At 58.7% G+C, this 57,671-nt stretch carries 47 protein-coding genes, 1 tRNA gene and 1 pseudogene (2 of these 49 running past the window's edge); 36 read left to right on the top strand and 13 right to left on the bottom strand.

The genetic code is table 11. The annotated features are described in order from the left end of the window. Both ACM6IM_RS26235 and ACM6IM_RS26230 read left to right on the top strand, forming a co-directional pair. Positions 1-723 carry the 3' portion of an MFS transporter gene (locus ACM6IM_RS26235; RefSeq protein ID WP_192302651.1) on the top strand. Its footprint begins 609 nt before the window's first position, so the window shows 723 of its 1,332 coding nt (coding positions 610-1,332); its start codon lies off the left edge, out of view; it ends in the stop codon at positions 721-723. Between the two features lie 13 nt (positions 724-736). Further along, a complete protein-coding gene (locus ACM6IM_RS26230; protein WP_414866702.1) occupies positions 737-2,086 on the top strand; it encodes an amidase in 1,350 nt (449 codons plus the stop codon). A 177-nt stretch (positions 2,087-2,263) separates the two neighbouring features. Here the strand turns inward: ACM6IM_RS26230 and ACM6IM_RS26225 are convergent, their stop codons facing one another. Together ACM6IM_RS26225 and ACM6IM_RS26220 are read right to left on the bottom strand one after the other, a co-directional pair. Next, the gene (locus ACM6IM_RS26225) at positions 2,264-2,581 is read right to left on the bottom strand and encodes a DUF3077 domain-containing protein (RefSeq protein ID WP_192302649.1); all 318 of its coding nucleotides are present in this window, start codon (positions 2,579-2,581) and stop codon (positions 2,264-2,266) included. 510 nt (positions 2,582-3,091) lie between these two features. Then, positions 3,092-3,421 carry a hypothetical protein gene (locus ACM6IM_RS26220; RefSeq protein WP_414866701.1) on the bottom strand — a complete coding sequence of 110 codons (330 nt, stop codon included), beginning with the start codon at positions 3,419-3,421 and terminating at the stop codon, positions 3,092-3,094. Positions 3,422-3,765: 344 nt separating this feature from the next. Here ACM6IM_RS26220 and ACM6IM_RS26215 point away from each other — a divergent pair, with 344 nt between their 5' ends. Next, positions 3,766-4,185, top strand: coding sequence for a hypothetical protein (locus ACM6IM_RS26215; RefSeq protein WP_414866700.1), 420 nt, complete (start codon positions 3,766-3,768; stop codon positions 4,183-4,185). Positions 4,186-4,441: 256 nt separating this feature from the next. Here ACM6IM_RS26215 and ACM6IM_RS26210 read toward each other — a convergent pair whose 3' ends face one another. Further along, positions 4,442-4,876: a hypothetical protein gene (locus ACM6IM_RS26210; RefSeq protein WP_414866699.1), complete on the bottom strand. Its 435-nt coding sequence runs from the start codon at positions 4,874-4,876 to the stop codon at positions 4,442-4,444. 1,444 nt (positions 4,877-6,320) lie between these two features. Here ACM6IM_RS26210 and ACM6IM_RS26205 point away from each other — a divergent pair. After that, positions 6,321-9,185, top strand: coding sequence for a hypothetical protein (locus ACM6IM_RS26205; RefSeq protein WP_414866698.1), 2,865 nt, complete (start codon positions 6,321-6,323; stop codon positions 9,183-9,185). 144 nt (positions 9,186-9,329) lie between these two features. Next, positions 9,330-13,517 carry a hypothetical protein gene (locus tag ACM6IM_RS26200; RefSeq protein WP_414866697.1) on the top strand — a complete coding sequence of 1,396 codons (4,188 nt, stop codon included), beginning with the start codon at positions 9,330-9,332 and terminating at the stop codon, positions 13,515-13,517. 162 nt (positions 13,518-13,679) lie between these two features. On the opposite strand, the gene ACM6IM_RS26195 is transcribed toward ACM6IM_RS26200, so the two are convergent. The 3 genes and pseudogenes from ACM6IM_RS26195 to ACM6IM_RS26185 all read right to left on the bottom strand — a co-directional run bounded on the left by ACM6IM_RS26195 (position 13,680) and on the right by ACM6IM_RS26185 (position 16,752). Continuing rightward, a complete protein-coding gene (locus ACM6IM_RS26195) occupies positions 13,680-14,537 on the bottom strand; it encodes a hypothetical protein (RefSeq protein ID WP_414866696.1) in 858 nt (285 codons plus the stop codon). 89 nt (positions 14,538-14,626) lie between these two features. Further along, a pseudogene (locus ACM6IM_RS26190) lies at positions 14,627-16,547 on the bottom strand (DUF927 domain-containing protein); the annotation flags it as partial. Between the two features lie 120 nt (positions 16,548-16,667). Next, positions 16,668-16,752: transfer RNA gene (locus ACM6IM_RS26185), tRNA-Leu, on the bottom strand. Between the two features lie 107 nt (positions 16,753-16,859). Here ACM6IM_RS26185 and queA point away from each other — a divergent pair. From queA to ACM6IM_RS26155, 6 genes are all read left to right on the top strand, one after another. Next, the gene (gene queA, locus ACM6IM_RS26180; RefSeq protein WP_414866695.1) at positions 16,860-17,909 is read left to right on the top strand and encodes a tRNA preQ1(34) S-adenosylmethionine ribosyltransferase-isomerase QueA; all 1,050 of its coding nucleotides are present in this window, start codon (positions 16,860-16,862) and stop codon (positions 17,907-17,909) included. A gap of 14 nt (positions 17,910-17,923) precedes the next feature. After that, positions 17,924-19,039 carry a tRNA guanosine(34) transglycosylase Tgt gene (gene tgt, locus ACM6IM_RS26175; RefSeq protein ID WP_168185069.1) on the top strand — a complete coding sequence of 372 codons (1,116 nt, stop codon included), beginning with the start codon at positions 17,924-17,926 and terminating at the stop codon, positions 19,037-19,039. 43 nt (positions 19,040-19,082) lie between these two features. Further along, positions 19,083-19,421 (top strand): preprotein translocase subunit YajC, encoded by a 339-nt coding sequence (gene yajC / locus ACM6IM_RS26170; protein ID WP_007916913.1) that lies wholly within the window; start codon positions 19,083-19,085, stop codon positions 19,419-19,421. A 63-nt stretch (positions 19,422-19,484) separates the two neighbouring features. Continuing rightward, complete coding sequence (secD, locus tag ACM6IM_RS26165; protein ID WP_192302625.1) at positions 19,485-21,353, top strand: protein translocase subunit SecD; 1,869 nt, start codon at positions 19,485-19,487, stop codon at positions 21,351-21,353. A gap of 9 nt (positions 21,354-21,362) precedes the next feature. Continuing rightward, positions 21,363-22,277, top strand: a complete 915-nt coding sequence (gene secF, locus ACM6IM_RS26160) for a protein translocase subunit SecF (protein WP_192302624.1) — start codon at positions 21,363-21,365, stop codon at positions 22,275-22,277. Between the two features lie 134 nt (positions 22,278-22,411). Continuing rightward, positions 22,412-22,960, top strand: coding sequence for a glycine zipper 2TM domain-containing protein (locus ACM6IM_RS26155; RefSeq protein WP_085586634.1), 549 nt, complete (start codon positions 22,412-22,414; stop codon positions 22,958-22,960). A gap of 243 nt (positions 22,961-23,203) precedes the next feature. Here the strand turns inward: ACM6IM_RS26155 and suhB are convergent, their stop codons facing one another. Next, positions 23,204-24,022: an inositol-phosphate phosphatase gene (gene suhB, locus ACM6IM_RS26150; RefSeq protein WP_007982736.1), complete on the bottom strand. Its 819-nt coding sequence runs from the start codon at positions 24,020-24,022 to the stop codon at positions 23,204-23,206. 146 nt (positions 24,023-24,168) lie between these two features. Here suhB and trmJ point away from each other — a divergent pair, with 146 nt between their 5' ends. The 21 genes from trmJ (at position 24,169) to ACM6IM_RS26045 (ending at position 43,165) form a co-directional block, all read left to right on the top strand. Continuing rightward, complete coding sequence (gene trmJ, locus ACM6IM_RS26145) at positions 24,169-24,939, top strand: tRNA (cytosine(32)/uridine(32)-2'-O)-methyltransferase TrmJ (protein WP_371049207.1); 771 nt, start codon at positions 24,169-24,171, stop codon at positions 24,937-24,939. Between the two features lie 2 nt (positions 24,940-24,941). Beyond that, positions 24,942-25,718: a serine O-acetyltransferase gene (cysE, locus tag ACM6IM_RS26140; RefSeq protein WP_192302622.1), complete on the top strand. Its 777-nt coding sequence runs from the start codon at positions 24,942-24,944 to the stop codon at positions 25,716-25,718. Positions 25,719-25,957: 239 nt separating this feature from the next. After that, positions 25,958-26,449 carry a Fe-S cluster assembly transcriptional regulator IscR gene (gene iscR, locus ACM6IM_RS26135; protein ID WP_192302621.1) on the top strand — a complete coding sequence of 164 codons (492 nt, stop codon included), beginning with the start codon at positions 25,958-25,960 and terminating at the stop codon, positions 26,447-26,449. Between the two features lie 50 nt (positions 26,450-26,499). After that, positions 26,500-27,714 carry an IscS subfamily cysteine desulfurase gene (locus ACM6IM_RS26130; RefSeq protein ID WP_414866694.1) on the top strand — a complete coding sequence of 405 codons (1,215 nt, stop codon included), beginning with the start codon at positions 26,500-26,502 and terminating at the stop codon, positions 27,712-27,714. 84 nt (positions 27,715-27,798) lie between these two features. Next, positions 27,799-28,185, top strand: a complete 387-nt coding sequence (gene iscU, locus ACM6IM_RS26125; protein WP_003443374.1) for a Fe-S cluster assembly scaffold IscU — start codon at positions 27,799-27,801, stop codon at positions 28,183-28,185. Positions 28,186-28,219: 34 nt separating this feature from the next. After that, the gene (gene iscA / locus ACM6IM_RS26120) at positions 28,220-28,543 is read left to right on the top strand and encodes an iron-sulfur cluster assembly protein IscA (protein ID WP_003227904.1); all 324 of its coding nucleotides are present in this window, start codon (positions 28,220-28,222) and stop codon (positions 28,541-28,543) included. A gap of 8 nt (positions 28,544-28,551) precedes the next feature. After that, positions 28,552-29,073, top strand: coding sequence for a co-chaperone HscB (gene hscB / locus ACM6IM_RS26115; protein ID WP_192302619.1), 522 nt, complete (start codon positions 28,552-28,554; stop codon positions 29,071-29,073). A gap of 51 nt (positions 29,074-29,124) precedes the next feature. Then, positions 29,125-30,987, top strand: coding sequence for a Fe-S protein assembly chaperone HscA (gene hscA / locus ACM6IM_RS26110; protein ID WP_192302618.1), 1,863 nt, complete (start codon positions 29,125-29,127; stop codon positions 30,985-30,987). A gap of 2 nt (positions 30,988-30,989) precedes the next feature. Further along, entirely contained in the window at positions 30,990-31,331 is a 342-nt protein-coding gene (gene fdx / locus ACM6IM_RS26105; protein WP_192302617.1) for an ISC system 2Fe-2S type ferredoxin, read from the top strand. 14 nt (positions 31,332-31,345) lie between these two features. Next, complete coding sequence (iscX, locus tag ACM6IM_RS26100; RefSeq protein WP_168757286.1) at positions 31,346-31,546, top strand: Fe-S cluster assembly protein IscX; 201 nt, start codon at positions 31,346-31,348, stop codon at positions 31,544-31,546. Positions 31,547-31,634: 88 nt separating this feature from the next. After that, positions 31,635-32,060 carry a nucleoside-diphosphate kinase gene (ndk, locus tag ACM6IM_RS26095; RefSeq protein WP_192302616.1) on the top strand — a complete coding sequence of 142 codons (426 nt, stop codon included), beginning with the start codon at positions 31,635-31,637 and terminating at the stop codon, positions 32,058-32,060. Positions 32,061-32,089: 29 nt separating this feature from the next. Next, a complete protein-coding gene (gene rlmN / locus ACM6IM_RS26090; RefSeq protein ID WP_192302615.1) occupies positions 32,090-33,232 on the top strand; it encodes a 23S rRNA (adenine(2503)-C(2))-methyltransferase RlmN in 1,143 nt (380 codons plus the stop codon). Positions 33,233-33,247: 15 nt separating this feature from the next. After that, positions 33,248-34,006, top strand: a complete 759-nt coding sequence (gene pilW, locus ACM6IM_RS26085) for a type IV pilus biogenesis/stability protein PilW (RefSeq protein ID WP_192302614.1) — start codon at positions 33,248-33,250, stop codon at positions 34,004-34,006. After that, positions 34,006-35,055, top strand: a complete 1,050-nt coding sequence (locus ACM6IM_RS26080) for a RodZ domain-containing protein (protein WP_414866693.1) — start codon at positions 34,006-34,008, stop codon at positions 35,053-35,055. The genes pilW and ACM6IM_RS26080 overlap by 1 nt, the downstream gene beginning before the upstream one ends. 3 nt (positions 35,056-35,058) lie before the next feature. Beyond that, a complete protein-coding gene (gene ispG, locus ACM6IM_RS26075) occupies positions 35,059-36,168 on the top strand; it encodes a flavodoxin-dependent (E)-4-hydroxy-3-methylbut-2-enyl-diphosphate synthase (protein ID WP_414866692.1) in 1,110 nt (369 codons plus the stop codon). A gap of 24 nt (positions 36,169-36,192) precedes the next feature. Next, the gene (hisS, locus tag ACM6IM_RS26070; RefSeq protein ID WP_192302611.1) at positions 36,193-37,482 is read left to right on the top strand and encodes a histidine--tRNA ligase; all 1,290 of its coding nucleotides are present in this window, start codon (positions 36,193-36,195) and stop codon (positions 37,480-37,482) included. Positions 37,483-37,523: 41 nt separating this feature from the next. Then, positions 37,524-38,165 carry a YfgM family protein gene (locus tag ACM6IM_RS26065; protein WP_414866691.1) on the top strand — a complete coding sequence of 214 codons (642 nt, stop codon included), beginning with the start codon at positions 37,524-37,526 and terminating at the stop codon, positions 38,163-38,165. Beyond that, the gene (bamB, locus tag ACM6IM_RS26060) at positions 38,158-39,309 is read left to right on the top strand and encodes an outer membrane protein assembly factor BamB (protein ID WP_192302609.1); all 1,152 of its coding nucleotides are present in this window, start codon (positions 38,158-38,160) and stop codon (positions 39,307-39,309) included. The genes ACM6IM_RS26065 and bamB overlap by 8 nt, the downstream gene beginning before the upstream one ends. Before the next feature lie 234 nt (positions 39,310-39,543). Further along, a complete protein-coding gene (gene der / locus ACM6IM_RS26055) occupies positions 39,544-41,013 on the top strand; it encodes a ribosome biogenesis GTPase Der (RefSeq protein ID WP_192302608.1) in 1,470 nt (489 codons plus the stop codon). Between the two features lie 224 nt (positions 41,014-41,237). Further along, positions 41,238-42,386 carry a pyridoxal phosphate-dependent aminotransferase gene (locus tag ACM6IM_RS26050; protein ID WP_414866690.1) on the top strand — a complete coding sequence of 383 codons (1,149 nt, stop codon included), beginning with the start codon at positions 41,238-41,240 and terminating at the stop codon, positions 42,384-42,386. Continuing rightward, the gene (locus ACM6IM_RS26045) at positions 42,374-43,165 is read left to right on the top strand and encodes an amidohydrolase (protein ID WP_192302606.1); all 792 of its coding nucleotides are present in this window, start codon (positions 42,374-42,376) and stop codon (positions 43,163-43,165) included. Before ACM6IM_RS26050 ends, ACM6IM_RS26045 begins: the two co-directional genes overlap by 13 nt. 202 nt (positions 43,166-43,367) lie before the next feature. On the opposite strand, the gene leuA is transcribed toward ACM6IM_RS26045, so the two are convergent. The 3 genes from leuA to xseA form a co-directional block, all read right to left on the bottom strand. Continuing rightward, positions 43,368-45,047, bottom strand: coding sequence for a 2-isopropylmalate synthase (gene leuA / locus ACM6IM_RS26040; RefSeq protein ID WP_414866689.1), 1,680 nt, complete (start codon positions 45,045-45,047; stop codon positions 43,368-43,370). A 433-nt stretch (positions 45,048-45,480) separates the two neighbouring features. After that, complete coding sequence (locus ACM6IM_RS26035) at positions 45,481-46,302, bottom strand: peptidoglycan DD-metalloendopeptidase family protein (protein WP_414866688.1); 822 nt, start codon at positions 46,300-46,302, stop codon at positions 45,481-45,483. A 3-nt stretch (positions 46,303-46,305) separates the two neighbouring features. After that, positions 46,306-47,685 carry an exodeoxyribonuclease VII large subunit gene (xseA, locus tag ACM6IM_RS26030; protein WP_414866687.1) on the bottom strand — a complete coding sequence of 460 codons (1,380 nt, stop codon included), beginning with the start codon at positions 47,683-47,685 and terminating at the stop codon, positions 46,306-46,308. Positions 47,686-47,870: 185 nt separating this feature from the next. Here xseA and ACM6IM_RS26025 point away from each other — a divergent pair, with 185 nt between their 5' ends. From ACM6IM_RS26025 to guaA, 4 genes are all read left to right on the top strand, one after another. Then, positions 47,871-48,638 carry a sulfite exporter TauE/SafE family protein gene (locus tag ACM6IM_RS26025; protein ID WP_192302602.1) on the top strand — a complete coding sequence of 256 codons (768 nt, stop codon included), beginning with the start codon at positions 47,871-47,873 and terminating at the stop codon, positions 48,636-48,638. A 170-nt stretch (positions 48,639-48,808) separates the two neighbouring features. After that, positions 48,809-49,357: a sugar ABC transporter ATPase gene (locus ACM6IM_RS26020; protein WP_192302601.1), complete on the top strand. Its 549-nt coding sequence runs from the start codon at positions 48,809-48,811 to the stop codon at positions 49,355-49,357. A 106-nt stretch (positions 49,358-49,463) separates the two neighbouring features. Next, complete coding sequence (guaB, locus tag ACM6IM_RS26015; RefSeq protein WP_192302600.1) at positions 49,464-50,933, top strand: IMP dehydrogenase; 1,470 nt, start codon at positions 49,464-49,466, stop codon at positions 50,931-50,933. 98 nt (positions 50,934-51,031) lie between these two features. After that, positions 51,032-52,609, top strand: a complete 1,578-nt coding sequence (gene guaA, locus ACM6IM_RS26010; protein ID WP_192302599.1) for a glutamine-hydrolyzing GMP synthase — start codon at positions 51,032-51,034, stop codon at positions 52,607-52,609. Positions 52,610-52,740: 131 nt separating this feature from the next. On the opposite strand, the gene ACM6IM_RS26005 is transcribed toward guaA, so the two are convergent. The 3 genes from ACM6IM_RS26005 to ACM6IM_RS25995 all read right to left on the bottom strand — a co-directional run. Beyond that, a complete protein-coding gene (locus ACM6IM_RS26005) occupies positions 52,741-54,024 on the bottom strand; it encodes an MFS transporter (RefSeq protein ID WP_201195299.1) in 1,284 nt (427 codons plus the stop codon). A 40-nt stretch (positions 54,025-54,064) separates the two neighbouring features. After that, positions 54,065-55,204: a mandelate racemase/muconate lactonizing enzyme family protein gene (locus ACM6IM_RS26000; RefSeq protein WP_414866686.1), complete on the bottom strand. Its 1,140-nt coding sequence runs from the start codon at positions 55,202-55,204 to the stop codon at positions 54,065-54,067. A 176-nt stretch (positions 55,205-55,380) separates the two neighbouring features. Next, a protein-coding gene (locus ACM6IM_RS25995; protein ID WP_414866685.1) for a membrane-targeted effector domain-containing toxin crosses the window boundary here: on the bottom strand, positions 55,381-57,671 show its 3' portion. Its footprint extends 1,996 nt past the window's final position; 2,291 of the gene's 4,287 nt are visible here — the last part of the coding sequence; the start codon falls outside the window, past its right edge; the stop codon is at positions 55,381-55,383.

Below are 57,671 nucleotides of genomic sequence, written 5' to 3'. Positions count from 1 at the left end.
GAAAACCCGCGAGTGTCCCAGGCCGAACGTGACTATTTGCGTCAGGAGCGAGCTGCGGCGGGCAACGCCTCGGCCCCGGCCGACGACGTGACGCCGGTATGGCATTTCTTCAGGAACAAGGACCTGCTGCTCAACGCGGTCGGTTACTTCTCGTTTGTGTACGTGACCTTCCTGCTGCTGACCTGGACCCCCAAATACCTGCAGGACCAGTTCCACTACAACCTGTCGTCCCTCTGGTACATGGGCATGATCCCCTGGACCGGCGCCTGTTTCACCGTGCTGCTGGGCGGCAAGATTTCCGACCTGTTGTTGCGCCGCACCGGTAACCTCAAGGTGGCACGCAGCTGGCTGGCCGCGACCTGCCTGTTGTTGACCACCCTGTGCTTCATCCTCGTGTCCCAGGCCCAGACCGTGTGGGGCGTGATCGCCCTGATGACCGTGGCCAACGCCCTCAACGCGCTGCCCAACTCGGTTTACTGGGCCGTGGTGATCGACACCGCACCGTCCAACCGGGTCGGCGCCTACAGCGGCATGACGCACTTCATCGCCAACACGGCCTCGTTCATCGCGCCCATGCTCACCGGCTACCTGACCTTGCACTACGGCTACTCGTCGATGTTCGTCGCCGCAGCGGTCGCCACGGCACTGGGCATGAGCGCGATGCTGATGGTGCGCCCGGGCGCCCGGCGGGTGGCCGCTTCCCCTCAACCTGCCGCTGTTTGATGGAGACGTTTCTATGAGCCTGGCCCAGCCTGTTCATGTTGGACCCTTTCATGGCCAGTCAGTCGTCGCACTGGCCGAGGCGTTACGTGCGGGCACCCTGACGAGCGTGCGAATGACCCAAACCGCCCTGGACAGCATCGAACGCCTGAACCCGATCCTGAACGCCTTCGTTCACGTCGATGCCGCCGTGTCGCTGGCCCAGGCGCACAAGGCCGACGAGCTGTTGGCGCAGGGCATCGACCTGGGCCCGCTGCATGGCATCCCGGTGGCGATCAAGGACAACATCGACACGTTCGACCACATCACCACCTATGGCTCGGCGCATTTTGCCGGCTTCCGGCCAAGCCGCGATGCACTGTGCGTGCAACGCCTGCGCGAAGCGGGCGCCGTGGTGCTGGGAAAAACCCTGACCCACGAATTCGCCTACGGCCCGACCGGTGATCGCTCACTGCAAGGCGCGGCACGCAACCCGTGGGACGCCCGTTGCATCACCGGTGGCTCCAGCGCCGGCAGCGCGGCGGCGGTGGCCAGCGGCATGGTGCCATTGGCACTGGGCACCGACACGGGCGGGTCGATCCGCATTCCGGCGGCGTTGTGCGGCGCGGTCGGCTTCAAGCCGTCGTTTGCCAGCGTACCGCTTCAAGGGGTGTTCCCGCTGTCGGCGAGCCTCGATCATGTCGGGCCGATCGCCAACCACGTCGAGGATGCGCGCCTGCTGTTCGAAGTGCTGGCGGGCCGAGCGTGCAGGCAGTCGACCTCTGATCGACCGCTGCGGGTGGGCTGGATCACCACGGGCAGCTTCGGCCCGGTTGACCCGGCGCTGGATCGGCAGGTGAAGGAGGCGGCGCAGCGACTGTTTGGCGAGTCGCTGCAGCCAACCGCCGAGCTCGAACCCCTGGCCGCCGACATGAAGGAAGCCTTGCTCGCGCTGCAACGCGCCGAGGCCTACGACGTCCACGCCGAGCGCATGCAGCAGGCGCCGCACCTATTCGACCCGGAAGTGCGCGAGCGCCTCGAGTTGTCGGCGGAAGTCAGAGGCTGGCAATACCTGCGCGCCCAAGCCAGACAGGCCGCGCTCAAGGCGAGCATGGCCCGACTGTTCGAGCACTACGACTTCCTGGTCTCGCCCAGCGTGCCGATCACCGCGACACCCGTCGATGCACGCCAAGTCCGTGTCACAGACCAGGCCATCGACGTACGCGCCGCCGTCCTCAGCTACACCAGCGCCTGGAACCTCACCGGTCTACCGGCGATCAGCCTGCCCGCAGGGCTGGTCAACGGCATGCCGGTCGGGCTGCAAGTCATCGGTGCGGCGGGCGAGGATGATCGGTTGCTACAGCTGATAGCCCAGCGATCCCAATAACCCCGACCGCGAATCCCTCCCAAACAGGGATTCGCCCCCACCCCAGCACTATCTGTGTTCTTCTGTGGGAGCGAGCCTGCTCGCGATGGACGTGAACGATAACGCTAAAAACCAGACACCCCCACAGCGCCATCCCACACCGCAACCAAACCCGCCCCCACAGCCTGACGCCAGCCGTTACCCCTCAGCCTCCGTTTCAGCCGCGGCCCGCTTTGCCGCTGCCCCCCGATCCCACTCCAACACCTTCACCGCATCATCCACCAACGCCTTGCTCATCGACGTCAGGTAATGCGCCGCCCAGGCGTGATAATCCAGATCCCGCGCATAAGCCGCATCCTTGCTCAGCGCCTTGGCGAGAAACAGAAAATCAGAAGCCATGCTCAACGCATCCACCAGCGGAACACCGCGCGTGACATGGAACACCGGGTTATCGGAACCGGAGCAGTAGATGGCCGGGGTGAGGCCAATGGTGGTGAGTTCGGGTTGGTCGGTCATTGGACACCTCCGCAGATGCAGAAGTGGTGGGGGAGGGGATTGCGGGGTTGGGCGTGGCGTGGAAGGAACAGCCAAATTACAGACGGATTTGTTTTGGTCATGATCAACATCCTTGATTGGAGGAGCTGTCACGAGCCTTCTCACGGGCTTGGGTGACAGCCGTGCGCGGGGTGAGAAACCGGCAATCAAGGCAACCGGTAGACCCGAAGGTCTCCCACGCACAGCCGCCATAAAGCCTTATCGCAGACGAAAAAAAACGCCACGACAGGTTTTGGGGCGCTTCGCGCCTTGATTGTTGCGGGCTCTCACACCCGGCCGCTGAATTGGCAGCGACAGTGGGAGGTTATCCTGCACACCCCGTTCCTGCAACTGTCAAAACAAACTGGTGCCCCATCGGCCATCCATCGCAGAAAACACAAGGAAATCAAGGCACAACCGCGATCCCGCAGACGGGACTATGCCTCTCTGGAAACGCATTGCAACAAACGGTTATCCAGTAATGGGCCACCTTCACACGATATCTTTCAGATAAGCCTTCAGCGCAATCAGCGGCTCACCCAAGTGCTCCATCGTCTGCCCATCGGCAAACTCCGCCGCCAACTTCTGCAACTCCCGCCCCAACGGCTTATCCACACCGCCAACCGCCTCCAGCGCCAACCCCAGGCACTCACCCACCTTCACCTGAATCCCCTCGACATCCCCGCGCCGCACCAACAACTCGAACACATCCCGCTGGTAATCGCCCATCACCAGATCGTCACGCAGGATCGGGCTCTGGTCTTCCGACTCATACGCCAGTTTCAGGGAGAAGAGGGCGACGGTTTCCAGTTGCGATTCCATGAGGTGAATCCTTGTGAATGGGGCCAGCGGAACAAGCGAACCAGAAGGAAACGCGTGCGTGCCCTGTAAAACGTACCTGGCGCGGGATTCTACCGTTGGGATACAGCCAGGGCTACGTGGCTCGCTCCATCTCGGCACTCACGTGGCTGACCCGATAGAAAACCACAAGGCCCACTGGCTGGATAACCCCGAGTTTCGGCCCGCCCACGGCAACGGATTGCCCCTGCCGGCAAATCGCTTCCAGCCACGCCCCCACACGATCGGCCCATGCCCAACAGAACGGGGCGACAAAACGATTGGCCTGACTCTTGCTCTCACTCGCTGACCTACGAAGGAGTGTCAACATGATCGGAAGCAACCTGCCGCCACTGCACTACGTCAATGAACTGAAAAAGTCCCTCGCGAACGGCACGGCCACAGCCGCCAGGTTCGAAGTCCCCAACGCGACACCGGAAGTCCAGGCAAAACTCGATCAGATCTTTCGCGAGACCGAGCGCGATGTGGAAAAGCTGAAAGCCCGATACAGCGCCGATCCGGACTGGGCACCGCCCGAAGAGAAAAGCAACGCTGCCGAACTGCCAGAAGTGCAGACCCTCAGTCACAACGACGCTTCGGATGCACTGAGCAGCCTTCAGCAACGGATGGAAGTTGGGCAACTGCAAGGGGGAAACATCGACACCACCCATAGCGGCCTGCCGGCAGATGGTGATGCGGTTTATCAGGAATGGTTGCTGGCTCGCGTGGGACTTGATGTAGAGGTGTAAGCCCTGGAAGGCGGGGTGTTTTTGTGGGGAAGAGGGCGGTTTGTATCATGATCGCCAGGTACAAAAAAACCGGCTCGATTGGCCGGTTTTTTATTACGAAAGTCGGTAGTAACTCTCGTTGGTGTTATGTGGTGCCCGAGGGAGACTGTAGGCATCCATATAATCCGTGGCTTGCAGCTAAGTTATGCCCCTAGGGATACAAGCAGGGATACAAATTCAGTTTTTCTGCCCTGATGATGCCCGATCAGCTCGGTGCTTACCAGCTGAGTTCAGCGACCAGGCCGCAGATGAGGCGATGATCGGTGACGTTGAAATAAGTCGGATCTTGTTCCTCTTGCTCTCCGATGAAAAAAGCATAGGCGCGTTTTTTGGATTTGCTTTTTTTCTCCTTGATACCTTCCTCGCGCACGACCTCCATCTCATTCTGTACCTTCGTCCGTTTGTAACTGGACCATTGGGACCAACAGATGCGAAGCATGTATTTGCGCACTAGCTGTCGCTCGGAGTTCCATTCACCAGCAGAAAGCTGGATCACCAACGAATCATCTATTGCTTGAGCCTTTGCCCAGGCCAGCTCCGCATAGAAAACTTTTGAACGAGAAAATTGCTCGATGCCTGCGTTTGCAGCCCCCAATTTTTTAAAGGCAGTCAGATACGTCTTATCCTCGATCCCGGGAATGTCTAATGACATGTTTCTGTCGTAGGGGAAATTGATGAACGCACGACAAATCGGCCGGATCGTGTTGGACGGTCTTCGCCCGGCTGGCCTCGTCGTACCATCATCCGAATTGGTTCGGGTGGTGCTCTTGCTACCAGTCTGTGCAGGTGACTTCGGCAAGGTAGGGTCTACTGAAGTACGTTCGTCCTTAAGGATCAATCTCGAAGGGGACAAGCCTGGGCTCGTTTCCAATTCATTGCGAACGCTGCCTTTGCGGCCGCTTGCAACGGTTTTCCGTTCCCCATCTACGTCGCAACCCTCTACATGATCCGTTTTAGGGAATAGGCTGAAGTGCGGCCGCTTTAGATTAGTTTTGAGATACGACGCCGGGTAAACGGGCTTCTTGCACCCGCTACATTCATAGCCATCCCTGTCAACGTGTGGAAGCATCCATAAGTCTTCAGCCTCTACAATTTCCTTTGTGTACCTATCCCGAGCTGATTCCATTCTGCCTCTCCAAAAATCGTAGTCTTTCCGTAACTTAACACGCTTCAGTCCTACAAAAGCTGCCGGGGCCCCTGAGACTTTTGTCTCAACACGGGTCGGAAAGCCGCGAGATCTTGGTAGCGACAGTTTCATCAGCTTATTGAAATTTCAACGTTGAAATTGAAAGGATATTGAAGAGAAAAGGGAATCGTTACCGCAACGGTAAAGGTGGGCTAGCGTGTTGTTGATAGCGAACGGTTGAGCCCCGTCAACCTTGGGGGTGGTGTCAACCACGTCAACCTGTCAACCAACGTAGAAAATCCAGCCGCTAACACGATTCGGCGGGTTCTTTGCCCCGTACCCATTCGAAATGCCCAGGGGCCCCGGCGAGCTACCAAGCGATAGGGCAAATGCACTGGTGAACAGCAGTTCACGAGGTTCACCTGTTCACTAAGCTGTGCACTTTTCCGCTAACACGATCACGCGGGTTTCCGACCCCGTATCTAGCGTAAAAACTTAGGGTCCCTTCGAGGTTCTGAAGCGACGAGTCGTATTTTTCCACAGGCAACAAGGGCGAGCTAATATCGCTGAAGGCTTCATCTAGAAAGGGGAGTGGGGAGCTGATATGCATCCCTTTCAAAACACGTGTAACAGGTGTAATTCGTGTAACAGAGCACGCTAACTACTTGTATTTATTAGAAAAATCTAGTTACACCTTATGTCGAAAAAAACTGGGCGAAATGTACACGTCCATGCGGTGTAACACTGTTATCGACCATGAAGCCAGGCGATTGGGGAAATAAATCTTCCTTCAGCTTCTCGTGCTGTTGTCTTGTTTAGCCCTGACGGTGGTGAAGCAGTAAGCGGTAGCTTGAATACGTACTGATGGCCCTGAGCCATTCACCTCGTTATGCTGAGGTGAGCACCATTGAACATAGATTTCAGATGTGGGAGCAACTCGCTAGACGCGTCATACCTAGAGGAAGGGAATATGTCTCAACACCTTGAGAATTTTGCCAAGGAGCACATCTCTGGCCGATCGGAAGGATATCTGCTGGCCTTGTGGATCATTTACACCAAACGCTTGGAACGCGGCCGGCTCAGCGAAAAAATTAAAGAGGTTTTGGCCAACAAACGTCTAGATATCCTGAAGCTCAACATCTCCAAGCGGGCGCGAAAATATCTGGCTTTTGCAGAAGGTGCGGGTGAGTTTCAGTTTGTCCCACAGCAAGGACTCAAATCGCTTGGCGCTATGCGCGTGAGTAACTTTAGAGGTTTCGGTAGCTTCGGATCTCATGACAAAGGCACCTACATCAAGTTTTCACCGGGCAAAAATATTTTCTATGCCCCCAATGGAGGTGGCAAAACCTCCTTGTGCGAGGCGATTGAGTATGTCGTTACCGGTTCCTTGAAGGAGGCGGATCGGCGAAGCACCAAGCTCTCAGAGTACATTCGCAGGGAAGATACCAAGCATAACTTAGTATTTAGGGCATCTGACGGATCTCTGTTTGAGAGCAATGCTCTTTGGTCTCCATGTTTCATTGATCGAAACCGTCTCCAAGAGTTTTCTTTATTAGGTTCAAAAGACACAAACTTTCAACAAAAGGATGTCTTGGCTGCGCTTTTCGGGCTTGAAGAGATTGAAGAGCTGATCCAACGATTTGTTTTGCCTAAAAGCTTTAATTTGGCTGCGTTCAGAGTCGAAGATTCGACTCAGGAAAAAGCTCGCCTGGCTCTTGACTTCGATCGTGAACACTCGCTTAAAAATGGGCTGCTTCAGGAGAATTTGTGCCTCAGGGAGGATCTTTGTAGAACGCTTGGTATCAGCCATTATGACACTTTGTTACTACAAAACCGGCTAGATTTTTCAAAAAAATTGCTCGCCTACCGAGAGCGAAAACTGCGAGAAAGACAATCTCAGTTAATACCAAATACATTAGAACCTAAAAAGCTATCCGCGTTGATTCGTAGTCTACGAATGCAGTTATTCAAATACTCAACAGCTCAGGCCAGGCTTGCTGACAATATTGGACTTGTGAATTTTCAAGATTTTTTTAATTTATTGGTTCGATTAGGTGAGGCTCCTGAAAATCTGAGTAGTTGCCCTGCGTGTCTGACGCCGATTGAGCACGCCAAAGAAAATCCGTACTTTCGTGCTCAAAGTGAACTAGTGAAACTCGAGGCAATTTCTGGATTGAAGGATGCGCTACATACCGCTGAGCGTGGAATTGTTCTATGTGAACAGATCTGGGGGGCTCTTATTCAGGGGGCTGTTGAGAATGAGGGTCGAGGGGTTTCAATAGATTTACATGTAAAGGGTGTAGAGGAAAAGTTAGAAGCCATAAAAAAAAGCCCAGCAGAGAAGTTTTCTGTACGAGCGAGAAAACTTGAGGAGCTGTATCAGTGGCTGTTATTGATGGAGCAGAAGTTTGAACTTTATAATCAGGTTGCGATTAAAGAAAAAAGTATTCGCCAGGAATCAAATTCTGAGATATCCGAGGCTCAGAACAAAATTGATGCACTGCGGGATTCTCTTCTTGAGGTGAAGAGTATTGTTTCGAGAATTAAAAATAATCGGGAGCAGCTAAAGCTAGTTAGAAAAAATATACAGGCAATTGGCGTTAAACAACGCTCCATACGTACAGGGGTGGCTGCAGAGCGTCGGTACAATGAATTGCTAGCGGAAATGCAACAAGAGTATGAGGTTCTTTATCAGGATCTATTGAAGTATAAGTTGTCAATAGAAGAGGTGCAAGTTCAGGGGGTAGAGGAAACTGCGGCTGAATATTATCGAAAAATTAATAAGCACGATGATGACTCTGAGCGGATTGAGCAACTCCGTTTTGAACGTGCCACTACTGGTTATCGAATCAAGATCACAACACCTAATGGGGCTTCGAAAGACGCTTTTTCAGCGTTGAGTGAAGGTCATATTCGTTCCCTTGGATTGTCGCTATTGTTGGCAGTGGCTGAAAAGTATAAGTATCCTTTCATTGTGTTTGATGATGTGGTTAATGCTATCGATTCTGATCATCGCGCAAATATTATTGATTTGATGTTTAACGATCCTTATCTCAAAAACACCCAGCAGATCATTACTACGCATGATCGATTGTTCTGGGAGCGATATTGCAATATGTGCAAGATCAAGCACAAGAGTGAAACATTCTCTAGTCGGGTGCTTAAACACACTAATAAAGGCATTGTGGTAATGGACTATGACGCAGGGTTCTCTGCCAAAGTTGAGCAGGCTCTGTCAGTTTCCGATATACGCCAAGCCTTAATATACTGTCGAATTTGGCTGGAAACGATGGTTGTAAAATTTTGTGTGAGTAACAAAATCAAACTGACTGGAGTATTTTCTCCGAACAATCTACGCCCCGAAAATTTACTGGAGATCAGCCTGGAGCAAATGTACAAGCTGGTCGTCCCTGCTACGCTCTGGGATTCAAGTAATATTGACGTCATCAAAAAGGATCTTATTAACTGGAAGGGGCAAAATCAGGAGCACCATGCGTTTGACGAACACAGTTTTAATTTTGTTCACTCTAAAACCAGTCCTGAGATTCAGGGCATTTATCAGTCGATTAAGCGTCTGGAATATCAGTTATTCCCTGCAGACTTTAAAGCAGCCTTAGATTCTGAACGTGAGCTGCTAAGCAATCGACTTGCCCAAGCAAACAAAAAACTTGCTGATCAAGGTTTCGTTGAACATGCAAAGCCAGAATCTGTGGAGGAATTCAGGCTGCGGAAGTTGGAATGCGAATCCGGATTGGGAAGGATTGATCAAGACTTAATATATGTTGAGAAGTGCGTAGAAAATCGTTACGTATTTCCCGAGCTAATTGAGGATTAGCGGAGGGTAGGAGCAGTCGCATTCATGCCGAATCAATTTGTTGTATTTATATTGGTGGCGGTTGAAGTGTTTCTATATTTACCATGACGTAGATGTTATAAATATTACCTTTAAACAGAATTGATATATATCGGTGGTGTTTTCATGGCTGTTGAATGGAGTCAAATTAGGACTTTCAATAACTCTCAGAATTCTGCATTTGAAGAGCTGGTGTGCCAGCTAGCGAGAGAGGAAGAAATCCCAGGGCGTGTGAGCTTCTATAGAGTTGCAGCGCCTGACGCAGGTGTAGAAGCTTATTGCGTTCTGGATAATGGTGATGAATATGGTTGGCAAGCTAAGTATTTCGATTCTATTGGGGCTTCCCAGTGGGCACAAATAAAAAAATCATTTGAAACTGCCTTAAATACTCACCCTAATCTAACTAAATATTATGTATGTATTCCGATGGATAGAAGTGATCCTCGAAGGGATAAGCAGAAATGGTTTATGGACCATTGGAATAGTAAAACTGACGAGTGGAAAGAAATAGCCCGACAGGCGGGAAGAGCAGTAGAAATAGTCTACTGGGGTAGTTCAGAGCTGATTCATAGGCTTTCCAGAGATGTAAATTCTGGCAGGAAGTTGTTCTGGTTTTCGGAAAATGAATTTTCTGAAAAGTGGTTTGTTCGGCAAATATCTTCAAGTATAAAAGATCTCGGGCGACGTTACACTCCCGAAGCTAACATTGAACTCAATATAAACCTTCGTTTTGAGGCGCTGACTCGTTCCAGTATTTTTAAGGAACATGCACGTGGTATGTTTGATGAGCTATTTTTTCAATTGGAGTTGTTACTGAAGGCTGCAATAGCGCAGCCAAAAGTGCCACTAACTAAACCTGTTTCAAAATACGTTGATATCATAAAACTAAATTGCGCTATTATTTTTGAAAGTGGTGTAGAAAATATCTTTTGGGCTGGAATTCTATCCGCACTTAACGAGCTGAACGAACTTATAATCGTCGCAAGGGACGAGGTCGAGAATGCTATCCATGGCGAACAAAAAAAACACGCCTTCGTCAGAAAGCTTTATATGGATACATTGCGTTCTATTCGTCAGTTAGTAAATTTTGGCCGAGATAGTCAGTACTTAACAAATTCGCCTTATATGCTTTTGACTGGTGATGCAGGGATAGGTAAGTCTCATTTGTTGGGGGATTTCTCCACTAGGAAGTTGAAAGAAAATTGTCCTGGGGTACTTATTCTCGGGCAGCACTTGACCTCTGAAGAAGCCCCTTGGACGCAGATTCTTAGAAATATACTTAGGCTTCAGTGTTCTGAGGAGGAACTGCTAGGTGCGCTAAATGCTCAGGCAGAGTCGAGAGGGGAACGTCTGATTTTTGTAGTTGATGCTATAAACGAAGGTCGTGGCAAGTTTTTCTGGGAGGATCATATCCATAGTTTTGTGGAAAGCTTTAAAGCTTTTCCATGGGTAGGTTTAGTTCTAAGTGTCAGAACATCCTATGTTAGGATGTTACAGCTGGATAACGCCGAAGTAGATGGTTTGATTAGGGTAAGACACCATGGTTTTGCTGGACATGAAGATGAAGCGTCAGCGTTGTTTTTTAGCCAGTACGGAATAGCTAAACCTTCGATACCGCTACTTAGCCCGGAATTTAGTAATCCATTATTTTTGAAGCTTTTCTGTGAAGGGCTCAAAGGGAAAAGAAGGCGCTCCAATTCAAAAGACATTGGTGGTATTAGCGATGTCATTGATCATTATTTCGAGAGCGTTAATGAGAGATTGTCAGCTCCATCAAAGTTTGATTACCCAGTTGAGAAGAATTTAGTAAAAATAGTTGCCACTAGTGTTGTCAAGGCTAAGCTTGAGTCTGGGTCGCCTTATGTTGAATATGATGCTGCATACGCGCTAACCGAGGAGTTGGTGAGCAGGTTTAGTAATCAGCGAAGATTTCTCGATGCGCTTATTTCTGAGGGTGTTTTATCGAAAAATGCTTTTTGGAACAAGCAAGTCGGTTCTCAAGAAGGAGTTTACTTATCATATGAAAAATTTGAAGATCATCTGCTTGCTAGCTATCTCGTCTTTACCGAGTTAGACCCTGATGATGTTGTCGCAGGATTTAGAGGGGAGGGGGCGTTGGCAAAATTTGTCAATAATCCTAGTTTGCATCAAGGTGTTCTCGAGTCGTTATCCATACAGTTACCTAATAGATTCGGACTAGAGCTGTATGAGGTTCTGGCCGAGGACTACCCACACTCGAAAAATATTGTGGAAGCATTTATTAATAGCCTCGTGTGGCGAACACCGAAAACTGTTAAGGAAGAAAGTTGGGGCTACATAAAGTCCCTGGTGCTTTCAGATCATGATATTTTTGATCGATTTATTCAAGCGGTGTATTCTATAGTTGGGGATCCTGAGCATTATTATAATGCGGATAGCCTTCACTGTTATCTCTTTAGTATGTCTATGGCTGACCGAGATGAGTTTTGGAGTTATTATATTAACTTTCAAGATGACGAATCTTCAAGTATTTGGAGGCTCGTCAAGTGGGCTATAAATCTAGACGATAAGTCAACTTTTTCTAGCGACTCTAAGCGCCTTTGTGCAATAGCACTATCATGGTTGTTTACGAGTACGAATATTAAGCTTAGGGACTCCGCTACTAAAGCATTGACTAAGCTGTTAATAAATGAGTTGGTGGTGGCAAGAAGTCTTTTGGAGTTATTTAAGGATGTAGATGATTTTTATCTTCTAGAACGGTTGTACGCTTCAGTATACGGTGCTGTGGTTAACTCTTCAGATATAACTGGCTTGGATGGTATTTGTGTTTTTATCACCGATTTAGTGACTAATAGTGACGAATTTTATCCTAATGTCCTTGTTAGAGATTATGCTAGAGGGGTAGTTGAGTATGGTTGTTGTAAAGGTGTGATTGATAAGGATGTGCTTGTTTTGGTAAGTCCTCCATATAAGAGTGACTTTCCGGAAGTCTTTCCGAGTAATGAGATTGTGGATGCTTATGCTGGCGATTGTAAGTCAGAAGGAGTATCTGGTGTTCGTTCAATTCTTAGTTCGATGGTGACTGAGTACGGTCGAGGTGTTGGTGGATATGGCGACTTTGGTCGGTATACATTCGAAAGCGCCCTCAGAAACTGGGAGTGTGACTCCAATCTGTTAAGTAACTATGCGTGCGAGCTGATTTTTGAGAAGTATGGATATACTGCGGACAAACATGGTGTACTTGATAAAGATGTGAGATCGAATGATCGGTATAATAATGTAGTTGAACGGATAGGTAAAAAATATCAATGGCTAGCATTGTATGAAGTCGTAGCCAGACTGTCTGATAACAAAAAGATGATTGATGAAACCAGTGGTAGGAGTAGAGATAATACCTCCTACGTTGAGTATGAAGGTCCGTGGCATCCTGCATTGAGAAATATAGATCCAACTATGGTTTCTATGAGTCAAACGTATGATCCCAATTTGTGCTTCTGGGAAAAGCCCGAATATAATGATTGGGGGATGAGTAACTCGGAATGGCTTAAAGCCTCTGAAAATCTTCCAGATCCTAAAGAGATTATTTCCATTGTGGATTCGGATGGGGTTGAATGGCTTGCGTTGGAACGTTATTTAAGTTGGAAGGAGCCTGAGTTCTCCAGTTCCTATTACGAGGCTGATAATAGTAAAAATTTATGGTATCAGTGCCGTAGTTATTTGGTGAGGAAAGACGATAGCTCTAAAGTTGTCGCGGATCTTAAAAATGAAAATTTCATGGGCAGATGGATGCCTGAAAGCAAAAGTCAGTACCAGATATTTTGTCGTGAATACTACTGGTCATCAGCATATCGATACTTCCAGAAACCGTACTATGGTTGGAGCTCTTGGGAGAAGATTTCCAGCTCCATAACAAAAAAAGTTATTGGTAGTGTTCAGGTGACCTCTGAAGGGCATCATTGGGAGACGGGATCTGATGATGACAGCCAAAGATCCTATCTTTCACTTAGAACGGAAATCTTTCACGGGCTTAACTTGAACTATTCGTCGCGAGTAGGTGAATGGTTGGACTCATCTGGAAAGTTAGCAGCGTTTGACCCCGCAGCAAACGGAAGCGCGCCGTCCTGCCTATTAGTCAGAAAGGACTTATTGATTGATTATTTGAGAGAAAATAATCTTGATCTCTTTTGGAGTGTCCTAGGGCAGAAAACTTTGTTCGGCGGGTTTGGTACGGGGGACAATTACGCACGGTGGTTAGAGGTTTCTGGTATCTACACTTTTGGAGAAAGCGTTGTTGGTGATCTGCGAGTGCACATAAAAAATACAGGACGCAACTAGCTATTTCTTTTGATTCATAATGAAAAAAGCCGACGGTTGTCGGCTTTTTCGTGTGTGAGGCTCAGCGCAGAATTCTACATCGCGAAAAAATCCCCTGTTTGATTTTCATGGGCTCCAGCATCTCGCCACTTCCAGATGCCACTAGTGTGGGTTTTTTCGGAGTCATGACGCGAGTAGATCATCTAAAGATATTTTGTGTGCGGCGACTACCAAGTCGGAACGATCAAGTCTGGAATGGAAAGGGCCGAAGCGAGGTACTTCGAGTCTCGACAGTGCATCGCCCATCCCTCCCTTTTGATAGCTGACGGCAAGTATCCGAGAGCCCACAATGACCAGTTGTTTGACGACTGCGTTCCACTCTTCATCCAGCGCCAACCCTAACGCGTTCAATACCGCGTTTCTAGCTTCATCTCCCTGTTTCCGGGCAGAGGTTATTTGGGTCTCAATGCTCTCGAGTTCGGCCCGTAGTGCAGTGAGAACAAGCTCTTGCCGTCTCACTTGCTCATCCGTTACCGCAAGTTGCTTGGCGGCTTTCTGGATTTCGCTGTTCGCGGCCTTTTCGCCTTCGCTGTCGCCGCTGACCAGGCTCCGGGCGTAGAAGCTGGCTGCGTCTCGCTCGGCTTGCTGTGCTTTTTCCAAAGCTTGTTCTGCCTCCGATTGAATCGCCTGAAGGCGCTCACTCAAGTGCGCTTGTGACCGTTCCAATGCTTCGACCTTGGCGGCCGATTCGGACATCGCTTGGATGGATTCTGTTTTGATCTGATCGACCCGCTCTAGGCGGTCAAGGTGAGTGAGCTTTTGTTCAATTCGTTCCAGCTCGCTGGAGATGGCGCGCACACGGCTTTGGGCACTCGATAGTCTGTCCTCGGCGGCTCTGCCCTCTGGGCTTCCTATCATATTGCCGTTAGGGCTGTAGTTGCTGGGCGCATTGCGCCAAGCAACCTCCAAGTGGGGGAGACTGTTTTCCAGCGTTTCGCGTTCGGAGATTAAAGTCGCTTGTTGCTGTTTCAATTCGTTCATGGTCAGTCCTAAAGTCAGGTTTTTGGTTGTGTGTGCCTGGCTGGCGAGGCCGGAATAAGCCGGCGCTACCTCATGAATTAGGCAGCGACTTAGGCACCCTGCGCTTCGCGCTCACCCTGCTCAGGCACTGCCACAACCACGTAGCATCGCTGTAAACCAAGTCCAGGTAGGCGTACAGCGGTCGACGCTTTGCCGTCTTTACCAGGCTCTAAAACACCCAGTTGTAAGAGTTCCTTGTTAACCGCGCTCAGGTTCATGCCTCGGAAAATCTCGGAGCGCCATGCCTCTGGGAGAACGTAGTAGGTGGTCGTGGTGTGAAGCGCGTCTCCGAGGCCGTGCTCAAGCGATTTGCGAAAACCCAATCGGTCGATGGTGCGGGGGCCGTGCTCATCGATCTTCGCGGCAGCCGACTCCCAGCGCGTGAAGCGGCTTTCGCCGAAGCGCTCGATGACCTGGCGCAACCGCGCCAGGATTGCGTCCCCTTCTAAGTTACCGGCGCCGCCCCGCTCATTCAGCCAGGCATTCAGGCACACACGAGCGGCGGTAGTGGCGGTGCCGTCCGGCCAGCCGGTAATCCCCATCGCCGTGGCCAGCTCGCCGGCTGCGGCAGCCAACCCAAAGCGGGCCGCCGCACGATGCGCTTGACCGCTGGCCGAGGCGGGCAGCGCCTTGGCAATGAAGCCTTCCAACGTGTGGCGAAGAATCGTTGACCATCCACGCAGTTTGTCGGGCTCACAAAGGGCCGACAGGAAGGCGGTGATGGGTGTGCCGTAGTACTTGGCTACCCACGCCTTGAGTGCATCGGAGAGGGCGGCGGCGTCATCGAAACCGTTCAGCACGTCGAACATGCCCAGGCCTTTGCTGGCATCCGCTGGCACGGCGAGCATCCGTACTTCCATGCCTGCTTTGAGCTCCTTGTTCGCATCCGCCATGTGTTGCGCCAAGGTCTTCTCGCCAGTTGAGAGAAACAGCAAGCGCCACTCCTGCGCCTGTCGGCCTGTTTGTCCTCGATCATTGGCCTGGGCTTTGCCGGTGCCGTTGCCGAGCATGTACACCGTTTCGCCAATGATGCGCGGGTCGCACATGCCGATTTCATCCAACACCAAAAGCCCATCCGAGTGCGCGGCGTCGATGGATTCCAAGGCGTTATCCGTCGAGCGCCAGGAGCGCACCAAACGCGGCCCACTGTAGATCGAGGCGGCTACCTGTAGATGGGTGGTCTTGCCGCCCGAGCTGTCACCGTAGAGGTGAAACCCACCCGATTCATGGCCAAGCAGGTGCAGCAGTGGACCGGCGAACGCCACGCTGGCCACAAACGCCAAGCGGTGATTACCGACGCACAAGGCGCCGATCTGTTGTTGCCATTGCTCCAGGGTGCCGGCTTCGCTGATGGGGGGAAGCTGCGCGCCGGCCTCATAGAAATGCAGGTGCTCGACGTGCGAGCCGACCTGTTGTTCGGGCAGCAAGAAGGCACTGTCATGCCAACCCAAACGGGTGACAAGTCGTGCGCGCTGGGCGCTGTCGAAGCAGCCGAGATAACTCTGCAGGTCATTGCGCGCATTGCGCCCGGAGCGACTGCCGGCGAGACGCAAACCCATGTCCACCAGTGGACCTAGCACGTCCTTGCCGAAGTCGCCGGTCATGGTCCGCGCCGGAATGTTCCAGCGTTTTTTGGCGCCGTCGGGATCGTCGAACTCGACCAGCAAACCCCAGTTATGCCCCTGTGCATCACGGGTGCGCGCCAGGATTTCCAGCGGCGAACACACGGGGCGGGCCTCGCCATCGTCACCGGAATAAAACACGCCTTCGGGCGTCAGGCGAAAGCCGCCGGGCAACAGATCGTTTTTGGATTTCGCGGCGCGTTTGGTCGCCGGCCTTGGCTTCGAGTGGTTCGGTCGGTGCTTTCTCAGGCCCTACGCCGAATGATCCGCCGCTGCCTTGCTCGACGAAACGTGCTGCCGTTCAACCTTTGGCATGGGCATCGGCCGCGTCATCACCGTCGCTCCATTGAACAGGACATATGCAGGATAAGGGGGGGGCAGGGCTAGATCTACACCCACAAAAAAACCGGCTCAACTGGCCGGTTTCTTGTCTTCCGAAAGTCGGTAGCGACTCTCGTGTGCTGCTATATGGTGCCCCGAGGGAGACTCGAACTCCCACTCCTTTCGAAAACGGATTTTGAATCCGCCGCGTCTACCAATTCCGCCATCAGGGCTCAATGGCGGCGAAGTATAGAGAGGTGATAACCCTCGGTCAATCAGGTACATGGAGAATTTTTGATATTTCCGCTAGACTTCCCGGCCCTGCTAGACGAACCCCATCATGCGTGTTTCTGACTTTACTTTTGAGCTCCCTGATTCGCTGATTGCCCGCCATCCGCTGGCCGAGCGTCGCAACAGTCGGCTGTTGACCCTGGATGGGGTCAGCGGTGCCCTGGCACACCGTCAATTCACTGATTTGCTTGAGCATTTGCGCCCGGGCGATTTGATGGTGTTCAACAATACCCGGGTGATTCCGGCGCGGCTGTTTGGCCAGAAGGCGTCCGGCGGCAAGCTGGAGATTCTGGTGGAGCGGGTGCTCGACAGTCATCGCGTGCTGGCCCATGTGCGCTCCAGCAAGTCGCCCAAGCCGGGGTCGAAGATACTGATCGACGGCGGTGGCGAGGCCGAGATGCTGGCGCGTCATGACGCGTTGTTCGAGCTGGGGTTTGCCGAGGAAGTCCTGCCGCTGCTCGACCGTGTCGGGCACATGCCGTTGCCTCCTTATATAGACCGCCCGGATGAAGGCTCGGACCGCGAGCGTTATCAGACGGTGTACGCCCAGCGCCTGGGCGCGGTGGCGGCGCCGACGGCGGGGCTGCATTTCGACCAGCCGCTGATGGAGGCGATTGCCGCCAAGGGCGTCGAGACGGCGTTCGTGACCTTGCACGTGGGGGCGGGGACGTTTCAGCCGGTGCGGGTCGAGAAGCTCGAAGACCATCACATGCACAGCGAGTGGCTGGAAGTCGGCCAGGACGTGGTGGACGCCGTGGCCGCGTGCCGCGCTCGCGGTGGGCGCGTGGTGGCGGTGGGGACCACCAGCGTGCGATCCCTTGAGAGCGCCGCGCGCGATGGCGTGCTCAAGCCGTTCAGCGGCGATACGGACATCTTCATCTACCCGGGCCGGCCGTTTCATGTGGTCGATGCCCTGGTCACCAATTTCCATTTGCCCGAATCCACGCTGTTGATGCTGGTTTCGGCGTTCGCCGGTTATCCCGAAGCGATGGCCGCCTATAAAGCCGCCGTCGAGCATGAATACCGCTTTTTCAGCTACGGTGATGCGATGTTTATCACCCGTAACCCCGCACCACGTGGCCCAGAGGAAACACAATGAGTCGCCAAAGTCGTATGTCGTTTGAGTTGCTTGCCACCGACGGCAAGGCTCGTCGTGGTCGCTTGACCTTCCCCCGTGGCACCGTGGAGACCCCGGCCTTCATGCCGGTCGGCACCTATGGCACGGTCAAGGGCATGCTGCCGCGGGATATCGAGGCGATTGGCGCGGAGATCATTCTGGGCAACACCTTTCACCTGTGGCTGCGTCCGGGCACCGAAGTGATCAAGAAACACGGCGACCTGCACGATTTCATGCAGTGGAAAGGCCCGATCCTGACCGACTCCGGCGGTTTCCAGGTGTTCAGCCTGGGCGCCATGCGCAAGATCAAGGAGGAGGGCGTGACCTTCGCCTCGCCGGTGGATGGCGCGAAAGTGTTCATGGGCCCGGAAGAATCGATGCAGGTCCAGCGTGACCTGGGCTCCGACATCGTGATGATTTTCGACGAATGCACGCCGTACCCGGCCGACGAAGACGTCGCTCGCGTGTCCATGGAGTTGTCCCTGCGTTGGGCTCAGCGCTCGAAAAACGCCCACGGCGACAACACCGCGGCGCTGTTCGGCATCGTTCAGGGCGGCATGCACCAGGACCTGCGCATGCGCTCGCTGGAAGGCCTGGACAAGATCGGCTTCGACGGCCTGGCCATTGGCGGTCTGTCGGTGGGCGAGCCCAAGCACGAAATGATCAAGGTGCTGGATTACCTGCCGGGCCAGATGCCCGCTGACAAACCTCGTTACCTTATGGGCGTTGGCAAACCGGAAGATCTGGTTGAGGGTGTGCGCCGCGGTGTGGACATGTTCGATTGCGTGATGCCAACCCGTAATGCCCGCAATGGGCATCTGTTCATTGATACTGGCGTGCTGAAGATCCGTAACGCGTTCCATCGCCATGATGATTCGCCGCTCGATCCGACCTGCGATTGCTATACCTGCCAGAACTTCTCCCGCGCTTATCTGCATCACCTGGACAAGTGCGGCGAAATGCTGGGGAGCATGCTCAATACCATCCATAACTTGCGCCATTATCAAGTGCTTATGGCTGGTTTGCGCGAGGCTATTCAACAGGGTACATTGGCCGCCTTTGTCGATGCCTTCTACGCCAAACGCGGGTTACCTGTTCCGCCTTTGGACTGAGTTTTCTGACCCCAAGATTCAACATTTGCAACTGGAGTGCTAAATGAGCTTTTTTATCTCGAATGCCATGGCTGACGCTGCTGCACCGGCAGCTGCCGGCCCTATGGGTGGCGGTTTTGAGTGGATTTTCCTGGTCGGTTTCCTGGTCATCTTCTACCTGATGATCTGGCGTCCACAGGCTAAGCGCGCCAAAGAGCAGAAGAACCTGCTGAGCAGCCTGCAGAAGGGCGACGAAGTGGTCACCACCGGCGGCATCGCCGGCAAGATCACCAAAGTGGCCGATGATTTCGTGGTGCTGGAAGTTTCCGACACCGTCGAAATGAAGTTCCAGAAAGGCGCCATCGCCGCCACTCTGCCCAAGGGCACGCTGAAAGCGATCTAAGTTTCAACTTCTACTCAATCGACGGGGCGCGCAAGGCGCCCCGCGTTCTAAACGGGCGGCGTGATGCTGAACAAATACCCTCTGTGGAAATACATTCTGATCCTGGCGGTGCTGGCGATCGGGCTGATTTATTCCGCTCCCAATCTTTATCCCGATGACCCGGCCATTCAGATCAGCGGTGCAAGTACTGCGCTGCAGGTCAATCAGGCTGACCTGGATCGCGTGAGCGCTGCGCTCAAGGAATCCGGGATGCAGGTCAAGGCGACTTCGCTGACGGCCGGCGGCAAGGGCGGTCTGATTCGCCTGGTCAAGGCTGAAGACCAGTTGCCTGCCAAGGACGTTGTGCGCAAGGCGTTGGGTGATGACTACGTCGTGGCCCTGAACCTGGCACAAACCACCCCGCAATGGCTGCGCAGCCTCGCCGCGCACCCGATGAAGCTGGGTCTGGACTTGTCCGGTGGTGTGCACTTCCTGCTCGAAGTGGACATGGACAAAGCCCTCGACGCACGCCTGAAAGTCTACGAAGGCGACGTCAAGAGCCTGTTGCGCAAAGAGAAACTGCGCTATCGCAGCCTGCCGCAGCTCAACGGTGCCATTCAGTTGGGTTTCGCCGATGAGGCTTCCCGCGAACAGGCCCGTGCACTGATCCGCAAGAGTTTCACCGATTTCGACATCGTTCCGGCCGACCTCAATGGTCAGGCGGTACTGCGTCTGGCGATGACCCCGGCCAAGCTGGCGGAAATCCGCGAATACTCCATCAAGCAGAACTTGACCACGGTACGTAACCGCGTCAACGAGCTGGGTGTTGCCGAACCGATCGTCCAGCGTCAGGGCGCCAACCGCATCGTGGTTGAGCTGCCGGGCGTGCAGGACACCGCAGAAGCCAAGCGTATCCTCGGCAAGACGGCCAACCTCGAGTTCCGCCTGGCCGCCGAGCCGGGTGCTTCGAAAGCCACTTCCGAATCCTTCGAATTCCGTGAGGGCAACCGTCCACCGGCGCAGATCGAGCGTGGCCTGATCATCACCGGCGACCAGGTGACTGACGCCAAGGCCGGTTTCGGCGAGCACGGCACCCCGGAAGTGAACATTCGTCTGGACGGCCACGGCGGCGAGCTGATGAGCCGTGCGACCCGTTCGAACGTCGGTCGCAGTATGGCGGTGATCTTCATCGAACAGCGTCCGGTCACCACCTACACCAAGCAAGTGGTCGATGGCGTCGAGAAAGACGTCGCGGTGCAGACCTTCAAGGAAGAGAAGAAGATCATCAGCCTGGCGACCATCCAGTCGCCGCTGGGTGCGCAGTTCCGTATCACCGGCCTGAACGGCCAGGGCGAATCGTCCGAACTGGCGCTGCTGCTGCGTGCCGGTGGTCTGGCGGCACCGATGTACTTCGCTGAAGAGCGCACCATTGGCCCGAGCCTGGGTGCCGACAACATCACCAAGGGTATCGATGCCTCGCTGTGGGGCATGCTGTTCGTGTCGCTGTTCATCATCGCCATCTACCGCTTCTTCGGCATCATCGCCACCGTCGCGCTGGCGGTGAACATGGTGCTGCTGCTGGCCTTGATGTCGCTGCTGGGCGCAACGCTGACCCTGCCGGGTATCGCCGGTATCGTGTTGACCATGGGTATGGCGGTCGACGCCAACGTGCTGATCTTCTCGCGGATCCGTGAAGAGATCGCGGCGGGCATGACCGTACAGCGGGCGATCAACGAAGGTTTCAGTCGCGCATTCACCGCGATTCTCGACGCCAACCTGACCACCTTGCTGGTGGGCGGTATCCTGTTCGCCATGGGCACGGGCCCGGTCAAGGGCTTTGCGGTCACCATGTCCCTCGGGGTTTTGACTTCGATGTTCACGGCCATCATGGTCACCCGCGCGATGGTCAACCTGATCTTCGGCGGTCGTGACTTCAAGAAGTTGTGGATTTAAGGGGCTGCCATGTTACGTACAATCAACTTCATGGGCGTCCGCAACTTCGCGTTCGGCGTCACATTGTTCCTCACCCTGCTGGCGTTGTTCAGTGTCTTCACCAAGGGCATGAACTGGGGCCTGGACTTCACCGGCGGTACGCTCATCGAGCTGACCTACGAGCGTCCGGCCGACGTGACCAAGGTGCGTGAGCAGCTGGTCTCGTCCGGTTATCACGAAGCCGTGGTGCAGAACTTCGGCGCCACCACCGACCTGCTGGTGCGGATGCCGGGCGAAGACCCGCAACTGGGCCACCAGGTGGCCGAGGCGCTGCAGAAGGTCGGCGGCGACAACCCGGCGACGGTCAAGCGCGTCGAGTTCGTCGGCCCGCAGGTCGGTGAAGAACTGCGCGACCAGGGCGGCCTCGGCATGCTGATGGCGCTGGGCGGCATCCTGATCTACCTGGCGTTCCGCTTTCAGTGGAAATTCGCGGTCGGTGCCATCGTTTCGCTGATCCACGACGTGATCGTGACCATCGGTATCCTGTCGTTCTTCCAGATCACCTTCGACCTGACGGTGCTGGCGGCGGTACTGGCGATCATCGGTTACTCGCTCAACGACACCATCGTGGTATTTGACCGGGTTCGCGAGAACTTCCGTGTGCTGCGCAAGGCCAGCCTGATCGAGAACATCAACATCTCGACCACCCAGACCCTGCTGCGGACCATCGCGACCTCGGTGTCGACCTTGCTGGCCATCGCGGCGCTGCTGTTCTTCGGCGGCGACAACCTGTACGGCTTCTCCCTGGCGCTGCTGGTGGGTGTGTTGGCGGGTACCTACTCGTCGATCTACATCGCCAACGTGGTGCTGATCTGGCTGAACCTGAGTTCGGAAGACCTGATCCCGACGGTGAATACCGAGAAGGAAGTCGACGACCGTCCTTGAGGGGCTCTTTGACCTCAAGCGATCCCGGCTGTGCATGACCAAAAAAGGCGCGAGTTGAACTCGCGCCTTTTTTTGTGCTCCAAGGCTGGGAGAAGCGCGGGCGCGTTCCCGCATGTGATGGTCAGGAGGTTCATGTGAACAAGTCGTTACTGGTTGGTGCGGTATTGGGTGCTGTCGGTGTGACTGCCGGGGGTGCTGTTGCCACCTACAGCCTGGTAAAAAGCGGCCCTGAGTATGCGCAAGTACTGGCCGTCGAGCCGGTGAAGACACAGATCAAGACTCCACGTGAAGTGTGCAAGGACGTCACGGTGACCCGGCAGGCGCCGGTCAAGGATCAACACCAGATCGCCGGTACGGTGGTCGGTGCGCTGGCAGGCGGTCTGCTGGGTAACCAGATCGGCGGCGGCACCGGCAAGAAGATTGCCACGGTTGCCGGTGCGGTCGGTGGCGGCTATGCCGGTAACAAGGTTCAGGAGGGCATGCAGGAGCGTGACACCTACACCACCACCCAGACGCGCTGTAACACCGTGAACGACATCAGCGACAAGGTCGTGGGTTATGACGTTCGTTACTCGCTGGACGGCAAGGAAGGCAAAGTGCGGATGGACCGCGACCCGGGCAACCAGATCCCTGTGGACAAGGAAGGCAAGCTGATCCTGTCGCAGGCTCAGCCGGGGCAATAAGGTCCAGGCTTGAATTGAAAAGGGGCACTCCATTGGGGTGCCCCTTTTTTTGTGCTCGGAATTTCATTCTGAATCCACTGCAAATCCCCTGTGGGAGCGGGCTTGCTCGCGAAGGCGGTTTAACATCCAGCATTGATGCCGCCTGACACACCGCATTCGCGAGCAAGCCCGCTCCCACAGGGCGTGGGATTTTCGGGCATAAAAAAAGCACCCCGAGGGGTGCTTTTTCATGTCACTGCAAGCTTAGCGCTTCAGCGAGGCCGGCAGGTGCGGCTGGATTGCAGTCAGTACAGCCTTGAAGCATTTGGTGTTGCCGGCAACCACGTGGCCTTTTTCGAGGAAGTCGTGACCGCCGGTGAAGTCGCTCACCAGGCCGCCAGCTTCTTGAATCAGCAGGGCGCCTGCGGCCATGTCCCACTCGGACAGGCCCGATTCCCAGAAAGCGTCGAAACGACCGGCGGCCACATAGGCCAGGTCCAGGCTGGCGGAGCCGGCGCGGCGGATGCCGGCGGTCTGGCCAACCAGGGCGCGGAACATGCCCAGGTAGTTGTCGAGGTTGTCCATCTGGTCGTCACGGAACGGGAAGCCGGTACCCAGCAGGGCGCCGTCCAGGCTGGTGCGGCCGCTGACGCGCAGGCGACGACCGTTCAACTGGGCGCCACGGCCACGGCTGGCGGTGAATTCTTCCTGGCGAACCGGGTCCAGCACAACGGCGTGTTCGAGGCGGCCGCGGTATTTACAGGCGATGCTGACAGCGAAGTGAGGAATGCCGCGCAGGAAGTTGGTGGTGCCGTCCAGCGGATCGATGATCCACAGGTATTCTTCGCCTTCGATCCCGGTGCCGGCGTGCATGCCGGTTTCTTCACCCATGATCGAGTGGTTCGGGTACGCCTTGCGCAGGGCGTCGATGATTTTCTGTTCGGCGGCGCGATCCACCTCGGATACGTAATCCTTGGCGTCTTTTTCGTCGACCTTGATGGTATCCAGGCGCTCGATGGAGCGGAAGATCAATTCACTGGCGCTGCGGGCGGCGCGCAGCGCGATATTCAGCATGGGCTGCATGGATGTGTCACCTAAGGTTGTTAAAGAAAGCCGCGCATTCTATCAGAAAGTTTCTACAGGTGAAGGTCGGTGTTCGCTTTCGTGGCTTAACGGTAGTTTGAGCTGTAAGATTCGGCTCCCGATTATCGTGTTCGAGAGCGCCTCCCTTGCTGCAAAACATTCGTGTCGTACTGGTCAATACCAGTCATCCAGGCAATATCGGCGGGACTGCGCGTGCCATGAAGAACATGGGCCTGTCGCGGCTGGTGCTGGTTGAACCACGCGTGTTCCCGCATCACGAGGCCGATGCCCGAGCCTCCGGCGCCGGCGACATCCTTGAAAATGCGCAAGTCGTCGCCACCTTGGAGGATGCCCTGGTCGGTTGCAACCTGGTGCTCGGCACCAGCGCCCGTGACCGGCGCATTCCCTGGCCGCTGCTCGATCCTCGCGAGTGCGGGACGAAAGTGGTCGAGGAAGCCGGGCAGGGCGCCGAAATCGCCCTGGTGTTCGGTCGTGAAGATTCCGGCCTGACCAACGAAGAGCTGCAGCGATGTCATTATCACGTGCACATCCCATCCGACCCCGAGTTCAGTTCGCTGAACCTGGGGGCGGCGGTGCAGGTGTTGAGTTATGAAGTGCGCATGGCCTGGCTGGCGGCCCAAGGGCAGCCGAGCAAGGTCGAGAAGGAAGAAGTGGCCTCGGTCAAAAGCGCAGAGCTGGCGACCATGGACGAGCTGGAGCGATTCTATGAGCACCTGGAGCAGACCCTGGTGGCCATCGAGTTCCTCGACCCGGAAAAGCCACGGCACTTGATGGCGCGCCTGCGTCGGTTGTACGGACGCAGCTCGGTCAGCCGGGCTGAGATGAATATATTGCGTGGCATCCTCACGGAAACCCAAAAAGCGGCCCGTGGCGAGCTTCTGAAGCGGAAGGATTAATGATGTTCGAGCGTTTGCGTGAAGATATCCAGAGTGTTTTCCATCGTGATCCGGCAGCGCGTAACGCTTTTGAAGTCCTGACGTGCTACCCGGGCATGCATGCCATCTGGATTCACCGTCTGTCGGCCGCCCTGTGGCGCGCCGAGCTGAAATGGCTGGCGCGGCTGGTGTCGAACTTCGGCCGCTGGCTGACCGGGATCGAGATTCATCCGGGGGCCAAGGTCGGTCGTCGCTTCTTCATTGACCATGGCATGGGCATCGTCATCGGTGAAACCGCCGAAATCGGCAACGACGTCACCCTGTACCAGGGCGTGACCCTGGGCGGCACCAGCTGGAACAAGGGCAAGCGTCACCCGACCCTGGAAGACGGCGTAGTGGTGGGCGCCGGTGCCAAGGTGCTCGGCCCGTTCACCGTCGGCGCAGGGGCCAAGGTCGGTTCCAATGCCGTGGTCACCAAGGCGGTGCCGGCCGGGGCGACGGTGGTGGGTATTCCGGGGCGGATCATCGTCAAGACCGACGAGGAGCAGGACGCCAGGCGCAAGGCCATGGCCGAGAAAATCGGCTTCGATGCCTACGGTGTCGGCGAAGACATGCCGGACCCGGTGGCCCGCGCCATCAACCAGTTGCTCGATCACCTGCAGGCGGTCGATGGTCGCCTGGAGGGGATGTGCGGCGCATTGACCGAGCTGGGCAGCAATTACTGTGCGAAAGACCTGCCTGAACTGCGCGAGGAAGACTTTGCGTGCGTGAAGGACAAGGATCAGAGCCAGGCCGGCTGAATTGAGGTGAATTCATCGCGAGCAGGCTTGCTCCCGCAGGGGAATGCGATCCAGTGTGGGAGCGAGCCTGCTCGCGATGAACGATAACACGGTACTGCTGGCTGTAACCGGCCAGCCTTTGCTATGATGCGCGCGCTGTTTTGCGGGTAAACCTGACTAAAGTACTAGGTCTTATAGTTGACTTAAATACTCGGGAATTGCATACTCGCCTCACTTCCGAAACTCCGTGGTAATTGTCCATGCGACTGACTACAAAAGGCCGATACGCCGTGACCGCCATGCTCGATCTGGCGTTGCACGCGCAGCACGGGCCCGTGTCCCTGGCCGATATCTCCGAGCGCCAAGGCATCTCCCTGTCCTACCTCGAACAGCTTTTCGCCAAATTGCGCCGCAGCAATCTGGTCTCCAGCGTTCGCGGTCCGGGCGGCGGCTATCAGTTGTCCCGCGACATGCAGGGCATCCAGGTCGCCCAGGTGATCGATGCGGTCAACGAATCGGTAGATGCCACCAAATGCCAGGGCCAGGGCGATTGCCATTCCGGCGACACCTGCCTGACTCACCACTTGTGGTGCGACCTGAGCCTGCAGATCCACGAATTTCTGAGCGGTATCAGCTTGGCTGACCTTGTCACTCGCCGTGAGGTGCAAGAAGTAGCCATGCGTCAGGACCAACGCCGTTGCAATAGCAAGGCGCCACGCCTGGACAAGATCGAAGCGTCCGCCGTCGAATGACAGCCAGAGAGCTAGCGGCGCGCCAGCCAGCCTGATTTAGGAGAGAGTCCATGAAATTGCCGATTTACCTTGATTACTCTGCGACCACCCCGGTTGATCCGCGTGTTGCGCAAAAGATGAGTGAATGCCTGCTGGTCGACGGGAACTTCGGTAACCCGGCGTCCCGCTCCCACGTGTTCGGCTGGAAAGCTGAAGAGTCCGTCGAGAACGCCCGTCGTCAGGTCGCCGACCTGGTCAACGCCGACCCGCGTGAAATCGTCTGGACCTCCGGCGCCACCGAGTCCGACAACCTGGCAATCAAGGGTGCGGCACATTTCTACCAGACCAAGGGCAAGCACCTGATCACCTCCAAGATCGAGCACAAGGCTGTCCTGGACACCATGCGCCAACTGGAGCGTGAAGGCTTCGAAGTCGCTTACCTCGATCCTCAGGAAGATGGCCTGATCACCCCGGCCATGATCGAAGCCGCCCTGCGCGACGACACCATCCTGGTTTCGATCATGCACGTGAACAACGAAATCGGCACCGTCAACGACATCGCCGCCATCGGCGAACTGACCCGCTCCAAGGGCATCCTGTTCCACGTCGATGCTGCTCAGTCCACCGGCAAGGTCGAGATCGACCTGCAGAAGCTGAAAGTCGACATGATGTCGTTCTCCGCCCACAAGACCTACGGTCCAAAAGGCATCGGCGCGCTGTACGTGAGCCGCAAGCCACGCGTGCGCATCGAAGCGACCATGCACGGCGGCGGTCACGAGCGCGGCATGCGTTCCGGCACCCTGGCCACTCACCAGATCGTCGGCATGGGTGAAGCCTTCCGCGTCGCCAAGGAAGACATGGCGGCCGAGAACGTACGCATCAAGGCCCTGAGCGACCGTTTCTTCAAGCAGGTCGAAGACCTGGAAGAGCTGTACGTCAACGGCAGCCTGACCGCCCGCGTTCCGCACAACCTGAACCTGAGCTTCAACTACGTCGAAGGCGAGTCGCTGATCATGGCCCTCAAGGACCTGGCGGTGTCGTCCGGTTCGGCCTGCACCTCGGCCTCGCTGGAGCCTTCGTACGTGCTGCGCGCCCTGGGCCGCAACGACGAACTGGCACACAGCTCGATCCGCTTCACCTTCGGTCGTTTCACCACCGAAGAAGAAATCGACTACGCCGCGCAGAAAGTCTGCGAGGCCGTTACCAAGCTGCGCGCCCTGTCGCCGCTGTGGGACATGTATAAAGACGGTGTCGACATTTCGAAAATCGAGTGGGCGGCACACTGATTTCAAGTCGCCGCAAACAGCCCCGTCGAACCACGGTTCCCGGGGCCTCAAGAGCGACTCTCTGATGAGTGAGGAATAAGTACCATGGCTTACAGCGAAAAGGTCATCGACCACTACGAAAACCCGCGCAACGTCGGCAAGATGGACGCGGAAGACCCGGATGTCGGCACTGGCATGGTCGGCGCCCCGGCGTGCGGCGACGTCATGCGCCTGCAGATCAAGGTCAACGAGCAAGGCATCATCGAGGACGCCAAGTTCAAGACCTATGGCTGCGGTTCGGCCATCGCCTCCAGCTCCCTGGCGACCGAGTGGATGAAAGGCAAGACTCTGGATGAAGCAGAGACCATCAAGAACACTCAACTGGCCGAAGAACTGGCCCTGCCGCCAGTGAAAATTCACTGCTCCGTGCTCGCTGAAGACGCCATCAAGGCGGCCGTTCGCGACTACAAGCAGAAGAAAGGCTTGATCTGACTTTCAAGAATGAGCGACGAGTAAGGAGTCACCGATGGCTATCAGCATGACAGAAGCGGCTGCTCGACACGTGCGGCGCTCCCTTGACGGGCGCGGCAAAGGTGAAGGGATTCGTCTGGGTGTTCGCACCACAGGCTGTTCCGGCCTTGCCTATGTGCTGGAGTTTGTCGACGAGGTGGTTGCAGAGGATCAGGTGTTCGAAAGTCACGGCGAGAAAGTGATCATCGACCCGAAAAGCCTGGCTTACCTGGACGGCACCGAGCTCGATTTCGTCAAGGAAGGGTTGAACGAAGGCTTCAAGTTCAACAACCCCAACGTACGCGGTGAATGTGGCTGCGGCGAAAGCTTCAACATCTGAGGCTTCTTGTGGGTACTCCTTGTCATTTCGCTTTATTCGAGCTGCAACCGAGCTTCAATCTGGACCTCGACCAGCTGGCTACGCGCTACCGTGAGTTGGCGCGCAGTGTTCATCCGGACCGTTTTGCGGACGCTTCCGAGCGCGAGCAGCGGTTGGCGCTGGAGCAATCCGCGAGCCTCAACGAGGCCTACCAGACGCTCAAGAGTCCACCCAAGCGCGCGCGTTACCTGCTCGCCTTGAACGGTGGCGAGCTGCCGCTGGAGGTCACGGTGCATGATCCGGAGTTCCTTCTGCAGCAGATGGCGTTGCGCGAAGAGCTCGAAGACCTGCAGGACAGCGCCGATCTGTCTGGCGTTGCCGCCTTCAAGCGGCGCCTGAAGGCTGCCCAGGAAGAACTGAACCAGAGCTTTGCCGCTTGCTGGAACGATGCTGCGCAGCGCGAGCAGGCCGAGCGCCTGATGCGACGCATGCAATTCCTCGACAAGCTGACCTACGAAGTGCGCCAGTTAGAAGAGCGCCTCGACGATTAACCCAGTGCCGCTCCGGTCGCACGCCTGATATACAGATAAGTCCTGATCACGATGGCCCTACTGCAGATCGCCGAACCCGGCCAAAGTCCTCAACCGCACCAGCGTCGTCTGGCTGTGGGGATCGACTTGGGCACTACCAATTCGCTGGTCGCTGCATTGCGCAGTGGTCTTTCCGAGCCGCTGGCCGATGCTGACGGGCAGGTCATCCTGCCGTCTGCCGTGCGCTACCACGCTGATCGCGTCGAAGTGGGCGAGTCAGCCAGGCTGGCCGCGTCAACTGACCCGTTGAACACCGTGCTGTCGGTCAAGCGCCTGATGGGGCGCGGGTTGTCCGACGTCAAGCAGCTGGGCGAGCAACTGCCGTACCGCTTTGTCGGCGGCGAATCGCACATGCCGTTCATCGATACCGTTCAGGGGCCGAAAAGCCCGGTCGAAGTCTCGGCCGATATCCTCAAGGTCTTGCGCCTGCGCGCTGAGGCGACCCTGGGTGGCGAACTGGTCGGCGCGGTGATCACCGTTCCGGCCTATTTCGACGACGCTCAGCGCCAGGCCACCAAGGATGCGGCGAAACTGGCCGGTCTGAACGTGCTGCGTTTGCTCAACGAGCCGACCGCCGCCGCTGTGGCGTACGGCCTGGATCAACATGCCGAGGGCCTGGTCGCCATTTATGACCTGGGCGGCGGCACCTTCGATATTTCGATTCTGCGCCTGACCGGCGGTGTGTTCGAAGTGCTGGCCACCGGCGGCGACAGCGCCCTGGGTGGCGATGACTTCGACCACGCCATCGCCGGCTGGATCATCGCCAGTGCCGGTCTGTCGGCCGACCTTGATCCGGGTGCGCAGCGCAATCTGCTGCAAACCGCCTGTGCGGCCAAAGAGGCGCTGACCGATGCCGCATCGGTTGAAGTGGTTTATGGCGACTGGAAAGCCGAACTGACCCGTGAAGCCTTCAATGCGCTGATCGAACCCATGGTGGCGCGCAGCCTGAAAGCCTGCCGTCGTGCCGTGCGCGATTCCGGCATCGAGCTCGAAGACGTGCACGCGGTGGTCATGGTCGGCGGCTCGACACGCGTGCCGCGCGTGCGCGAAGCGGTCGCCGAAGCGTTCGGTCGCCAGCCGCTGACCGAAATCGATCCGGATCAAGTGGTGGCCATCGGGGCCGCGATCCAGGCCGATACGCTGGCCGGCAACAAGCGCGACGGTGGCGAACTGCTGCTGCTCGACGTGATTCCACTGTCCCTGGGGCTGGAAACCATGGGCGGCCTGATGGAGAAGGTGATTCCGCGCAACACCACCATTCCCGTCGCTCGCGCCCAGGACTTCACCACCTACAAGGACGGCCAGTCGGCCATGGCGATCCACGTGTTGCAGGGCGAGCGCGAGCTGATCAGCGACTGCCGCTCCCTGGCACGTTTCGAATTGCGCGGCATTCCGGCGATGGTGGCCGGCGCGGCGAAGATTCGTGTGACCTTCCAGGTCGACGCCGACGGCCTGCTCAGCGTTTCGGCGCGGGAAATGGGCTCGGGCGTTGAAGCCAGCATTCAGGTCAAGCCGTCCTATGGCCTGACCGACGGCGAAATCGCCAAGATGCTCAAGGATTCGTTCCAGCACGCCAACGATGACAAGGTCGCCCGTGTGCTGCGTGAGCAGCAGGTCGACGCCCAGCGTCTGATCGAGGCGGTGCAGGCGGCCCTGGAGGCCGACGGCGACCGCCTGCTCGATGCCGAGGAGCGTCTGGTCATCGACTTGCAGGTGCAGGAACTGACCGAACTGATGAAAGGTACCGATGGCTACGCCATCGAGCAGCAGACCAAGCGTCTGTCGCAAGTGACCGATGCCTTTGCCGCCCGCCGCCTGGACTCCACGGTGAAAGCCGCCCTGGCGGGGCGCAACCTGAATGAGATTGAGGAATAACGATGCCGCAGGTCATTTTTCTGCCACACGAAAAGTTTTGCCCGGAAGGCATGGTTGTGGAGGCTGAGCCCGGTACGTCGATCCTCGAGCTGGCCCATGAGCACCATATCGAGATGGAAAGTGCCTGTGGCGGCGTCTGCGCCTGCACCACCTGTCATTGCATCGTCCGCGAAGGGTTCGATTCGCTGGAAGAAGCGGATGAGCTGGAAGAAGATTTCCTCGATCGCGCCTGGGGCCTGGAAGCGCAGTCGCGTCTGGCGTGCCAGGCGATTGTCGGGACGGAAGACCTGACCGTCGAAATTCCGAAATACTCGCTCAACCATGCAGCCGAAGCGCCGCACTGATTCAAGGAACTATCATGAGTCTCAAGTGGACTGATGTGCTGGAAATCGCTATCCAGCTGGCTGAAAGCAAACCTGAAGTTGACCCAATGTCGGTCAACTTCGTCGATCTGCGTAAATGGGTGATGGAATTGCCCGAGTTCGACGACAAGCCTGAACATTGTGGCGAAAAGATCCTCGAGGCCATCCAGGCCCATTGGATCGAAGAACGCGACTGAGCCACGCTGCAGGTTAGGCAATACCCAAGAACCCGCGTATAATTCGCGGGTTTAATTTTTCACAAATTACCGTTTCTGGAGTTACACCATGGCTGTTCAACGTACTTTCTCCATCATCAAGCCTGACGCTGTTGCAAAAAACGTCATCGGTGAGATCACCACTCGTTTCGAAAAAGCCGGCCTGCGCGTTGTAGCTTCGAAACTGAAGCAACTGTCCAAAGCCGAAGCTGAAGGCTTCTACGCTGAGCACAGCGCTCGTGGTTTCTTCGGCGACCTGGTTGCCTTCATGACTTCCGGTCCGGTTGTCGTTCAGGTGCTGGAAGGCGAAAACGCTATCGCTCGCAACCGTGAGCTGATGGGCGCTACCAACCCTAAAGAAGCGGCTGCCGGCACCATCCGTGCTGACTTCGCTGAATCCATCGACGCCAACGCTGTACACGGTTCGGACTCCGAAGCCGCTGCCGCTCGCGAAATCGCATACTTCTTCGCAGCTACCGAAGTAACCACTCGCTAAGCATCGGCTTAAAGAGTGAAGGTGAATCCATGACGACATCGACTGTTAAAACCAACCTGCTGGGGCTGACCCAGCCGGAAATGGAAAAATTCTTCGACTCAATCGGGGAGAAGCGTTTCCGTGCCGGTCAGGTAATGAAATGGATTCACCACTTTGGCGTCGATGATTTCGACGCCATGACGAACGTCAGCAAGGCCCTGCGCGAAAAGCTCAAGGCGGTTGCCGAGGTTCGCGGTCCGGAAGTGGTCAGCGAGGACATCTCCAGCGACGGTACCCGTAAATGGGTGGTGCGCGTGGCGTCCGGCAGCTGCGTCGAGACCGTCTACATTCCCCAGGGCAAACGCGGCACCTTGTGCGTTTCGTCCCAGGCAGGCTGTGCCCTGGATTGCAGTTTCTGCTCCACCGGCAAGCAAGGCTTCAACAGCAACCTCACCGCCGCCGAAGTCATCGGCCAGGTGTGGATTGCCAACAAATCCTTTGGCAGCGTCCCGGCAACCGTCGACCGTGCCATCACCAACGTGGTGATGATGGGCATGGGTGAGCCGCTGCTGAACTTCGACAACGTCATTGCGGCCATGCACCTGATGATGGACGACCTGGGCTACGGCATCTCCAAGCGCCGTGTGACCCTGTCGACCTCCGGCGTGGTGCCGATGATCGATGAGCTGGCCAAGCACATCGACGTCTCGCTGGCGTTGTCCCTGCACGCACCGAATGACGCATTGCGTAACCAATTGGTGCCGATCAACAAGAAATATCCGCTTAAGATGTTGCTCGAGTCGTGCCAGCGCTACATGTCCGCCCTGGGCGAGAAACGTGTGCTGACCATCGAGTACACCTTGCTCAAGGACGTCAACGACAAGCTTGAGCACGCCGTGGAAATGATCGAGTTGCTCAGGAACATCCCGTGCAAGATCAACCTGATCCCGTTCAACCCGTTCCCGCATTCCGGTTACGAGCGTCCGAGCAACAATGCGATTCGGCGTTTCCAGGATCAGCTTCATCAGGCAGGTTTCAACGTCACCGTGCGCACCACCCGTGGTGAGGACATCGACGCGGCCTGCGGTCAATTGGTAGGGCAGGTGCTGGATCGCACCCGTCGCAGCGAACGTTATATTGCCGTGCGCGAGTTGAGCGCCGACAGCGATATGGCGCAGAACGCCGCGAAATAATTAGAGAGGATCTCCATGTCCCTGCGCTTCGCGCTGCTTTTGCTGTTGGCCAGTCTTTGTACTGGTTGCGTCCTGTCGGGCGATTTCAATCCGATGAAGACCAGCAAGGGGCGCGACGAGGCGCGTAATGCCTACGTGCAACTGGGTCTGGGTTACCTGCAACAGGGCATGACGGAACGCGCCAAGGTGCCGTTGAAGAAAGCGCTGGAGCTGGACAGCTCGGACCCGGACGCCAACGCCGCGCTGGGCCTGGTGTTCCAGGCCGAAATGGAGCCGGAGCTGGCGGATGAGCATTTTCGCAAGGCGCTGTCGTCCAGCCCCAAGGATGCGCGAATCCTGAATAACTACGGCAGTTTCCTCTACGAGCAGAAGCGCTATAAAGAGGCGTACGAGCGCTTCGAGCAAGCTGCCGCCGATACCCTGTATCCTGAGCGCTCACGGGTGTTCGAGAACCTGGGAATGACCGCTTCGATGCTGGGCCAGCGTGAATTGGCCCGCCAGCAACTGGAAAAAGCCCTGCGGTTGAATCAGCAACAACCACGCGCCTTGCTGGAAATGGCTGAGTTGTCTTACGAAGACAGGCATTATGTGCCCGCGCGAGACTATTACGACCGTTTCAGCCTGCTCACGGAGCAAAATGCACGTAGTCTGTTGCTCGGCGTGCGGTTGGCAAAAGTATTTGAAGATCGCGACAAGGCCGCCAGTTTTGGCCTGCAACTAAAACGACTCTATCCCGGTACGCCGGAATATCAGCAATACCTGTCGGAGCAATGATGAAAGCGGCGCATCCTGAAGTTGTAGCAGCGAATCGCGTTAACCCCGGTGAGACTTTGCGCCAGGCCCGCGAAAGCAATGGCTGGTCGCTGGCCGAAGTGGCCCTCAAGCTCAACCTCACTGTCAATTCCCTGAGCAATCTTGAAGCGGGCGCTTTCGACAAGCTGCCAGGGCATACCTTCGCTCGCGGTTACATTCGCGCGTATGCCAAGTTGCTGGGCATGGACCAGACCGTGCTGGTCCAGCAGTTCGACCAGTCCACCGGCACCGATTCCCAGGGCAGCAGCGTCCACGCCCTGGGTCGCATCGAAGAGCCGGTGCGGGTTTCCCACACCATTTTGCGCATCGTCAGCCTGTTGCTGCTCATCGCCGTGATCGGTGGCGGTTTTGTCTGGTGGCAGGATCAGACCTCGCTGCGGACCAAGGACCTGATCAGCCTCAGCCCGGAACACGTTGAAGTCGAAGGCGCTGACGGCACCACCCAGATCCATCCGCTGGACGAGCCGGAAGACCAGGCCGTTGCCGAGGGCCAGGCTGAAAACTCCACCGCGCTGGCATTGCCGCAGTCCGAGAGCGCTGCTGAAGCACCGGCAGAAACCGCCACTGCGCCGGCTGCCGAGCCGACTGCTCCGGCAGCCCCGGCAGCTCCGGCGACGCCTGCACCGGCCGCACCGACGCACAATGCTGCGCCGGTTGTCGCCGCGCCCGTCGCCCCAGCCCCGACCGCTCCGGTGGTGTCGACGCCGCCTGCGACGGCTTCGGTCACCCCGACCATCCCGGCGCCGACCGCCGCGGCCACCACCGCTGGCCAGGGTCAGGTTCAATTGCAATTCACCGCTGATTGCTGGACGCAGGTGACCGATGGCTCCGGCAAGGTGCTGTTGAGTGGCCTCAAGCGCAAAGGTGACAGTGTCAGCCTCAGCGGCAAGCCGCCATTTGCCGTGCGCCTGGGTTATGCCCGTGGCGCGCAGGTCAGTTACAACGGGCAGGTGGTTGATGTCGCTCCGTTCACCAGTGGCGAGACTGCTCGCCTGAAGTTGGGTCAATAAGTCATGCACGGCGAATCTCCAATCAAACGTCGCGAATCCCGCAAGATCTGGGTGGGTAACGTGCCTGTGGGCGGCGATGCGCCTATCGCTGTGCAGAGCATGACCAACAGCGACACCAATGACGTGGCGGCCACTGTCGCCCAGATCAATCGCCTGGAAGCCGCCGGGGTCGACATCGTGCGCGTGTCCGTGCCGGACATGGACGCCGCCGAGGCGTTCGGCCGGATCAAGCAGCTGGTCAAGGTGCCGCTGGTGGCCGACATTCACTTCGACTACCGCATAGCCTTGCGCGTGGCCGAGCTGGGTGTCGATTGCCTGCGGATCAACCCGGGCAACATCGGCCGCGAGGACCGCGTGCGAGCGGTGGTCGATGCCGCCCGTGACCGTGGCATCCCGATCCGTATCGGCGTCAACGCCGGTTCCCTGGAAAAAGACCTGCAGAAGAAATACGGTGAGCCGACCCCGGCCGCGCTGGTCGAGTCCGCGCTGCGCCACGTCGAACACCTGGAACGCCTGAATTTCCAGGACTTCAAGGTCAGCGTGAAGGCGTCCGATGTGTTCATGGCGGTCGAGGCGTATCGCCTGCTCGCCAAGGAAATCGTCCAGCCGCTGCACCTGGGCATCACCGAAGCCGGTGGTTTGCGTTCAGGCACGGTGAAATCCGCAGTGGGCCTCGGTATGCTGCTCGCCGAAGGGATTGGCGATACTATCCGCATCTCGCTGGCGGCCGATCCGGTCGAGGAAGTGAAAGTCGGCTACGACATTCTCAAGTCCCTGCACCTGCGTTCCCGTGGCATCAACTTCATCGCCTGCCCGAGCTGCTCGCGGCAGAACTTCGATGTGGTCAAGACCATGAACGAGCTGGAAGGGCGCCTCGAAGACCTGCTGGTGCCGCTGGATGTCGCGGTCATCGGTTGCGTGGTCAACGGGCCGGGCGAAGCCAAGGAAGCCCATATCGGCTTGACCGGCGGCACGCCCAACCTGATTTACATCGACGGCAAGCCGTCGCAGAAACTGACGAATGAAAATCTGGTGGATGAGCTTGAACGCTTGATCCGCGAGAAAGCGGCCGAAAAGGTCGAAGCCGACGCTGCCGTCATTGCGCGCGGCTAGGTCGAACGAATTTAAGGATTGATAGTGAGCAAGTCTCTGCAAGCCATTCGTGGCATGAACGACATCCTGCCCGAACAGACCCCCCTGTGGCGTCACTTCGAGGGCACCGTTGCGCGCCTGCTGGATAACTACGGTTACAAGCAGATCCGCATGCCGATCGTCGAGTTCACCGAGCTGTTCAAGCGCTCGATCGGCGAAGTGACCGACATCGTCGAAAAAGAGATGTACACCTTCGACGACCGCAACGGCGATTCCCTGACCCTGCGCCCCGAAGGCACCGCGGCCTGTGTGCGTGCGGTGCTCGAACACGGCATCACCGGCGGTGGCCAGGTGCAGAAACTCTGGTACATCGGCCCGATGTTCCGTCACGAGCGTCCGCAAAAAGGACGTTATCGCCAGTTCCACCAGATCGGCGTGGAGGTGTTCAACCTCGACGGTCCGGACATCGACGCCGAGCTGATCGTGCTGACCTGGCGCCTGTGGGGCGAGCTGGGCATCCGTGATGCGGTCAAGCTCGAACTCAACAGCCTGGGTACCAGCGAGTCCCGTGGGCGTTACCGTGAAGCGCTGGTGGCGTTCCTGTCGCAACACCTGGACAAACTGGACGAAGACAGCCAGCGCCGCCTGAAGACCAACCCGCTGCGGGTCCTGGACACCAAGAATGCCGACACGCAGGCGATCCTGGTGGACGCGCCGAAAATGGCCGACTACCTGGACGACGAATCCCGTGCGCACTTCGAGGGCCTCAAGGCTCGCCTGGACGCCGCCGGCATTCCTTACGTGATCAACCCGAAGCTGGTGCGCGGGCTGGATTACTACAGCAAGACCGTTTTCGAATGGGTCACCGACAAGTTGGGCGCCCAGGGCACCGTGTGTGCCGGCGGCCGTTACGACGGTCTGGTGGAGCAGATGGGCGGCAAGCCGACCCCGGGCGTTGGTTTCGCCATGGGTATCGAGCGCCTGGTGCTGCTGCTGGAAACCCTGGAGCAGATCCCGCAAGAGATCTCCCGCCAGGTCGACGTATACCTGTGCGCCTTCGGTGAAGAAGCCGAGTTGGCCGGCCTGGCGCTGGCCGAGCGTGTGCGTGACCAGCTACCCAACCTGCGCCTGCAAGTGAATGCCGGCGCCGGCAGCTTCAAAAGCCAGTTCAAGAAAGCCGACAAGAGCGGTGCGCTGTACGCGCTGATCCTCGGCGACGACGAAATGGCCCAGCAAGTGGTAGGTTTCAAACCCCTGCGTGGCCAGGGCGAACAACAAAGCATTGCCTGGGATGCGCTTGCTGCACACCTGGCCACCTGCGTCGTGCAGGGTTGAAGCTGTCCAAACAGCCGATTTAGCGATTAAGGAGTATTGGGGTGTCGAGTACCGAAGACGAACAGCTGGCGGATTTGAAGGAATGGTGGTCACGCAACGGCAAGCCCCTGGTCACTGGCGGCCTGTTGGCGCTGGTCATCGTATTCGGCTGGCAGGCGTTCCAGAAGTATCAGGGCAACCAGTCGCAAGGCGCTTCGGTGCTTTATCAGCAATTGCTCGAAACCACGCTGACGCCTGACGGCAAGCCCGACGCAGCCCGCGTCTCGGACCTGGCCGGCAAGCTCAACAGCGAGTTTGGCGGCAGCGCCTACGCGCAGTACGGCAGCCTGTTCGTGGCCAAGGTCGCGGTGGACAGCGGCAAGCTGGATGACGCCGCCACCGAACTGAAGGCCGTCGTCGCCAAGCCTGCCAATCCGGCACTGGGCGAAATCGCCCGTCAGCGCCTGGCGCAGGTGCTGGGTGCGCAGAACAAGGCCGATGAAGCCCTGAAGTTGCTCGAAGGCGATGCCGACAAAGCCTTCCTGGCCACTCGCGAAGAACTCAAGGGCGACCTGCTGGTGCAGTTGGGTCGTACCGATGAAGCGAACACGGCGTATCAAAAAGCCAAGGCGGCACTGTCGGATGAAGCGGCAGTCGGTGGCCTACAAATCAAGCTGGACGACCTGGCCAAAGGGGATGCGTGACGTGATCCGTTGGAAACATGCAGCATTGCTGGCTCTGGCCATTCTGGCCGCGGGTTGCAGCAGCAACAGCAAAAAAGAACTGCCACCGGCCGAACTGACCGACTTCAAGGAAGAAGTGGTTCTGCACAAACAGTGGAGTCGCTCGATCGGTGACGGTCAGGGCGAAACCTACAACATGCTGGTACCGGCGATCGATGGCGATACCATCTATGCTGCCGACGTCACCGGTGTGGTGATGGCGCTGGATCGCAGCAACGGCGACGTCAAGTGGAAGAAAGATCTCGAACTGCCTGTGTCCGGTGCCGTCGGCGTCGGTTACGGTCTGCTGACGATCGGTACGCTCAAGGGTGAAATCGTTGCCCTGGACGCCATCAACGGCGAAGAGAAATGGCGCGCTCGCGTGTCCAGCGAAGTCCTCGCACCACCGGCCAACAACGGTGATGTGGTGGTGGTCCAGACCCAGGACGACCGTCTGATCGGCTTGGACGCTGCCACCGGCAGCCAGCGCTGGTTGTATGACAGCACCCCGGCAGTCCTGACCCTGCGTGGCACCAGCGCGCCGATCGTCACCAACCGCATGGCGGTGGCTGGCCTGTCGACCGGTAAAGTGGTCGCCCTCGATATCTCCAACGGCGTGCCGGTGTGGGAACAACGGGTCGCGATCCCGCAAGGTCGTTCGGAGCTGGAGCGTGTGGTCGACATCGACGGCGGCTTGCTGCTGTCCGGTGGCACGCTGTACGTCGCCAGCTACCAGGGTCGCGTAGCGGCACTGGACCTGGAAAGCGGTCGTCAGCTCTGGCAGCGTGATGCTTCCAGCTATGCCGGCGTTGCCCAGGGTTTCGGCAACGTTTACGTGAGCCTGTCTTCGGGCACCGTTGAAGGCGTCGACGAGCGTTCGACCACCGCCCTGTGGAGCAACGATGCACTGGCTCGCCGTCAACTGTCGGCGCCGGAAGTGTTCTCCAGCTACGTTGCAGTGGGTGACCTGGAAGGTTACCTGCACCTGCTGAGTCAGGTGGACGGTCGCTTCGTCGGCCGCGAGCGCATCGACAGCGACGGCCTGCGTGCCCGTCCGCTGGTGGTGGGTGACACGATTTATGTGTATGGCAACAGCGGCAAACTGGAAGCCCTGACCATCAAGTAACGACTATGCTTGGGGTTTAACCCCCAGGCGGCTTCACCTGTGTCGGAATGTAGGAGCGAGCTTGCTCGCGATGGGCGTCAACGATGATGTTGGCGTCCTGATTAAACGCGGTGTCCATGCGTTTATCGCGAGCAAGCTCGCTCCTGCAGAAATCGTCATGGAGATTGCCTCGAGCACCAGCCGCTGCCTAGCAGCGGCTTTTGTATTTTCTGAAATAACGAAGTGGAGAGCCGCATGGTTCCCGTAATCGCCCTGGTGGGTCGACCGAACGTCGGCAAGTCCACCTTGTTCAACCGCCTGACCAGGACTCGTGATGCCATCGTCGGCGACCTGTCCGGTCTGACCCGTGATCGCCAATACGGTGAGGCCAAGTGGCAAGGGCGTTCCTACATTCTGATCGACACCGGCGGTATCTCCGGTGACGAGCATGGTATGGACGAAAAAATGGCCGAGCAGTCGCTGCTTGCCATTGAAGAAGCAGATGTGGTCCTGTTCCTGGTCGATGCCAAGGCGGGTTTCACCGCTGCGGACCAGATGATCGCCGAGCACTTGCGCAAGCGTAACAAGCGCTCCCACGTGGTCGCGAACAAGGTCGACAACATCGACCCTGAAATGGCCCGCGCCGAGTTCGCGCCGTTGGGCATGGGCGACGCGATCCCGATCGCCGGCGCCCACGGCCGTGGCATCACCCAGTTGCTGGAAATCGCCCTGAGCGACTTCCCGAAAGACGAGGATGAGCTGCAGGAAGGCGAGGAAGAGGAAGTTGCCGAAGGCGAGGAAGCCAAGCGCATTCCTGGCCCGAGCGAAAAAGACGGGATCAAGATCGCCATCATCGGCCGCCCGAACGTGGGCAAGTCGACCCTGGTCAACCGCATGCTCGGTGAAGACCGGGTGATCGTCTACGACCAGCCCGGCACCACCCGGGACAGCATCTACATCCCGTTCGAGCGCAATGACGAGAAGTACACCCTGATCGACACCGCCGGTGTGCGCAAGCGCGGCAAGATCCACGAGGAAGTCGAAAAGTTCTCGGTGGTCAAGACCCTGCAGGCGATCAAGGACGCCAACGTGGTGATCTTCGTCATGGACGCCCGCGAGGGTGTGGTGGATCACGACCTCAACCTGCTGGGCTTCGCCCTGGAGGCCGGTCGGGCCTTGGTCATCGCACTGAACAAGTGGGACGGCATGACCCCGGGCGAACGCGATTTTGTGAAGATCGAGCTGGAACGCCGGTTGTTCTTCGTCGACTTCGCCGACATCCACTTCATTTCGGCGTTGCACGGCACGGGCGTGGGCAACCTCTATGCGTCGGTGCAGAACTCGTTCAAGTCGGCGGTCACCCGCTGGCCGACCAGTCGCCTGACCCAGATCCTCGAAGACGCCGTCAGCGAGCACCAGCCGCCGATGGTCAACAGCCGCCGGATCAAGCTGCGTTATGCCCACCTGGGTGGCGCGAACCCGCCGATCATCGTGATTCACGGTAACCAGATCGAGAAGGTGCCGAAGTCTTACGTGCGTTACCTGGAGAACACTTACCGCCGTGTCCTGAAGCTGGTCGGTACGCCGATCCGCATCGAGTTCAAGGGCGGCGAGAACCCGTACGAAGGCAACAAGAACTCGCTGACCGACCGCCAGGTCAACAAGAAGCGTCGCTTGATGTCGCACCACAAGAAGGCCGACAAGAAGCGCCGCGACAAGCGCTGATTCAAGGCGGGCCGCCTTGGGTGGGAGCGAGCCTGCTCGCGATAGCGATCTGTCTGACACGTTGATGTTGAAGCTGTCGACGCCATCGCGAGCAGGCTCGCTCCCACAGGGGCGGTAACAGAAGAAAGGGCGCTTTATGCGCCCTTTTTTTATGGGCGCCGGATGGGCTATCCTCGGGCTCTCCCGCGCCGCGTCAGAGCCGGGTGTAGAGCAGGGAACCACCGATGATCACCAGTAAGCTGCCGAATGTCGGCGTCACTATTTTCACGCAGATGTCGCAGCTCGCGGCGCAGACCGGGGCGATCAACCTGTCCCAGGGTTTTCCCGATTTCGATGCACCGCAGGCCTTGTGCGACGCGGTCGGCCGGCACATCGCCAGTGGCCACAACCAGTATTCGCCGATGACCGGTCTGCCGGCGCTGCGTCAGCAGGTGTCGGCGAAAATTGCGCGCAGCTACGGCGTGCAGGTCGATGCCGATCACGAAGTGACCATCACCCCCGGCGCCACCCAGGCGATCTTCTGTGCGATTCAGGCGGTCATCCACAGTGGCGACGAAGTGATCGTGTTCGATCCCTGCTATGACAGCTACGAGCCTTCGGTGGAGCTGGCGGGCGGCCGCTGCGTGCATGTGCAACTGGGGTTGAATGATTTTTCCATCGACTTCGAAAAACTCGCGGCGGCGATCAGCCCGCGCACCCGAATGATCGTGTTGAACACTCCGCACAACCCGAGCGGAGCGCTGATCAGTGGTGCTGAGCTGGATCGGTTGGCGGACCTGATCCGTGATCGCGATATCTACCTGGTCAGCGATGAGGTCTACGAACACCTGGTGTTCGATGGCGTGGCTCATGTCAGCGTGTTGAATCATCAGGAGCTGTACCAGCGTGCTTTCGTGGTCAGCTCGTTCGGCAAGACCTATCACGTCACCGGCTGGAAAACCGGCTACGTGGTCGCGCCACCGGCGCTCACGGCAGAGCTGCGCAAGGTGCATCAATACGTGAGTTTCTGCGGGGTGACGCCGCTGCAGTTCGCCCTGGCCGATTTCATGGCCGAGCACCCGGAACACGTGGAAGCGTTGCCCGCCTTCTATCAGGCCAAGCGCGACCTGTTCTGCGACCTGCTCGCGCCGTCGCGTTTCAGCTTCGCCCGCGTGACCGGCACCTATTTCCAGTTGGTCGATTACTCGCAGATCCGCCCGGACCTCAACGACGTCGAGATGTCGCTGTGGATGACCCGCGAGCACGGCGTGGCGAGCATCCCGATCTCGGTGTTCTACCAGACGCCGCCCGAAGGCCAGCGCCTGGTGCGCCTGTGCTTCGCCAAACGTGAGGAGACCCTGCGTCAGGCAGCGGAAAAACTATGCGTGATCTGAGTGCACTGCCCAATCTGAACATCGCCCTGATCCAGACCAGCCTGGCCTGGCATGACCGCCAGGCCAACCTGGAGCATTTCGAGCCGTTGCTGGAACAGGCGCGTGGCGCCGACCTGATCATCCTTCCGGAGATGTTCACCACCGGTTTTTCCATGGAGTCGGACACCCTCGCCGAGGCGGAAAACGGTCCGACCAGCAAGTGGTTGCGCGCCCAGGCGGCGCACCTCGATGCGGTGATCACCGGCAGCGTGATCGTGCAGGCCGCCGACGGCAGTCATCGTAACCGCCTGTTGTGGGCACGGCCGGACGGCGAAGTCTGGCACTACGACAAGCGCCACCTGTTCCGCATGGCCGGTGAACACAACCATTACACCCCCGGCGAGCGTCAGGTGCAGTTCGAGCTCAAGGGCTGGCGGGTGCGACCGCTGATTTGCTACGACCTGCGCTTCCCGGTGTGGAGCCGAGATGCCCAGGACACCGATCTGTTGCTTTACACCGCGAACTGGCCGGGCGCACGGCGCCAGCACTGGAACCGCCTGTTGCCGGCACGGGCGATTGAAAATCTCTGTTATGTGGCGGCGGTGAACCGCATCGGCACCGACGGCAAGGGCTTTGCCTACACCGGGGACAGCCAGGTGCTGGATTTCCAGGGCGAGACCCTGCTCAGCGCCGGCGATGCGGACGGGGTGTTCCAGGCGGTGTTGAGTGCGGCGGAGCTGCAGGCGTATCGCACGCGGTTTCCGGCGAATCTGGATGCGGATACCTTTGAGTTCACCTGATAGCTTCACTGCCTGACAGGACGCCTTCGCGGGCAAGCCCGCTCCCACAGGTTTTCAGGTGTACCCGACATTTATGTACACCTCGGTCACTGTGGGAGCGGGCTTGCCCGCGAAGAGGCCTGATTGAACAGCACAAAAGTATCAGGCAACAAAAGGCCCCGGACGCTTTCGCGCCGGGGCCTTTTTGTATTTCAGCGAAGGCTTACGCCGCTTTGGCTTCCGGCTGGCTCAGCGAGCGGTTCAGCGCGCTGAACAGGGCCTTGAAGCTGGCGGTGGTGATGTTTTCGTCGATGCCGACGCCATGCACCGCGCGCTCACCGTTCACCCGCAGCTCGATGTAGGCCGCCGCTTTGGCGTGGGTACCCGCGCCGATGGCGTGTTCGTTGTAGTCCATGATTTCCACCGGCACCGGCAGGCCGGCCACCAGGGCTTCCAGTGCGCCGTTGCCCTTGCCGCGCCAGTGCAGGTTGGTCTCGCCCTGGCCTTTGCCGGACACTTCCACTTCCACGGCGCTGTGACCGTTTTCTTCCTGCAGGCGATGGCTGACCAGCGCATACGGGGTGTTGGCCTGCAAGTATTCGCTGTGCAGCAAGGCGTGGATCTGCTGGGCGGTCATTTCCAGGCCCAGGCGATCGGTTTCACGCTGCACGACCTGGCTGAACTCGATCTGCATGCGACGCGGCAGGCTGATGCCGTATTCCGACTCCAGCAGGTAGGCGATGCCGCCCTTGCCCGACTGGCTGTTGACGCGGATGACCGCCTCGTAGCTGCGGCCGATGTCGGCCGGGTCGATCGGCAGGTACGGCACTTCCCACAGGGCGTCCGGTTTCTGCTGGGCGAAGCCCTTGCGGATGGCATCCTGGTGCGAACCGGAGAACGCGGTGTGAACCAGGTCGCCAACGTACGGGTGGCGAGGGTGCACCGGGATCTGGTTGCACTCTTCGACGACCTTGCGCACGCCGTCGATGTCCGAGAAGTCCAACTCAGGGTTCAGGCCTTGGGTGTACATGTTCAGCGCGACGGTCACCAGGTCGACGTTACCGGTGCGTTCGCCGTTGCCGAACAGGCAGCCTTCGACACGATCGGCGCCGGCCATCAGGCCCAGTTCGGTGGCGGCCACGCCGGTGCCACGGTCGTTGTGGGTGTGCAGGCTGATGATCACGCTGTCACGACGGTTGATGTGACGGCCGAACCATTCGATCTGGTCGGCATACACGTTCGGCGTCGCGCATTCGACGGTGGCCGGCAGGTTGAGGATCATCTTGTGCTCGGGTGTCGGGTTCCACACCTCGATCACGGCGTCGCACACTTCTTTGGCGAATTCCAGTTCGGTGGCGCTGAACGTCTCTGGCGAGTACTCGAACGTCCACTGGGTTTCCGGCTGCTGGGCGGCGTACTTGACGAACAGCTTGGCCGCGCTCACGGCGATTTCCTTGATGCCGTCCTTGTCCTGGTTGAAGACAATGCGGCGGAAGGAAGGGGAGGTCGCGTTGTACAGGTGAACGATGGCTTTTTTCGCCCCGCGCAGGGATTCGAAGGTACGGGCGATCAGGTCTTCACGGCCCTGGGTCAGCACCTGGATGGTGGTGTCGTCCGGGATGTGGTTGTCTTCGATCAGGGTGCGCACGAAGTCGAAGTCGGTCTGCGACGCCGCCGGGAACGAGGCTTCGATTTCCTTCACGCCGACCTGCACCAGGGTTTTCCAGAAACGCAGTTTTTTCACCGCGTCCATCGGCTCGATCAGCGACTGGTTGCCGTCGCGCAGGTCGGAACTGCACCAGATCGGCACGGCGGTGATGGTCTTCGACGGCCAGGTGCGGTCCGGGAGGTCGATGGCCGGGAAGGCGCGGTATTTCGAAGACGGGTCTTTGAGCATGCTCATCGGAGGAATCCTTATTGTGTGGGCCGAGAAGAGGCGGCCTGCCGGTGGTTCAACTGTTCTTGGGGAAAAGCGTGGGACGAGGCGTCGCGATTCAGCCCGGCAGTCGTGCGCTGACGAGGCACAGGCTGCGGTGCTGGCGAAGCTGAATGAGGGTGTGAGAGGTTTTCATGCCTTCAACCCTAACCGCGAGGGGGGAGGATGGCAAGCAGTCGAAAAAAATTGAGAGGAATATCCGAAATTGCAGTTCTCTCGCGATTTTATTGCTTTAGATAGCGCGAATATTCCCAGTGGTTGCGCAGGCTTTGGAAGCTGCGCAATTGGAATCCGGTGCCTTTGCTGGCCTCATCGCAAGCAGGCTCGCTCCCACCTTTGATCACGTCCCCCTGTGGGAGCGAGCCTGCTCGCGATGACGCAAGTCGCCTCACCACAAAATTCAGGGCTGGAACGCCCCGATAAAAATCGCCGGATCCACCCGCGCATCGTTCAGGCTGACATTCCAGTGCATGTGCGGTCCGGTCGCCCGGCCGGTGGCGCCGACCTTCCCGACCACCGCGCCGCGGGCCAGCGGTTGGCCGACCTTCACGTCGATCTTCGACATGTGACAGAACATGCTGATGAAGCCCTGCCCGTGGTCGACGAACACGGTGTTGCCATTGAAGAAGTAGTTGCCGATCAGGATCACCTTGCCGGCGGCGGGTGTCTTGATCGGTGTGCCGGCGGGCACGGCGAAATCCAGGCCGGAGTGGGGATTGCGCTCCTCGCCGTTGAAGAACCGACGCACACCGAACTTGCTCGACAGCGGGCCATTGACCGGCTTGTCCAGCAGCAGGTTGCTCGGCGTGTTCGGGCTGAAGGTGCGGTAGGCGGCGATCTGCTCGGCCAGCTCGCGTTCGATGCGCTTGAGGTTGCTCTGATCCGGGTTGACCTGCTGGGTGTTTTTCAGGGTGATGCGCTGTTCCGGGTATTTCTTGGTGCCGACGGTGAAGTTGAAGTCTCGACCGCCGCTGCTGATGGACTGCACGCCAGGCTTGACCGTCAGCGGCACGCCGACGATGGCCCGCCAGTTGTCCTGCTCCCTGACCACCAAAACCGGTTTGCCCTGGTAGCGGGCGGTCGGTGCCTGCGCGGCGCTGCCCAGGTCGATCACGGCCACGCCGCCCGGCACGGGTTTGTTCAACAGGCGGGTGATGTAGCTGTCGGCATGGGCGTTGAAGCTCAGGCACAACACAAGCAGCGAAGCGAAAAGGCGTGGCATCGATCAATCCAGTAAAGAGAGGGTGACGGGCGTCAGGTGGTTGTCCTCGACCCGCACGTGCAGCTCACCTTCGCCCAAGCGGGCTTTCAGGCGCTGGCCATTGTGGGTTTGCGCCGCGTTGCGGATCGCTTGGCCGCGCTCGTCCAGCAGGATGCTGTAGCCACGTCCGAGGGTCGCCAGCGGGCTGACCACGTGCAGCGTCTGCATCTGGCTTTGCAGCTGCAGGCGACGGCCCTTCAGCCCTTCGCGCATGGCACGGGGCAGGCGTTCGGCGAGGCTGTCCAGGCGCTGGCGCAACATGGCCAGTTGTCGACCCGGATGCTGTCCGGCGAGGCGGGTTTCCAGGCGGATCAAGCGTTCGCGACGGGTGTTGAGGCTGCGTTCGAAAGCCCGGCGCAGGCGCATGTCCAGGTCATCCAGACGCTGTGCCTGCTGGCGCAGGCGTTCGCCCGGGTGGCGCAGGCGCCGAGCGATGCCCTCCAGACGCAGGCGGTCGCGCATCAGGCGGTCGCGCATGCGCATCACCAGGCGGCGGTGCAGGCTTTCGACCCGACGCACCAGGTCGCTGGAGTCCGGTGCCAGCAGTTCGGCAGCGGCCGACGGCGTGGGCGCGCGGACGTCGGCGACGAAGTCGCTGATCGACACATCGGTTTCATGGCCGACGGCACTGACGATCGGTGTCACACAGGCATCCACGGCGCGGGCCACGGCTTCTTCGTTGAAACACCAGAGGTCTTCCAGCGAGCCGCCGCCACGGGCCAGGATCAAGGCATCGAAACCACGGGCGTCCGCCAGTTTCAAGGCGCGGACGATTTGCGCGGTGGCTTCGCGGCCCTGCACGGCGGTGGGGATCAACGTCAATTGCACCTGCGGCGCCCGGCGGCGGAACACGCTGATGATGTCGCGGATCACCGCGCCGGTCGGCGAACTGATGATGCCGATGCGTTGCGGATGCGCGGGCAGCGGCACCTTGCGCTCGGCGCTGAACAGGCCTTCGGCGCTGAGTTTTTCCTTCAGCGCATCGAAGGCCAGGCGCAGCGCGCCGTCACCGGCCGGTTCGACCGTGTCGAGGATCAACTGATAGTCGCCACGGCCTTCGAACAGCGAAACCTTGCCACGCACTTTCACCGCCAGGCCGTCCTTCAACGCCTGGCGCACCCGCGCGGCGTTCTGCCGGAACAATGCGCAGCGCACCTGGGCGCCGCTGTCCTTGAGGGTGAAATACACGTGGCCGGACGCCGGGCGGGCGAGGTTGGAGATTTCGCCTTCGACCCAGATGTTGCTGAACACGTCCTCCAGCAACACCCGCGCACGGCCGTTGAGCTGGGTGACAGTCAGGACTTCCCGGTCCAGGCCGAGTCTTGCAAAGGGATCTTTAATCATGGGCGCAGTTTAAAGGCATTCGCGGCTCAATCTCCATGACCAAGATACATCCGATGTTGGGAGCGGGCTTGCTGGCGAAAACGGTGTATCAGTCGATGGCGAAATTGAATGAAATAGCGCTTTCGCGAGCAAGCCCGCGCTCACAGGAGGTAGAGTTCGCTTCGGAATTCAAGGATGACAGGGGAATGAATGTGCTCGAGTTGTTGAACCAATGGCCCTTCGGCCTGACGGATTGGTTACTGATCGGCCTGGGCATTGCCCTGGCGTATATCGTGTTCGGCATCGCTGGTTTCGGCACGGCGCTGGTGGCGGGGCCGATTCTTATTCTGTTCATGCCGCTGTCGAAGATCGTGCCGTTGCTGGTGCTGCTGGATTTCATCGCGGCGTTCGGCAATCTGCTGCCGTCGCGGCGGGACGTGGCCCGGCCGGAGTTGTTGCGGCTGTTGCCGTGCATGGCGGTGGGCTGCACGCTGGGGGTGATTTTCCTGCTGAACCTGCATTCGGACGTGTTGCTGCTGTTGATGGGGCTGTTCATCAGCGCCTATGCGATCTACAGCCTGGGGGTCAAACGCCGGCCGACGCAGTTGTCGGCCGCCTGGTCGGTGCCGATGGGCACGGTGGGCGGGATGTTCGGGGCATTGTTTGGCAGTGGTGGCTTTCTCTATGCGATCTACCTGAACAGCCGGTTGTCGAAAGAGGCCGCCCGGGCGACCCAGAGTGCGCTGATCAGTTGCAGCACCGTGGTCCGCCTGAGCCTGTTTGCTGTCGCGGGGGTGTATGCCGAGCTACCCTTGTTGATGCTGGCGCTGTGTCTGTTGCCGGCGATGGCGCTGGGCTTGTGGATCGGCCGGCGGCTGACCCTGCGGTTGTCCCGCGAGGCGTTCGTGCGGCTGGTGACCTGGCTGGTGCTGGCCAGCGGGATTGCCCTGATCGGGCGTTATTTGAGCACTTGACCGGATCGCGTCAGGGATTAAGCTGCCGGCCTCTTTTCTCCTTGTGGGAGCAAGCCTGCTCGCGATAGCGCAATGTCAGCCGACTCAACGGTGACTGACCCACCGCTATCGCGAGCAGGCTCGCTCCCACAGCAGGGAAAATTTTCAGTATTTGCAGCAGGGCTTGCACCATGAACTCGCAAAGCATCATCGTCCCGAAAATCTCCACGCTGCCGGTGCATGAACCCCGGGCCAGGGCGGTGGTGCGTTGGCTGGTGCGCAAGAACATCATCAAGGAAGAACTGAGCACCTGCGGGCGCACCGGCAACCGCATGGGCCACGCGATCGCCGATGGCGCCCGTGCGGTGGTCCTGCACCCGCAAGCCCTGCCGTTCGGCGAGGCGATCAACGGCCTGGAGATCGTGACCAAGCGCTGCATCTATACGCCGGCCAAGGGTTTCCTGGGGGAGGCGGGCTGCGCCGAATGCCGCCAGGAGGTCGGCGAGGCGCTGTTCGAAAGCCTGGAAGACTGGATGCCGGGGCGCACCGACAACTTCACCTGCCCCGAGTGCGGGCACGAAGATGACATCAATGGCTTTCTGTTCCTCCAGGAATGCGGCTTCTCCAACCTCGGTTTCATCTTCAACAACTGGGCCGAGGCCGGCTTCAAGCAGAGCTTTCTCGATGAATTTGCCGACTGGCTGGATCAGCCCGTCAGTTGGGTCAAGGTCGAGCTCTGAACCCGTACATCCGTAATGCTGATAATAGACAGAGTTTTACATTGAACCCGAGGGGGTGTCTGACTATAATGGCGCGCTTCCATTTTCCCGCTCGGGAGCCCCCGCGATGCTGCGTATCAGCCAAGAAGCTCTGACATTCGACGACATTCTCCTCGTGCCCGGTTATTCCGAGGTGCTTCCTAACGAAGTCAGTCTGAAGACCCGCCTTACCCGTGGCATCGAGCTGAACATTCCTCTGGTTTCTGCCGCCATGGACACCGTCACTGAAGCCCGTCTGGCAATCGCCATGGCTCAGGAAGGTGGCATCGGCATCATCCACAAGAACATGACCATCGAGCAGCAAGCTGCCGAAGTGCGCAAGGTCAAGAAGTTCGAAGCCGGCGTGGTCAAGGACCCGATCACCATCGAGGCTGACGCCACGGTTCGTGATCTGTTCGAACTGACCCGCCTGCACAACATTTCCGGCGTCCCGGTCCTGCACGACGGCGACCTGGTCGGCATCGTCACTTCCCGTGACGTGCGTTTCGAAAGCCGCCTGGACGCCAGCGTCCGCGACGTGATGACGCCCAAAGAGCGTCTGGTCACCGTCAAGGAAGGCGCCGACAAGAACGACGTTCGCGAGCTGCTGCACAAGCACCGCATCGAGCGCGTGCTGATCGTCGACGACAAGTTTGCCCTCAAGGGCATGATGACCGTCAACGACATCGAAAAAGCCAAGGCTTACCCGCTGGCCAGCAAGGACGATCAAGGTCGTCTGCGCGTTGGCGCTGCCGTCGGTACCGGCAAAGACACCGGTGAGCGCGTGGCCGCTCTGGTCAATGCCGGGGTTGACGTGGTGGTGGTCGACACCGCCCACGGTCACTCCAAGGGCGTGATCGACCGCGTTCGCTGGGTCAAGCAGAACTTCCCTGAAGTGCAGGTCATCGGCGGCAACATCGCCACCGGCGCTGCCGCCAAGGCCCTGGCCGAAGCGGGCGCCGACGCCGTCAAGGTCGGTATCGGCCCAGGCTCGATCTGCACCACCCGTATCGTCGCCGGTGTCGGCGTCCCGCAAATCAGTGCCATCGCCAACGTTGCCGCTGCCCTCGAAGGCACCGGCGTTCCGTTGATCGCCGACGGCGGCATCCGTTTCTCCGGTGACCTGTCCAAGGCCATCGTGGCCGGTGCTTCCTGCGTGATGATGGGCTCGATGTTCGCCGGTACCGAAGAGGCGCCGGGCGAGATCGAACTGTTCCAGGGCCGTTCGTACAAGGCTTACCGTGGCATGGGTTCGCTGGGCGCCATGTCCCAGGCCCAGGGTTCCTCCGACCGCTACTTCCAGGACTCCTCGGCCGGCGCCGAGAAACTGGTTCCGGAAGGCATCGAAGGGCGTGTCCCGTACAAGGGCAGCCTGAGCGCGATCATCCACCAGTTGATGGGCGGCCTGCGTTCCTCGATGGGCTACACCGGTAGCGCCGACATCGAGCAAATGCGCACCATCCCCGAGTTCGTGCGGATCACCGGCGCTGGCATGGCCGAGTCCCACGTACACGACGTACAGATCACCAAGGAAGCGCCAAACTACCGCGTAGGTTGAGCCTTCAAGCAAAAAGTTTACGACCGGGGCTGTTTTATTCAGCCCCGAGTTGTTTCTGAATCACGACTGTTTCTGAATGACTTAGACGAGACTGAATCATGGCCCTCGATATTCACGCTCACCGCATCCTGATCCTCGATTTCGGTTCCCAGTACACCCAGCTGATCGCCCGCCGCGTGCGTGAAATCGGTGTGTACTGCGAACTGCATCCGTTCGACATGGACGACGAAGCGATTCGCGAATTCGCGCCAAAGGGGATCATCCTCGCGGGTGGCCCGGAGTCGGTACACGTGGCGGACAGCCCGCGCGCGCCACAGGCAGTCTGGGACCTGGGCGTACCGGTGTTCGGCATCTGCTACGGCATGCAGACCATGGCCGAGCAGTTGGGCGGCAAGGTGGAAGGCTCCGAGCTGCGTGAGTTCGGTTACGCCCGTGTCGATGTGGTCGGCAAGAGCCGCCTGCTGGACGGTATCGAAGACCACGTCGACGCCGACGGCCTGTTCGGCCTCGACGTGTGGATGAGCCACGGTGACAAGGTCACCCGGATGCCGGGCGACTTCCACGTCCTGGCCAGCACCCCGAGCTGCCCGATCGCCGGCATGTTCAGCGACGAGCGCGCCTACTACGGCGTGCAGTTCCACCCGGAAGTGACCCACACCAAGCAGGGCGGTCGCATCCTGTCGCGCTTCGTCCTCGACATCTGTGGCTGCGAAGCGCTGTGGACCCCGTCGAAGATCGCCGAAGACGCCATCGCCCAGGTGCGCGCCCAGGTCGGCACCGACAACGTGCTGCTGGGCCTGTCCGGCGGTGTCGACTCCTCGGTGGTTGCCGCGCTGCTGCACAAGGCGATCGGCGACCAACTGACCTGCGTCTTCGTCGACAACGGCCTGCTGCGCCTGCACGAAGGCGAGCAAGTGATGGCCATGTTCGCCGAGAACATGGGCGTCAAGGTGATCCGCGCCAACGCCGAAGAGCAGTTCCTCAACAACCTGGCCGGCGAAGCCGACCCGGAGAAGAAGCGCAAGATCATCGGCCGTACCTTCATCGACGTGTTCGATGCCGAATCCTGCAAACTGGACAACATCAAGTACCTGGCCCAGGGCACCATCTACCCGGACGTGATCGAGTCGGCTGGCGCGAAAAGCGGCAAGGCCCACGTGATCAAGTCGCACCACAACGTGGGCGGCCTGCCGGAAGAGATGAACCTGAAGCTGGTCGAGCCACTGCGCGAACTGTTCAAGGACGAAGTCCGCCGTCTGGGCCTGGAACTGGGCCTGCCGTACGACATGGTCTACCGCCACCCGTTCCCGGGCCCGGGCCTGGGCGTGCGGATCCTCGGTGAAGTGAAGAAGGAATACGCCGACCTGCTGCGTCGCGCCGACCACATCTTCATCGAAGAACTGCGCAAGGCCGACTGGTATCACAAGGTCAGCCAGGCCTTCGTGGTGTTCCAGCCGGTGAAATCGGTGGGCGTGGTGGGCGATGGCCGTCGTTACGCCTGGGTCGTGGCCCTGCGTGCCGTGGAAACCATCGACTTCATGACCGCCCGTTGGGCGCACCTGCCGTACGAACTGCTGGAAACCGTCAGCGGCCGTATCATCAATGAAATCGAAGGCATCTCCCGCGTCACTTACGACGTGTCGAGCAAGCCGCCTGCGACGATTGAGTGGGAGTGATCCCATAGCGCAGCATGAAAAAAAAACCGGCTTTGGCCGGTTTTTTCATGCCCGAGCCGACACCCGAGTCATGAGCGTGTACGAAGGGGCGCCGAAAGGCGCCCTTGTCGTATCTGGATGACCCGCAGGCCTCAGCGCATCGCGGCGGCCGCAACGGGCGCCTGGTGGCTCTGTCCTTTCACCGCGAGTATCACGACCAACATGCCCAGACCGCAGACCGCCGCCGAGATGATGAAGGCCACGTTGTAGCCGCCGCCGTATTGAACGACCAGCCCGGTCAGCGTGGGCGCGATGATCCCGGCGATGTTGGCCAGCAGGTGAACGAAGCCACCGGTGCCGCCGACGCGGTTTTTCGGCACGATGTCCTGGATCAGCGCCCAGCAGATCTGTGGGGTCACGAACAGGAACACGCTGGAGACGGTGATGCAGGCCACCGCCATGCCCAGCGAGGTCACCTGGGTGGTGATCAGCACGCACGTGGCGGCAACGCCCAGGCCCAGGGTGAGCATGATTTTGCGGGCAAGGATGACGTTGCCCAGCCGTTTGGTCAGGGCATCGGTCAGGAAGCCGCCACCGAGGAAGCCCACCGCCGCGCCAAGCCAAGGGATGACGCCGATGATGCTCATACTCTTGATATCGAGATGCTGGTAGTCCATCAGGTAGCTGGGTAACCAGGTGAGGAAGAAGTACAGCACGTAGTTGAAGCAGAAGAACGCGGTCGCGACCGCCAGCACCGGGATGGAGAAGATGTAGCTGAACAGGCTGCGGCCTTCTTCCACGTTCTCCACCAGCACTTCCTCGCGGCCCGCGCGAATGAAGTCGCGCTCGGCCTGGGAAACGCTCGCATGCTGATCCGGGGTGTCCTTGAAGATCATCAGCCAGGCCAGCAACCACAGGGCGCCCAGCACGGCGATGACGACGAAGGAAATGCGCCAGCCGAAGTTGAACGCCACCAGTCCGACCACCGGGCCAGCCAGGGCCGCGCCCAGGGGTTGCCCGCAGTTGGTGAAGCCCAGCGCCCGTCCCGCTTCCTGGCGCGGAAACCAGTTGGTGATCGACTTGTTGGTGGTGGTGCCCATCGGCCCCTCGCCCATGCCGAACAACACCCGGAAGATCAGCAGTTGCAGGTAACCGGTGATGACCGCAGTCAGGCCGCAGAACACCGACCAGCTGCCGGCGGCCCAGGCGAACACCTTTTTCGGCCCATATTTGTCCGCCGCCCAGCCGCCGATGAAGCACAGGGCGCAGTAGCCGAAGAAAAACGAGCTGAAGATGAAACCCATTTGCGCATCGTCGATGTGCAATTCGGTCTTGAGCAGTGGCGCGACCACCGAGAGCGCCGCGCGGTCGAGGTAATTGAGCATGCCGGCGAAGAACAGCAGCCCGGCAATGTTCCAACGGTAATAGCCTTTCATTCTTTTATGGCCTTTATTATTGACAGAAAACAGCGGGGGCTCAGTCGATCAAAGTCCGTTCCAGGCAGTAGTCTTCGATCACTTGCAGATCCGGTTTGAAACCCAGGCCGGCGTCAGTCGGCAGTTCCATGCGGGGCTTGAAGGCCAGGGCGGGGTAGAGCAGGCGTTCGAATTCAATGAACGGCACCTCCACCGCCACTTCTGGGGGCAGCAACGTGCACAGGTGCGCCACGGCCAACAGGCCCGGGCCAAAGTAGAAGCAGTGCGGCACGATTTTCACGCCATGCTGCCTGGCCAGGGCAAATACCTGGAGCATGGCGCCGATGCCGCCGATTTTCGCCACGCTGGGTTGCACGACGTCAATCGCCTGCTGTTCCAGCAGGGTCTTGATGCCTTGCACGCCGGCAGCGTTCTCCCCGGCGGACAGCGGCACGCCGTTGCGACGTACCAGCGCCAGCCCGGCGGCATCGTCAGGTGGCCAGACCGGCTCCTCCAGCCAGGTCAGTTCCAGCGCGCGCAAGCGCTCGGCGACTTCGCTGGCTTCAGCCACCGACCATGGGCAATTCACATCCACCATCAACTCGCCGGCCGCTACAGGCAGTGCCCGGCGGGCAGCGGCTATCGCGTCGACGTGGGTTTCGTGCAGTTTGATCTTGCGAAAGCCCAGGTCGCGGGCACGGCTGACTTGTCGATAGACTTCGTCAGGATCGTTGCCATAGCTGACCAGGCTCGCATACAGCTCGAGCGTACGCGCGGTGCCACCCAGCAGTTGGTACAGGGGAACGCCAGCGACCTGGGCCGCGAGGTCCCACAGGGCGATGTCGATGCCCGAAAGGGCGTAGACCATCGCGCCGGTCGAGCCAAAGCCATGCAAGGCGCGACGCGCCTTTTCCAGGGTCTGCTCGCGATCTGCCAGCGACGTGCCGATGAACATCGGGCCGACGACCGCCGACAACGCCTGGTACGTCACCGGATTGGAGCCGTGCCCGAAGGCTTCACCCCAGCCCACCAATCCGGTGTCCGTGGTGATTTTCAGCATCAGGCTCTGCATGCGCTGATGGCTCGGCGAGGCGGCATTGAAAGCGTCGTCGTCCTTGGCCTGGCCGTGATTCTGCCGTTGGCTGGCGCCGGTGCTGAACGGGATGCTGATGCGAATAACTTCGATGTTGCTGATGATCACAGGTCGATCTTCCCCATTTTTTATGAATTGTGGGTCTGCCCTGGACAGGTACGTCATCGTACAACATCAAAAGTGGCTGCGAAACATTTTGTCACACGGAGGGGCGCAGGCGGCGGTTTGCACCCTGTCTCGCCCCGGATCGGGGCATTCGGAACGAGACAGGGGGGATCATTCGATCAACTGGCCAGGGTCATGCCTCGCTCATCCAGTGCCTTGAGCAGGGCCTGCATGCTGTCGAAGCGTTTCTGGTGCAACGTCGGCCAGGCCGGACGCTCGATGAAGTAGCGACCGGATTCAAAGCGAACGGGTGTCCTGGCAATGGCACCGTCTCGCCCCCGATGAATCAGCGAAGTGCTTTCGAGTTCCCTTTGCAGGCTGTACATCCCCGGACGCGGCAATAGCTGTTCGATCTCCTGCGCCGACTGTGCGTGGAACGGGGTGGGAAATTGCAGACGCAGATCGCTCTTGACATGACCGGCGGGCCTGCCTTCATTGTCGACGAAGGTTCGTCCGGGATCCGGCTCGTAGCCGCTCGACGGCCCTATGGTCACGTCCTCGACACGCAGCCCGATAGCCTTGTCCAGTTCACTGACTCCGGCGACACCTTCATAGGTGTTCGCATGTGAATTACCCATCAACGCCACCCATTTGTGTGACCCGCGCAGGGCCTGATCGGCGTCGATCACGGTATGGGCGTAGTAATTCATCATCTGTTGCCGGGTCGTCTTGCCCAGGCCCGACAGCCCTTCAAGGCGATAACTGGTCATGCAGTCGATGGCCTGGATCCGTATGCCGTGGCGGTTGGCTTCTTTCACCAGCTCGAGGAAGTTGAAACGTTGCAGGGGGTCCGTCCCATGGCCCTGATCAAGGCTTTGCAGGTACAACTCCAGATCCCTGGGCATGACCGAGGTCTTGGCGAAGTTGTCCAACGCGGCCTGATGGAAGTCGGTGAGCAGATGCTCCATGTACAGGGTTTTCACGCCCTTGCGAGAGAGCATCGGCATCTGTTCGATCAACCATTGCTTGCTGCCGATTTCGGCATGACTTTCACCGATGACCAGCCCGTCGAAATGTTCGATCCACCAGTCGATGAATGACTCGGCGCTGGAAGCCGGGTCGAGGGGCGGCATCGCCGGACGCGGTGCAAGGTTCAATTCGGCATAGAAGCGCGTGGCCGCGTCGCGCAGGTTTTTGCGTAGGGCCTTGAACACTTCCAGGGGGGAGTCGCCACTGATGCTCACGATGTGATCCCCCAGTGATCGGCCGCCCGGTGCAGAGGCGGCCTGTTTCAGTCTTGCGCGATACGGGTGGGGAATTTCATAGGGCGAACGGAACAGCGCGGTGTCGGGCAGCGTCGATTGCGCTGTGGTCTGGTCGCGAGTGACGGACGTGGAGGGCGACGGCTCGCGCACCGGCGATTCGCCCGCCAGAGGGTCAATGCGCACACGCGTCAGCGACAGGCCTTCATCCTCAATCCCCAGGGCCAGTTCATGGACACTGTCGAAGTGCCGTCCACTGACCATGCCCCATCGCGGGCGCACGATAAAAAAGCCGCCGGCATCGTGCTGGATCGGTGTCTGCACCAGTGAACCGTCGCCGCTGCGATGGATGAGCGTGTCGTTGTCCTGGATCATGAACATGCCGCCCCTGGGCAGGGCATTTTCGACGCTGTTGGCGGTGATCGTCGGCGGCGGGCCGTCCAGTTGCAGGCGCAGATCGCTCTTGAGCAGATCAATGGGGTTGCCCAGCAGGTCTCGCACCTTTTTCCCCGGATCGGACCACAGGCCATTCGCCCTGCCGACGGGCAATTCTTCCACGCGAAGGGAGACGGCACCTTGCAGTTCGCTGACGCCGGCGACGCGGTCGAAGGTGCTGGCACGCACTTCGTCCACCAATGCCACCCAGCGGTTGGCCCCGTGAGCGGCCTGGTCTGCGCGGATCGCGGTGTCGGAAAAGTAATTCATCATCTTGCGGCTGCTGGCCTCCGTGGTCCGCTCCATGTGCGGGAAGCGGCGGCTGGCCATGCAGTCGATGGCTTGTACGCGAAGATGGTTTTTCTGCGCCGCCTTGACCAGCGCCGTGTAGCTGTGGGGGCCGGTCGGGTCGCTGCCGAAGCGGACATCCAGCGCCTGCAGCGATTCCTCGAGCGCGGACGGCATCTTCCCGGTGCGATTGAACAGGTCGAGATCCGCCTGATGAAAATCGGTCAGCAGATGATCCAGGTACAGGGTTCTGACCTTCTGCTTGTTCAGCACTTTGAAGTTGTCGATCAGCACTTGCCGGGCGCCCGTGGCGGCGGTGTCCTGACCGATCACCAGGCCGGGCGCCTCCTTGAACAGGCGCTTGCTCATGTCGGCGAACGGGGTCGAGGGTTTGAAGGCCGGCACCGTCGGGCGCGGCGGCACGCTCGGGGCGCTGTAGAAGTCGATGGCGTCGTCATACAGGCTGCGGCGCAGGCTCTTGAAGT

The organism is Pseudomonas sp. IT-P12, assembly GCF_949767465.1.
Taxonomy (GTDB): Bacteria; Pseudomonadota; Gammaproteobacteria; order Pseudomonadales; family Pseudomonadaceae; genus Aquipseudomonas.
The sequence above is the reverse complement of the archived record's forward strand: the minus strand, read 5'-3'. Positions and strand labels throughout refer to the sequence as shown.

What these genes read in the sequence shown, in the direction of transcription:
- fdx (WP_192302617.1), top strand. Translation starts at nt 30,990, where the DNA reads ATGCCGCAGGTCATTTTTCTGCCACACGAAAAGTTTTGCCCGGAAGGC.
- iscA (WP_003227904.1), top strand. Translation starts at nt 28,220, where the DNA reads ATGGCTATCAGCATGACAGAAGCGGCTGCTCGACACGTGCGGCGCTCC.
- yajC (WP_007916913.1), top strand. Translation starts at nt 19,083, where the DNA reads ATGAGCTTTTTTATCTCGAATGCCATGGCTGACGCTGCTGCACCGGCA.
- ACM6IM_RS26020 (WP_192302601.1), top strand. Translation starts at nt 48,809, where the DNA reads ATGAACTCGCAAAGCATCATCGTCCCGAAAATCTCCACGCTGCCGGTG.
- secD (WP_192302625.1), top strand. Translation starts at nt 19,485, where the DNA reads ATGCTGAACAAATACCCTCTGTGGAAATACATTCTGATCCTGGCGGTG.
- guaB (WP_192302600.1), top strand. Translation starts at nt 49,464, where the DNA reads ATGCTGCGTATCAGCCAAGAAGCTCTGACATTCGACGACATTCTCCTC.
- xseA (WP_414866687.1), bottom strand. Translation starts at nt 47,685, where the DNA reads ATGATTAAAGATCCCTTTGCAAGACTCGGCCTGGACCGGGAAGTCCTG.
- ACM6IM_RS26200 (WP_414866697.1), top strand. Translation starts at nt 9,330, where the DNA reads ATGGCTGTTGAATGGAGTCAAATTAGGACTTTCAATAACTCTCAGAAT.
- ACM6IM_RS26005 (WP_201195299.1), bottom strand. Translation starts at nt 54,024, where the DNA reads ATGAAAGGCTATTACCGTTGGAACATTGCCGGGCTGCTGTTCTTCGCC.
- ispG (WP_414866692.1), top strand. Translation starts at nt 35,059, where the DNA reads ATGCACGGCGAATCTCCAATCAAACGTCGCGAATCCCGCAAGATCTGG.
- ACM6IM_RS26205 (WP_414866698.1), top strand. Translation starts at nt 6,321, where the DNA reads ATGTCTCAACACCTTGAGAATTTTGCCAAGGAGCACATCTCTGGCCGA.
- ACM6IM_RS26210 (WP_414866699.1), bottom strand. Translation starts at nt 4,876, where the DNA reads ATGTCATTAGACATTCCCGGGATCGAGGATAAGACGTATCTGACTGCC.
- ndk (WP_192302616.1), top strand. Translation starts at nt 31,635, where the DNA reads ATGGCTGTTCAACGTACTTTCTCCATCATCAAGCCTGACGCTGTTGCA.
- iscU (WP_003443374.1), top strand. Translation starts at nt 27,799, where the DNA reads ATGGCTTACAGCGAAAAGGTCATCGACCACTACGAAAACCCGCGCAAC.
- ACM6IM_RS26050 (WP_414866690.1), top strand. Translation starts at nt 41,238, where the DNA reads ATGATCACCAGTAAGCTGCCGAATGTCGGCGTCACTATTTTCACGCAG.
- guaA (WP_192302599.1), top strand. Translation starts at nt 51,032, where the DNA reads ATGGCCCTCGATATTCACGCTCACCGCATCCTGATCCTCGATTTCGGT.
- leuA (WP_414866689.1), bottom strand. Translation starts at nt 45,047, where the DNA reads ATGAGCATGCTCAAAGACCCGTCTTCGAAATACCGCGCCTTCCCGGCC.
- ACM6IM_RS26025 (WP_192302602.1), top strand. Translation starts at nt 47,871, where the DNA reads ATGAATGTGCTCGAGTTGTTGAACCAATGGCCCTTCGGCCTGACGGAT.
- ACM6IM_RS26130 (WP_414866694.1), top strand. Translation starts at nt 26,500, where the DNA reads ATGAAATTGCCGATTTACCTTGATTACTCTGCGACCACCCCGGTTGAT.
- ACM6IM_RS26215 (WP_414866700.1), top strand. Translation starts at nt 3,766, where the DNA reads ATGATCGGAAGCAACCTGCCGCCACTGCACTACGTCAATGAACTGAAA.
- iscR (WP_192302621.1), top strand. Translation starts at nt 25,958, where the DNA reads ATGCGACTGACTACAAAAGGCCGATACGCCGTGACCGCCATGCTCGAT.
- suhB (WP_007982736.1), bottom strand. Translation starts at nt 24,022, where the DNA reads ATGCAGCCCATGCTGAATATCGCGCTGCGCGCCGCCCGCAGCGCCAGT.
- hscA (WP_192302618.1), top strand. Translation starts at nt 29,125, where the DNA reads ATGGCCCTACTGCAGATCGCCGAACCCGGCCAAAGTCCTCAACCGCAC.
- ACM6IM_RS26195 (WP_414866696.1), bottom strand. Translation starts at nt 14,537, where the DNA reads ATGAACGAATTGAAACAGCAACAAGCGACTTTAATCTCCGAACGCGAA.
- secF (WP_192302624.1), top strand. Translation starts at nt 21,363, where the DNA reads ATGTTACGTACAATCAACTTCATGGGCGTCCGCAACTTCGCGTTCGGC.
- queA (WP_414866695.1), top strand. Translation starts at nt 16,860, where the DNA reads ATGCGTGTTTCTGACTTTACTTTTGAGCTCCCTGATTCGCTGATTGCC.
- bamB (WP_192302609.1), top strand. Translation starts at nt 38,158, where the DNA reads ATGCGTGACGTGATCCGTTGGAAACATGCAGCATTGCTGGCTCTGGCC.
- rlmN (WP_192302615.1), top strand. Translation starts at nt 32,090, where the DNA reads ATGACGACATCGACTGTTAAAACCAACCTGCTGGGGCTGACCCAGCCG.
- der (WP_192302608.1), top strand. Translation starts at nt 39,544, where the DNA reads ATGGTTCCCGTAATCGCCCTGGTGGGTCGACCGAACGTCGGCAAGTCC.
- pilW (WP_192302614.1), top strand. Translation starts at nt 33,248, where the DNA reads ATGTCCCTGCGCTTCGCGCTGCTTTTGCTGTTGGCCAGTCTTTGTACT.
- ACM6IM_RS26230 (WP_414866702.1), top strand. Translation starts at nt 737, where the DNA reads ATGAGCCTGGCCCAGCCTGTTCATGTTGGACCCTTTCATGGCCAGTCA.
- ACM6IM_RS26225 (WP_192302649.1), bottom strand. Translation starts at nt 2,581, where the DNA reads ATGACCGACCAACCCGAACTCACCACCATTGGCCTCACCCCGGCCATC.
- ACM6IM_RS26080 (WP_414866693.1), top strand. Translation starts at nt 34,006, where the DNA reads ATGAAAGCGGCGCATCCTGAAGTTGTAGCAGCGAATCGCGTTAACCCC.
- ACM6IM_RS26035 (WP_414866688.1), bottom strand. Translation starts at nt 46,302, where the DNA reads ATGCCACGCCTTTTCGCTTCGCTGCTTGTGTTGTGCCTGAGCTTCAAC.
- cysE (WP_192302622.1), top strand. Translation starts at nt 24,942, where the DNA reads ATGTTCGAGCGTTTGCGTGAAGATATCCAGAGTGTTTTCCATCGTGAT.
- tgt (WP_168185069.1), top strand. Translation starts at nt 17,924, where the DNA reads ATGTCGTTTGAGTTGCTTGCCACCGACGGCAAGGCTCGTCGTGGTCGC.
- iscX (WP_168757286.1), top strand. Translation starts at nt 31,346, where the DNA reads ATGAGTCTCAAGTGGACTGATGTGCTGGAAATCGCTATCCAGCTGGCT.
- ACM6IM_RS26045 (WP_192302606.1), top strand. Translation starts at nt 42,374, where the DNA reads ATGCGTGATCTGAGTGCACTGCCCAATCTGAACATCGCCCTGATCCAG.
- ACM6IM_RS26220 (WP_414866701.1), bottom strand. Translation starts at nt 3,421, where the DNA reads ATGGAATCGCAACTGGAAACCGTCGCCCTCTTCTCCCTGAAACTGGCG.